This is a genomic window from Cellulophaga baltica (genome assembly GCF_900102165.1).
In the GTDB taxonomy this organism is placed as follows: Bacteria; Bacteroidota; Bacteroidia; order Flavobacteriales; family Flavobacteriaceae; genus Cellulophaga; species Cellulophaga baltica.
In genome coordinates this window covers 401,697-459,367 of the sequence record NZ_FNBD01000001.1, presented here as the reverse complement: position 1 = coordinate 459,367, position 57,671 = coordinate 401,697, and the positions used below count along the sequence as shown (strand labels likewise).

Below are 57,671 nucleotides of genomic sequence, written 5' to 3'. Positions count from 1 at the left end.
TGTCTAAGAAATAATTAATAAGGGCGCGTTGCAAACGTGCGCCTTTACCTTTGTAAACAGGAAAACCTGCTCCGGCAATTTTAACGCCTAATTCAAAATCAATAATATCATATTTCTTGGCTAACTCCCAATGTGGTAAAGCACCACCTGCCAAAACAGGAATATCACCTTCTTTAAATATTTCTTCATTGTCTTCTTCAGACTTGCCTGTAGGAACAGAGTCGTGAGGAACGTTAGGAATTAGGTATAATGCCTGCTGAAGTTCAGTGGCAATAGTATTTAATTCTTCTGTTAAATCTTTTGAGCTTTCTTTTAAATTGGCAGTCTCTTCTTTTAGCGCGTTTGCTTCTTGAGCTTTACCACTTTTATATAGAATCCCAATTTCTTTAGAAAGCTTGTTAGAATCTGCTAAAGTTTTGTCTAATTGAGTTTGTGTAGCTCTTCTTTTTTCATCAAGAACTAGTACAGAATCAATAAGGGAAGCGGCATCAGAATTTCGCTTTTTTAAAGCTTCGATAATGGCATCCTTATTTTCTCTAATAACATTTAGCTGTAACATGATTTCTATTTTAAGAGCACAAATTTAATGGTTTTTTTCAGTATAGATAAGATGTAGAGGCTATTTATTGTGAAGCTTTTGGTTATGCCTGCAATTTCTATTTTTTGGGATATTTTAAAAGAAGAAACGCTTATTTAGAAAGAAGGGATAAAGAGGTTTTTTTATCTTTATCTAATTGCTTCTTTAATTCTTCTACAGAACTAAATTTATGTTCATCCCGAAGGCGTTCTAGAATATCAACTTGAATTTTCTTGCCGTATAAGTCTTGGTCAAAATCAAAGAAATGAACCTCGATGCTTTTTTCTTTGCCAGAGACAGTTGGGTTAAAACCAATGTTCATCATTCCATAAACCGTACGATTGTTAATTTCACTTTTAACAACATACACTCCGTTTAACGGAATTAATTTATAGGATTCTTCAATAAGAATGTTTGCGGTAGGGAAACTTAATTGCTTGCCTAAACCTTTTCCGTGAATTACAGTACCGGTTAACATGTAATTATACCCTAGATATGCATTAGCGGTGGCAATATCACCCTCCTCTAGTGCTTTTCTAATTTTGGTAGAGCTTACCGAAACTTCATCTATTTCTTGAGCAGGTATTTCTTCTACTTCAAAATTGTAGGTTTTGCCAAACGATATTAAATCTTTAATATCTGCATTTCTATTTCTGCCAAATCGGTGATCGTAACCAATAATAATCTTTTTACTGTTTAAGCCTTTTACTAAAATTGATTCTACGAAATCTGTAGCGGATAGTCTAGAAAATTCTTTTGAGAACGGATAGATCATTAAATAGTCTAGTCCAATATGCTCTAAAATTTTTATTTTCTCGTCAATAGTATTTAAAAGCTTAATATTGGCATCTTGCTGTAAGACCATCCTAGGATGGGGGAAAAAGGTAAGTACAGTGGCTTTTAAATTTAAAAGTTTGGCATCATTTATGAGTCTATCTAATAGTTTTCTGTGACCTATATGCACACCATCAAATGTGCCAATAGTAACCGCTGTAGGTTGTTGGTCATCGAATTTACTTATGTTTTGAATCGTTATCACAAAAATTAAATAATAAAAAGCCTTACTTTTATAATCTGTTAATTCGTTTTAATGAAAGCAAACTTACGTCTACTTTTTGCAATTCCCATATTTTTTCTCTCGTTTTCTGGGTTTGGTCAAGATGTTTTTTGGCAACAAACAACTTCTACTACCTCAAAGGTTTCAGGTAAATTACAGAAACTATCTGTGCTCGATGCTAAAACTTACACCTTAAACGATAAAGATTTTTTAGCGCGGTTAGAAAATAAATCGAGTTCAAAACAATCTCAAGTGCTCTATTTTCCTGATGAAGATGGGAGTTTAATGCCTTTTAATGTTCAGGAGTCTTCTGTAATGGCACCAGAATTAGCTAAGAGATATCCAAATATAAAATCATATAAAGGTGTAGGGGCTGCTGATCGTTCTAAAAGTATTCGGTTTAGTGTGTCTTCTAAAGGTGTACAAAGTATGATGGTAGATGCCAAATCTTCTGAAGCTACATTCATGCAGAAATCAGACGGAGAGGAGTATATCTTGTATACTAGAAAAACTACAGATGTTGTTGATGCTGATTTTATTTGCGACACCAAAGAACTGAGTTTAAGTAGTAAAAATGCGTCTACAGCTCGTTTGGTAGATGATCAGGTATTGCGAAAATATAGGGTGGCTATTTCTGCGACCGGAGAATACACGGCATACCATGGAGGAACAAAAGCAGATGCTTTAGCGGCTATTAATGCAACGTTGACTAGGATTAATATGGTTTTTGAAACAGATTTAGGAGTCACTCTTGAACTAGTAGCAAATACAGATGCTGTGATTTATACTTCGGCAACCACTGATCCTTATACAGGAAACTTAAACACACAAGTGCAAAGTACTCTAACGAGTGTTATTGGAGCTGCTAATTATGATATTGGACATTTGCTAAATGAAGATACAAATGGCGGAGATGCTGGCTTTATAGGGTCTGTTTGTAAAGATGCTCAAAAAGGAAGTGCTTATTCCTCGGGAACAACTCCCGAAGGAGATTTGTTCGATTTAGATTTTGTAGCCCATGAAATGGGGCACCAACTAGGGGCAAATCATACCTGGTCTTTTGAATCTGAAGGAACACAGGTGCAAGCAGAACCAGGAAGTGGAACTACCATTATGGGGTATGCAGGTATTTCTGGAGTGAATAATGTAGCATCTAACGGGCAAGATTATTTTCACTATTATAGTATCAAACAAATTTCTGAATATTTGGCTACGACCAGTTGTGCTACAGAAATTCCAATTGTAAATACACCGCCTTCCATAATAGGGCTTCCGGATTATACCATTCCTATGGGAACACCATTTGTTCTTGAAGGGAATGCTTCGGATACGGATGTCTCCGATATTTTAACTTATGCCTGGGAGCAAGTAGATGATGGTGTAGTAACGAATACAACTTTTGGGCCTACAAATCCATCTGGAGCTACATTTAGATCGCAAAAACCTAGTGTGTCGCCCAGTCGTTATTTTCCTAAGTTATCAAGTGTAATTAGTGGAAACCTAACGCAGTCTAATCCTGTTGTAAATTCTGCTTGGGAAACCTTGTCTACCGTAGAAAGAGATTTGAACTTTGCGCTTACCGTTCGTGATAACGGTGTTGGCGGAGGGCAAGTTGTTTCAGACCTTATGAAAATTAGTGTCGTAGAGACGGCAGGACCTTTTCTGGTGCTTTCTCAAAATACCACAGCAAGTTTTGAGGCGGGAAGCTCTCAAGAAATTTTATGGGATGTAGCTAATACTACAAACTCTACCATTAACGCTCAGTTAGTAGATATTTTATTATCTACAGATGGTGGACTTACTTTTACGACTACTCTAGCGCAAGATGTAGCTAATGATGGTGCTCATACTGTACTGTTACCTAATGTGGTTACTACTCAGGCTAGAATTATGGTTAAAGCTAGTTCTAATATATTCTTTGCGGTAAATGAGGCTAATTTTTCGATTACAAGTAGTGCTATCGTTTTAAACTTTTCAGAATTAGAATATTTTATTTGTCAGCCTTCAGACCTAATTATTCCATTTACTTATGAAACTAATGGAGGTTTTTCCGAGGAAGCAACTTTTAGTGTCTCTGGATTGCCAACAGGGTTAACAGCAAGTTTTTCTCCTGCTACGGCAACAGCAAATGGCACGCTAGTAGCCCTTACTTTTAGTAATAGTGGAGCGGCAGCAGTTGGAGTGTATCAGTTAGTTGTTGTGGCGACTAGTGCTAGTATTACAAAGCAAGTTAGTTTAACGGTCTCTGTTGAAAATACAAGTTTTACTCCTGTGTTATTAATTGCACCAACCGATGCAGCAGTAGACGCTGGTATTAATCAAGTATTTGAATGGCAAGAAGAACCTTCGAGTACCACTTATGATATTGAAATTGCTACAGATGCAGCATTTACCAATGTGGTAGAATCTGCGAATGTATTAGTAACAACATATACTTCCTTAGGGTTCATACCTAATACTACATATTATTGGCGTGTAAAGCCCAAGAATAATTGTGGTGAAGGAGTTTTTGGAAACGCATTTAGTTTTACGACTACTAATATTGATTGTAAAATAGTTTCGGCAAAAAGTTTACCGATTACGATATCGTCATCGGGTTCTCCTACCATTTCCTCAACGATTTCTTTTATTGAAGATTTACCACTTTCAGATGTGAATGTAACGCTAGATCTTACGCACTCCTATTTGGCAGATCTTACGGTTACATTGACTTCTCCAGAAGGGACGACTGTAGTTTTAATGGCGAATTCTTGCGGGGAAAATAGGAATGTTAATGCCACCTTTGATCAAAGTGCTAGCAGTTTTGTTTGTGGAACAAACCCTGCGATAAGCGGACTAGTAAAGCCCTTAGGTTCTTTAAATGCCTTTAATGGAGAATCTTCTAAAGGAGATTGGGTTTTGACAATAAGTGACGGTGCGGGAGGCGATGGTGGCTCTTTAAATGGTTTCTCTTTAGAATTATGTGTAGAGGGTTTATTTAGGCCAGATGCAGATAATGATGGTGTTTTTGATGATGGAGATGATATGTGCTTAGGAACACCAGAGGGCTTAGAGGTAGATACGCAAGGATGTCCGCTTTACTACTTTGAACCTTCTAATTTTGAAGTTGCTTTAAATAGTGAGTCTTGTAGAACTAATAACGATGGTGCCATTGCGATCACGGCAAATACATCATTAGCCTATACAATTGCGGTTACGGGAAATGGAGTTGATGAAACAAGTAATTTTACCACAACCTATACTCTTGGAGATTTGGCTTCTGGTGCTTACGAAGTTTGCATTACAGGAACAGACGGTGTAGTTACGTACGAGGAATATTGTTTTGATGCTGTGGTAACGCAACCAGATAACTTGGAAGTTTTTGCTGTGCTTTCTGATGATGGAAAAAATGTTGATTTAAACTTACTAGGAGCAGAGGAGTATATAGTTCGTCTTAATGGCGTAGCGCAGACGGTTACAAGCTCTTCTTATAAAGTGGCATTGGCCAATGGTGTTAATACCTTAAAGGTAGAGACCAATCTTCCGTGTCAAGGCTCTTTTGAAATGGAATATATTGTTCTTGATAAACCATTTGTCTATCCAAACCCGGCAAGTGATGAGGTGCAAATATTTACGGGAATCGTCACTACAAATAATGTGGTAAATATCTTTGCTCTAAATGGTAGGTTAGTAAAAACTAGTACCATTCCCGAGGGAACTACGGAATTGACTATTTCGGTGAACGATTTACCGTCGGGAGTCTATCTTTTAAAGTTACAAAGCGATCATTTAACAGAGACTTTTAAATTAATTAAGCAATGAGAAAAATAATTGCATTTGGTTTTTTCCTATTAGTGTTTGGTTGTTCAAAAGACGAAGTAAAATCGCCTTCAAGTGCTTTGCTTGTTTTTCCACTTCAAGATTCTGAGTGTATTACAGGAGCAGATATTAATGAGACCACAAGATTAATTACTTTTCAATGGGAGGCTTCAGATAATACCCAGAGTTACAAGTTAACCGTAGAGAATTTATTGACGAGTACCCCGCAAATTGTAAGTACAAACCAGACATCTGCGCAAGTGCAAGTGGCAAAGGGTACACCTTACTCTTGGAGTGTTGTTTCTGAAAATGCTAAATCTAGTGCTACAGCTAAGAGTGAGACATGGAATTTTTATAATGCAGGAACCGTACGTTCCTATATTCCTTTTCCAGCAACAATTACGTCGCCTATTTCCGGAGAAACGGTAATAAGAGACACAAATAATGAGGTGAAACTAACATGGTCTGGAGCTGATTTAGATTCAGACATAGTGAGTTATGAAGTGTATTTTTCATTGAATAGTACACCAACGCTTATGGCTACGCTACCTGAAAATACAACCGAGTTAAACGTTTCTGTAGTCGAGAATACCGTGTATTACTGGCGTATCAAGACAATAGATGCTGCCGGGAACTCTTCTAGCTCAGGCGTGTATAGTTTTAAAGTTTTAGAGTAATTTAGGTGTTGTTGTATTGATTCATGGTGATGGTAATACCCGCGAGTACAAAAGACTTTATAACTTCTGCTGAGCGCTCTAAACGCTCTGGCATTGCGGCTCTTTCATCGTCATTCCATTTTCCAAGAACATAATCTACCTGCCTACCTTTTCCGAAATCAGCACCAACTCCAAATCTAAACCGGTTGTAATTGGAGGAATTTAAGGTGTTTTGAATGTCTTTTAAGCCATTATGTCCGCCATTACTTCCTTTAGTTTTTACTCTGATTACGCCAAAGTCTAAATTGATATCATCGGTTATAACAAGTACATTTTCTAAAGGTATATTTTCTTTTTCCATCCAATAGTGTAATGCCTTACCGCTCAAATTCATATAGGTAGATGGTTTTAAGAGTAAAACACTTCTTCCTTTTATTTTGAAGGTAGTAACATCTCCTAGTTTGGCGGTTTCAAAACTTAAGTCTTCTTGTTGGGCAAATTTGTCTAGGACTTTAAAGCCGATATTGTGTCTTGTTTGGGCATATTCTGGACCTATGTTTCCTAAGCCAATGATTAAATATTTTTTCATAGTATTCTGCTCTTCTAGATAGTTTTTAGGTTTTTTAAAAAAGAACTTTTTTAACTTAAACATCTAAAGTGGTTTTAGCTTATTAATGGCTAAAAATACAAAAGCATCTCAACAAATATGCTGAGATGCTTCTTAAGATTCTTTGTTGAAAGTTTATTCAGCAGCAGCTTCTGTTGCTCCTTCAGCACCTTCAGCACCTTCTTCTTCTTCTTCTTCGTCAAGAACAACTGCATTACGTGCAGATTTAACTTGAACAACAACCGTGTTTTCCGGGTGTAAGATTGAAAATTCGTCATTTAATAAAGTCGCAACAGCAATGTTTGCTCCAATTTTTAACTTAGAAATATCAATATCAAAGAAATCTGGTAATTTAGCAGGTAAAGCTTTGATTGTTAATTTACGTTTTCTAAATAATAAACGACCACCATTTCTTACCCCTGGAGAGTTACCTACCAAACGTACAGGAATATCCATAGTAACTTCTTTATCAGCAAATAACTGGTAGAAATCTATGTGTAAGATAGCATCTGTAACTGGGTGAAATTGAATATCTTGTAAAACAGCGTCAAATTTATTTCCACCTTCAATTTCAATCACTGCTGTGTGAGCGTTTGGGGTGTACACTAAGTTTTTGAATGCTGGTTCATCCGCTGAAAAGTGTAATGGTGTTTCCCCTCCGTACAGTACGCAAGGAACCTTTCCAGCATTACGTAAGGCTTTTGTTGCTTTCTTGCCTACGCTTTCTCTTTTAGATCCTGAGATTGTAATTGACTTCATTATATATATTTAACTATTAATTATTCTATGTTATTTTAACTGCCATTAAAATAAAGGGCACTTAATTGGTAGTTTTACCTACATTAAAAACTTTGAACTAATTGAGGTGTTGCTATGTACTCTTTCCATAACATCAGCAAATAAATCTGCACAACTCAACACGCGTACTTTATTACTATCCTTTCTTGAAGGAATAGAATCTGTTATAATTAGTTCTGATAATTGAGATTTTTCTATTTTCTCATACGCATCTCCAGATAAAAGACCATGAGTAGTAATAGCCCGAACACTAAGTGCACCACGTTCTATCATCAAATCTGCAGCTTTCGTTAATGTACCCGCAGTATCGACCATATCATCTACCAAGACAACATTCTTACCTTTTACATCACCAATTAGCTCCATGTGCGAAATTATGTTCGCTTTTTCACGTTGCTTGTAGCAAATTACTACATCACATTCTAGTGCTTTAGAATAGGCATAAGCTCTTTTAGAACCTCCCATATCTGGTGACGCAATGGTTAGATTGTCTAATTTTAAATTTTTTAAGTAAGGTAGAAACAACGTAGAGGCAAAAAGATGATCTACTGGTTTTTCAAAGAAACCTTGTATTTGATCTGCATGTAAATCCATGGTGATAATACGTGTTGCTCCAGCAGCTTCAAGCATTTTTGCTACTAACTTTGCAGCAATTGGAACTCTAGGTTTGTCTTTTCTATCTTGTCTTGCCCAACCAAAATAAGGCATAACTGCGGTAATGTGTCTAGCAGATGCGCGCTTTGCAGCATCAAGCATTAATAACATTTCCATCAAATTTTCCGAACTAGGATTCGTAGATCCGATAATAAAAACTCGTGTCCCTCTAACAGATTCCTCAAAAGAAGGTTGAAATTCTCCGTCACTATATCTAGAGAAAATAACTTTACCTAGCTCCGTACCGTAAGACTTTGCAATTCGTTCTGCTAAAGCTGTACTTTGAGTGCAGCCAAAAATTTTAGGTTCTGGAACTTGATAAGACATTGTTAATCTCTTGTTTTTAAGTTTATTGGACTTCAATTTCTTTAAGGAGTGCAAATTTAGATATTTATTTGGCGTGATAAAGGATTATTCTCAAATTTTTTGTCAAAAACAGAAATATATTTTATAGTTTTGCACTCCTTAACAGCTCGAGTGGCGGAATTGGTAGACGCGCTGGATTCAAAATCCAGTTCCTCTGGAGTGTGGGTTCGATTCCCACCTCGAGTACGAAAGTGAAAAACCCCTGTATTTACAGGGGTTTTTTGTGTTTATATAGTTTATTGAATTACTTAATTATTGAGATTTTAAATCTTCAATTTGAAATCTCTTAGGTGGCTTTTCCTTATATCTTATGGGTAGTTCTCTTCGTGAACGGCTATAATTGCTTGTGAATTTTTTTCTTTTTCATCTTGATAATCTGTATTATTCTACCTATTATCGGTAGTGTAAAGGTAATATCAGAACTTAAAAAGCATATCATCTTGATAAATATGCCTTCTATTGACCTTTTTTACCCTATCGAACAAAGAACTGAACCACCTTAAAAATTTTTTGAAAAATAGACTCCAACATTTCCTTCAGAATATCTTGGAATTAGAGACATGTCTTTTGAGTGGATGAATGGATTCCATTTAAATAAGTAGTCAAAATGATAGACTAATTTGGTGACAAGAATACCCAAGCCGGCACCAGCCAAGACATCAGAAACCCAATGTTTATTATTTGCCAATCGTAAACCACCAGTAAGGGTGGCAAAACCGTATCCAGAATATGCCAAGAGTGGACTAGCTTCTTTAAATTCTTCATAAACGACTGCACCAGAGGCAAAGGTGATGGAGGTATGTCCAGAGGGGAAAGCATTCTCATTAGAGCCATCAGGTCTAAGTTTGTAAATATTTTTTTTCAAGGCTCTTGTAAATACATCTGTAAGAATCATGGAAATAGCAAGATGTTTTGTTTGATCAAACCAATGGTTTTTTGCCTGAACTCCTGCAACATCTGCAACATCTGCAATAAATAGCGTGGCTACAGGTGCATATCTCGTATAGTCATCTAAGTTTGTTTCAAAATCATTTCCTATCCAATTTCTAGAGTTTGTGTTAAATGATTTCTCAAAGCCGCTATCAGATAATAAGATCCCTGCACCGATAAGCGATAGGGGTACCGTACTTTTTTTAAATAGATTCGTCTTCGGTTTCACGGTTGTGCTGTCTACTTGTGCAGCCACTTTTCCTAATATAAAAATAACAAGAATGGTAAGTATTTTTCTTTTCATAAAAAGCAGGTTACTTTATTTAATCGCCAATGCAGGTCTTGTACTTTTAATTACGGTCTTTATAGTACCAACTACGGAATTCAGAATAGTTAAGACTGTTTTTAGTAGTCCTGCTTAGTCTTTCTAGCTTCCAAAACAAAAAGAAAATACCAGTTAAAGGAATTTCATACGAACTATTGTGCTATAAATAAAGAGCTAGGGCAGTATTAAGCTATCGTAATTCAGTGTTTTTAATAGATTGATTTTCAAAGGTAGCATGTAATTCTAAAGAGAATTTAAAGGTATTGTAACTTTTGAAAAAGGCTATAATTTTTTACCTAGTAGTCTAAAAAAAGACTGATGCTAGAGCAAAAAAAAGAGCCCAGAGTCAATCAAGACCGAGCTCTTTTACGAGAACACTATATGAAAATGAAAATTTACTATTTAACTAACTAACTCATGTCAAATATAGTATGATTACTCACTTTTGTAAAACTATTGATGTGTAAGTAGCAAAACATGTGGTTTATCTATTACATTTTGTTGTTAAGGCTTATTTATTGCTGTTCTTTATATTATTTATGTATTATGAAGCTTCTGGTAGCACAATAGTAAATGTACTACCGTTCCCAATTTCGCTTTCAATTTTTAAACGCCCATTGTTTTTTTCCAAGTAGTAAAAACAGGTGCGTAAACCAAAACCAGAACCATTCTCTTGGGAAGTTCCTTTAGTGGTGTACCAATTACTTCCATTTAAAATTTTATCAATTTCTTTTTCCGTGATGCCAACACCATTGTCTTTTATAGTAATATGTATTTCTCCATTGTGTGCTTTTGTTTCTACGTGAATTTCACCTTCTTTATCGGTAAACTTTATAGCATTGTGTAGAATGTTTCTAAAAATGAATGAGAAACTTTCTTTATCAGCATAGAGAAAGGTTTTAGTACTTTTTACGGTTGTGACAATGTCTTTCTTTTCAATGGCATGTTTTAGCAGGTTAATAGTTGGGTTTATTACCTCAAAAGGATCAAAGTTGGTAAAGTCTAAAGGTTTGTTTTGTGTTTGCTTTTGTGACCATTCAAAGAGTCCGTTTAAAAAATCATTGAGATGATCTAATTTGGTAGAAAGTTGATTAAGGTATTTTTTGCTTTCTTCTGCATCTAATTCATTGTTAGCAATCATATCTATCAACCCTTTTAAACTTGCCAAAGGAGATCGTACATCATGAGATATTAATAAAAATAGTTTTTTATTAATCGTATCTAGATGTTCTAATTCAATATTTTGCACTGTAATTTTCTTGAAGTAGTGATCAAGGACTAAGGCTATAGGCGTAGATATGAATATGGGTAGAAAAATACTTAAGTAAAGTCCTTTCCAAAATTTTTCCCATGCCACAATATAGTCGGTTATCAGAAATGCGGAAACAGATAAAATAACGCACAACAATACTACTATGAAAGGATGATGTAATTTATTTTTTAATAAGTACATAATTTGGGTTTTAAGAAAAGTATAGCCATCTTAAATAAAACGCTAGCCCTTTATAAGTACAAAAATAGAATCAAACTAAAAGAAAAAACTTACAAGTTAGTTAGCTTGTAGTTTTGGGTCGGTGAATGTCACGATAGTGTAGTTTAAATATAAGCAATTTTGCTGTTACTTCAATGAGAGTAAAGACTTCAATTAAATTTGATACCATAAAAAAGAGCCCAAATCAATTAAGATTGGGCTCTTTTACGAGAACACTATATGAAAATGAAAAATTTTATTATTACTCAATAAGTAACTAACACATTTTAAATGTATAACCGTTATATTCTTTTTTAAAACAATTGATGTGTAACTAGCAAAACTTGTGGTGAAACCTAAATATGTTCTAAAAAACTCATTTTTCAGCGGGTAGTACAATAGTTATTTTTGTTCCAGTATCTATTTCGCTATCAATTAATAATACGCCGTTGTTTTGCTTTAAATAATAAAGACAGGTTCTTAAGCCAAAGCCAGATCCATTTTCATTTGAGGTACCTTTGGTGGTGTGCCAGTTTTCGCCATCTAGTATTTTTTTGATTTCATTTTTTGTGATGCCAATTCCAGAATCTTGTATAGTGGTATAGATCTGTTTATTTTTCACGAAAGTTTCAATGGTAATTTCTCCGTCGATAGGGGTGAATTTAATGGCGTTGTGTAAAATATTTCTTAATACAAAAGAATAGCTCTCTTTATCAGCATATATTTTATGATGGCCAAGTTTGGTTGTGATTCTAATTTTTTTTAGCTTGGCAGCAGGCTCCAATAAATCATGAGTAAGCTTTATGATATCACTACTATCATATAATGAAAATTCTAAAGGTTTGTTTTGCGTTTGTCTCCTTGCCCAATTAAGCAAACCGTCTAAAAAGGAATTTACATTTTTAATTTTACGGGAGAGTTCAGAAAAATAGAGTTTAGCCTCTTGCGGATCTAAATCATTGTCGGTTACTAAATCAATAGTACCAATTAAACTTGCCAGCGGAGATCGTACATCATGTGAAATTAATAGGAATAGCTTTTTATTGATTGTATCTAAATGCTCTAATTCTTTTTTTTGAGACTGAAATTTTTTGAAATAGCGGTCCATGATTAAAGCGAGAGGTAAAGATATAATGATAGGCAGGAGCACAGCTAAGTACATGCCGAGCCAGAATTTTTGCCAGTGCGCAAAGAAATCACTGATTACATATCCAGACACCGATAAAAAAAGCGACAATGGGACCACAAATATGGGATGGTGTATTCTATTCTTTAGCGGGAGCATGATATGTTTGTAATTGCGATTAACATTAATTAAATCGATAATTGTTTACATCAGTAAAATAAAATAATAACGGTAAAAATAACGGTATTATTGGGTGTACGAAAGACAACTGTAGTTTATTTTTTATAAGTTAAAGGGTTAGTGATAAATAGTCTAGATGACGCTAAATAGAAAAGAGCCCAAATCTATAAAGATTGGGCTCTTTTACGAGAACACTATATGAAAATGAAAAATTATTATTAAATAATTAACTAACTAACTCGTGTCAAAGGTATGACGGTTAGTTGCTTTTTTAAAAGAATTGATGCGTAAGCAGTAAAACTTGTGGTGAACTGCTTATAATTTGTTTTTATCTTTTTTGTATTGATTTTTTAAGGCTAAATAAACACCATTACTCCAGCCAAATCCATCTTGAACAGGGTATTCTCCGCCACCAGCATCTAGCGTCATGTCTTCTACATTGTATTTCTCTACAAACTTCCCCGTGTTTTCATAGACTTTTTCATTTAAGGCAATCCACCGTGTAGCAATAGTTTTTGCTAACTCATGATGTCCGTAGTTTTCGAGACCTACAATAGTCATCCATTGTAAGGGTGCCCAGCCATTTGGCGCATCCCATTGTTGCCCTGTATGGTTAGTGGACGTAACAACGCCTCCTGGTTTCAAGAAGTTTTGAGTGATATAAGTGGCTACTCCATCTGCTTGTTCTTGCGTAGTCATTTTAAAAAATAAAGGATAAACGGTGGCTAAAGAAATTACGCCAGTAGGCTCACTAGCAACCCAATTATAATCTTCAAAGACCCCCAAAGTTTCATTATAGCTATATCTATTTAAAAATTCCTTCCGGTTTTCCATGCTCTTTTTTAATGTTGTGGTAAATTCAGAATTGTCCTGAAAAGCGGTAATAAGCACTTCTTCTAAACCGTACATAAGTGCATTTAAATCTACAGGGAGTATATCTGTAGTTTCTATGGTCTCCATTGTTTTTCCATCAGCAAACCACCTGGAAGAATAATCCCAGCCCGATTCTGCTCCAGAGCGTAAATCACGATACATTTTTGTTCCTCCAGAAGTTTTTTCAACTTGGGTATAATCTTCTCTATATGATTCTTGCCGCGGAGTGTCTCCTTGGTCATAATACCTATTTAAAACTCCAACAGGGGTTAGTACCGCATGATTGATAGCATAGGAAGTAGATTCCGCACCATCCATCCAGAATTCATATTCTTTTTTAAGAGGTTCTTTATATTTTTGATAAACACGCTCTCCTTTATGCGCCGCTAATAATTTCACCATCTGAGAAAAGAATGGAGGTTGAGACCTAGTGATGTAATATGTTCTATTTCCATTTGGGATATGACCAACGGTATCAATAAGGTGTGCAAAATTATCTAACATATTTTCAATAAGCTCAAACTCGCCGCTTTCTACTAAACCTAGCATGGTAAAATAGCTGTCCCAATAGTATACTTCTCTAAAGCGCCCACCAGGAACAATGTAAGATTTTGGTAAGGGAATTAAAGAGCTCAGTTCATTTTCTTGATCAGATGCTCTTGTTAATACAGGCCATAATGCAGTTACATGTTCTACGGCAGTTTTTGTAGTGTCGGATTTAAAATCAGAAGATATAGCTGTAGGAACTTCAAAATTAGCATGAACAAACGCTGTTAAATTAAAAGTGGAATCATTTTTTTGTAGTTCGTAGTTGCGTTTAATTTCATCGTAAGGAAATTTTGCGGTACAATCCACAAATGTTTTTCCATCTTCAAAAACCTGATTTAATTGAATTTCAGCAAATAAATCTCCTAATAACTCATCAGGAGTTGTAATTATTTTGAGTTCCCTAGCCGGAGTTTCTGTAATAGGTTTTTCGGGAACTTTCTTGACCTCGTTTTTGCAACCTAGAAGAAGCAGCGCAATCAGCAATCCATAATATTTCATAAGCGTACCATTAAATCAGTAGGGTTAAAATTACTATAATTTTTAAAGGAGTCAATTTTTTGAACGGCATATCCTATTCATATAGTGGATAAAGCCTTAAATTTAACTACTTGTTTAGAAGTAAAGATTTTCTAGATAAACTAATTGGTCAAAAAAGGGAAACATGGGTGAGGTTAAGGCGCAAAGAAAAGTATCGCTAACAGGAAGTTTAGCATTTAATGATATTAAAGTAGAAGCTCCGGTTACTGTTGCAGCAGGAGCATTGGGTGTAAAAGAAGCATTGCGCCATGGTTTCAAAGAAATGGGGGTAATTCGTGCCATGGGTACCTTACTTAAGATGAATCAGGTAGACGGATTTGAATGTCCTAGTTGTGCTTGGCCGGACCCAGAAAAATCCTCGAAATTTGCTGAATATTGTGAGAATGGCGCAAAAGCATTAGCAGATGAAGCGACAACTAGTAAGATAGACGCTTCCTTTTTTGCGAAAAACTCTATAGAAGATTTATCACAACTTACGGACTACGAATTAAATAAATTTGGGCGACTTACAGAGCCTTTACTATTGGAGCCTGAAAGTTTACATTATCAACCCATTTCTTGGGAGAAAGCATATCAGTTGGTAGCAGAAGAGCTTGCAGCTATGGAAGATCCTAATGAAGCTATTTTTTATACCTCAGGTCGTTCCAGTAATGAAGCGGCTTTTTTATACGGTATGTTCGCTAGGGCTTTAGGAACTAATAATATGCCAGACTGTTCTAATATGTGTCATGAGTCTAGTGGTGTCGCTTTAGGAGAAACCTTAGGCATTGGTAAGGGGTCTATTAAATTAGAGGATTTATATGAAGCAGAGGTGGTAATTGTTGCAGGACAAAACCCAGGAACAAACCATCCTAGAATGCTTTCTGCTTTAGAAAAATGTAAAGCAAATGGCGGAAAGATTATCAGTATAAACCCCTTAGAAGAATCAGGTCTTGTTAATTTTAAAAATCCACAACATGTAGAGGGGTGGATTGGTAAGCCTATAGATATTGCAGATTTACATTTGCCAGTGCGCATCAATCAAGATATACCTTTAATGAAAGCGATAATTAAAAAATTAGCCGCTTTAGATCAGCTTGATACTACGGTCTTTGATCATGATTTTATCAACCAGTATACAGATGGGTATGAGACGTTACTTGCAGATATTGAAAATTTTGATCTTGAAGATTTAATACAGCAAACTGGAGTTAATGAAAAGCTTATAGATGTAGCAGTATCGTTTCTTGCTAAGAAATCTAAAATTGTAGTTTGTTGGGCAATGGGACTTACCCAACATAAAAATGGGGTAGAAACCATAAGAGAATTTATAAACTTATTATTATTGAAAGGGGCAATTGGGAAGCCAAATGCCGGTACTTGTCCGGTTCGTGGGCACTCTAACGTGCAAGGCGATAGGAGTGTAGGGATTATGCATTTTGTAGATGAAGGACTTAATCAGCGTATTCAAGAACACTTAGGTTTTACGGCTCCTGATCAACCAGGTTATGATGTGGTTAAAGCGATGAAAGCCATGCATGATGGTAAGGCCAAAGTATTCATGTGTCTAGGAGGTAATTTTTTAATGGCCGCTTCAGATACGGTCTATACAGCAAAAGCTATTGAGGCTTGTAGTCTAACAGTACAGGTGAGTACTAAGTTGAATAGAAGTCATTTAGTGACAGGTAAAACGGCTTTAATTTTACCAACATACGGGCGTTCAGAAAAGGATGTGAAAGACGGGAAAGAACGTTTTATTACGGTTGAAAATAGTATGGGGCGTGTGCGCCAATCTAAAGGTGTGCTAAAACCAACTTCAGGGAATTTACAAAGTGAGCCAGATATAATAGCGGGTATTGCAGATGCCTATTTTAAAGGCAATCACGCTGTTGATTGGTTAGCCTTAGGGACCGATTATGATTTGATGCGTGAAACTATAGATAAAGTAGTGAAAGGTTTTAAAAACACTAATGAGCAATCTAAGGGTGTGGGGTACTATTTACCTAATAATGTGCGCAATTTAGACTTTAGTATGCTTCCTAACGGGAAAGCACAGATTACCCTAAATAAATTACCAGAACATCATTTAAACTCAGATGAATTTATGTTGATGACCATGCGTTCTCATGATCAATTTAATACAACAATTTATGGATTAGATGATCGCTACAGGGGAGTATATAATGAACGCCGAGTGGTCTTTATGAATGCAGAAGACATGAAAGAAAAAGGCTTAACAAAACTTGATGTGGTGAACCTACGGAGTAATTACGATCATACACCAAGGGTAGCTTTTAATTTTAAAGTTTTGCCGTATGCTATTCCTAAAGGAGATATTGCGGCTTATTATCCAGAAACAAATGTATTGGTACCTTACAATCATTTTGCAGATAGGAGTTATACCCCTATTAGTAAATCTGTAGTGGTTACGGTAGAAAAAGTTAAGTAAATAAAAGGGAGCCATTTGGCTCCCTTTTTTTATCTTTTATTTTTTTAAATACTTATTCAAAAGAAGTGAATTTAAATTTTTGTCCGCCTACAGAAGCATCGGCCATTAGTCCTGCTTTTGGTAATGCAAAAACAGCCACACCGTCTTTGTACTTTGCGTTAAATGCAATTCCTGATCGTACTGCTACAGCAGAAGCTTCTGCCGCAAAAGAGAATTTCCCTTCTTTAAAGTCGTTCATAGCTGCGGTATTTTCAAAAAAGATAACTTCTATAATTGCTTGCCCACCTGCTTGAAAACCGATATTTAATTTTTTAAGATCTGCCATTCCTATTAAGTTACCACTTTCATAAACGGCACCATTTCCAGAGGCAGCTCCAATAATAAATCCGCCTTTTCCAACATTAGGGAAAATAACGTATCCGGCAGATTCTTTAAAGAATGAATCTAAGCCATCATCGGCTTTTATTAAAAGTTCTTTTGCTTCTTGAGCGTCATCAATAATTCTCTGATCTTTAACGGTTTGTGCTTGTCCTGCAAAAACAAAAAGAAGAGAAAAAAGTATACTATATTTTAGTGTTTTCATTTTCTGTATATTTAGTTCATCTATATACGTACAAAGTTAGCGCACTTGTTTTTTCAAGTGTACTAAGTTTATGTTAAAGCTATCGCACGTTTATTGAAAAGCGGGAAACCCAGTGATATCTGCACCTGTGATTAATAAGTGAATATCATGCGTGCCTTCATAGGTAATTACACTTTCTAAATTCATCATATGGCGCATAATGCTGTATTCCCCTGTAATACCCATGCCTCCTAAAACTTGTCTGGCTTCTCTAGCAATGTTTATAGCCATTTCTACATTGTTGCGTTTGGCCATAGAAATCTGAGCGGTAGTTGCTTTGCCTTCATTTTTAAGTTGCCCTAAACGGAGTGCCATTAATTGTGCTTTCGTGATTTCGGTAATCATTTCTACCAGTTTCTTTTGTTGTAGTTGTGTTGCCGCAATAGGCTTCCCAAACTGAATGCGCTCTTTGGCATAACGCAAGGCAGTATCATAACAATCCATGGCAGCACCAATAGCACCCCAAGCTATTCCGTATCGAGCAGAATCTAAGCATCCAAGCGGAGCGCCTAATCCTGTTTTGCCTAACAGGATGTTCTCTTTGGGTACTTTTACATTATCAAAAATAAGCTCCCCAGTAGCACTTGCACGTAAAGACCATTTGTTGTGTGTTGTTGGGGTGGTAAAACCTTCCATACCACGTTCTACAATAAGTCCATGAATGCGGCCTTCTTCATTTTTTGCCCATACGACAGCAATATCTGCAAATGGCGAATTTGAAATCCAAAGTTTAGCACCATTCAATAGATAATGGTCACCCATATCTTTGTATTTGGTTTCCATGCCGCTTGGATTAGAACCATGATTGGGTTCTGTTAGCCCAAAGCAACCCATAAATTCTCCAGAAGCTAATTTTGGTAAATATTTTTTACGCTGCGCTTCATTCCCATAGGTGAATATGGGATACATGACTAAAGAAGATTGTACGGAAGCTGTAGAGCGCACGCCACTATCGCCACGTTCTATCTCTTGCATAATAAGGCCGTAACTAATTTGGTCTAAACCAGCGCCACCATATTCTTGCGGAATATAAGGACCAAAAGCACCAATTTCTGCTAGGCCACCAATAATCTCTTTAGGGAACTCTGCTTTCTGAGCATACTCTTCTATAATAGGAGAAACAGAGCGTTTTACCCATTGTCTGGCAGCATCGCGAACCAACTTGTGTTCTTCTGATAAAAGATCATCAATGTTATAGTAATCAGGAGCTTCAAATAAATCTGGTCGCATAGCTATGGGTTTTTACCAAAGATAAATAAAGATTTATAACAGGACAATGCTCAAAAGTTACATTTTTAAATAAAAGTCTTTGGTAAGTTCTATGTATTCTTGAGTGTATACATTTCGTTCTAATTCTATAATAAGCTCCTTAGGTGTGTACTCACTTTCTGTAGATGAAAACTCAAGTAGACTTCTCTTAATTTCGGTATTCTCTGTTCCTCTAACCTGTGTAATTCTGTTAGGGAATAAATTGTTTTCTAAGGCTAAAGCGATAAAATTTTCTTCTTCTTTATACGGTATGATAGTAGCAAATACACCTGTAGGAGAAAGTAGTTTGGAAACTCCAGCAACTAATTCGTCAAAAGGGAGTGATGAGTTTTGACGGGCTTGATCGCGAGCATCATTACCACTAGAAACTTCTTCACTGTAGAAAGGCGGATTAGAAACAATCAAATCATACAGCTCAGCTTCCTCAGGTTCCTCTTCGGTATATTCATCAACAAACTCATCAAAACCAGCATGAAAGCAAAATAGACGATCCCCCCAATCTGAAGCTTCAAAATTATCGGTACATTGTTCAAAAGCATCTCCGTCAAGTTCTATAGCTTCAATAGTATCTGCAATAGAACGTTGTGCTAGCATTAAGGCAATAACGCCTGTTCCTGTTCCAATATCTAAGATAGTATGCATAGAGTTGTTAACGCTTGCCCAAGCACCTAAAAGCACTCCGTCTGTGCCTATTTTCATAGCGCATTTATCTTGGTTAACGGTAAACTGTTTGAAGCGAAAAGGTTTCATAAAAGAAATTTAATTTCAAAATTAAGGCTTATTTGTTGGGCATAAAAAAATCCCTTAACAATTACGTTAAGGGATCTAAAATTTAATTACATTAATTTTATGGCATCTTGACTACTATTGAAGTAGGCTATAAATAAATTCTGGATTACCTCTTTCGCCTGCTTCATTGGTTAGGGCTAAAAATTTTATTTTATAGTAATTGTCATCCGTATCTCTAAGAACATAAAATACATCTTCTTTTAAAGAAGGTAATGTGCTTGGTCCGCCACCATTTCTCCAGGTGCTACCTATACCACGTTGGTCATTTAAAAAATTAGCGGGGTTTATGTCGGTCAGCGCAAAATTGTCATAGGTAAAAGTAGCTTCTGCCGTATCTACCATATATACACTAACAGCTGCTTTTGTATTGTTCACCACATAATCTGCATAACCATACGAGCCAAAACCTTCTATAATGTCTGTAAATACAGTAAAGTTTAAATCCCACTTTGTCGCTTCTGGTTCAACGGATACTATTGTTTCTGTGGTAAAGCTAAAGTAAGAGAAATTATAAGCAGAATTTTTGGTAATGGTCACTTCTTGGTGTGTGGTATCCTCTAAGTTGGCATATTGTAAAATATAATCAGGGCCTTCTTTTAAGATCCGTATTTTTTTCCAACCCCTATCGTCTCCAGATACATTTGCACTACCCGTAGTGGCAGGCGTAGTGCCTATCTCTTTACCTAAGTTAAGTAGATATACTGGGTTATTTTCATCTGTGTCTTCTATTGTGGCTATTGCGGTACCTGTAATTGCTCCATTTGGATTGTCTATATAGGCCGCATTTGTTGCTTGAAAAGTGCCAATGGCAACTTGTGGCTGTAAATTTATCACCTCTTCGGTAGTGCTATTTACGGCATCAATATCCGTAGTAGTTAGAGCAGCGACGGCCATGTATATAGCGCCGTTAATCGTAACTTGAAATTCTGAACCGCTATAAAAACCTAAATCCCAAGAGTCTCTTTTTACAACGGTACTAGTTTCGGTACTTAAGTCTATATAGACTTGGTTAGGTTCGTTAGACCCTCCAACTTCGGGAGAAATAGCGGCTCCTTCAATGACTATTTGAATAGGAGCTGCGGGAGTATCGTCATCAGAACAACTAGAAAATAATAGGACGGCTAGTGCGGCAAAAAAAGTAAATGCATTGTGTTTCATACGTGTAATTTTTAAAAGTTTAGATTGTATAATAGTTTGAGATAAAAAGACCTACCGTAACCAAGTAAAAGTCCGTTGTTAGTCGTAGAATGTACGCCTCCAGAAATGGTATTACTGATGGCTACACTGGTTACATCTAGTATATTTCTAGCGCCTATAGTTGCTTGGATTTTTTTGTCCAAAAAAGATTTTCTAATGGAAGCATCCATCCAGCTATAGGCATTGGTTTTAGATTTTGAGAAAACAGAATTGCCTTCTTCATCTACATCAGAAGCGGTGTAGTCATATTGTGCACCATTATGTTTAAATAAGAGACTAAATGCAGTGTCCCATTTTTTGGAGCTATAGGTGCCACTTGTATTTATTTGAAAGGAGTATAAGAAATCTTTAGAAGCATTTGCTTCGTTTTCAGCTATTCTAGAGATGCCTTGTATGGTGGCTCCAAAATTAAAATTCCATTGTTCTTTTTTAATACGGTTTTCGTTGGTTACCCCCCAAAGTTTATAAGCATTAATATTGATGTACTCATACTGCAAAGGGGTGCTGTTAATAACGGCAAGATCTATTTTGTAATTAATATCTATATAGCTTGTTTTTAGCGTGTTTGTCACTACCCCATTAGGGATTGCAGTTGTTTTTTTTAGGTTGATAAATGCGGTATATCCTTTTTCAGGATTTAAATTTTCATTCCCCCGTACATCATGGTTAGAATCTACAAAATAATAATAGAGTTCTTGAAAATTTGGTGTGCGGTATGAAGTGCCTATATTTCCTCGTAACTCAAGCCTATTTTTTAATTGCTGCCTAAGACTTAGAGATGCCAAAAGTTGGCTGTTAAACTTTGAATTGTACTCGTACCTAAATCCAGGTCTAGCAGATAAATCATTTGTTATTTTCCATTCAGAAGAAGTAAACAACGCTACGTTGCTTTGCGTGTATTCTTTGTCTTCTTGGGTGACTGCGCCAGACGCTTGTGTGTCAAATCCTTTATTATATCTTGCTTCATACCCTAATTGAAAATTGTAATGATCATTCTTAACCAGATTATTTATAGTTCCTTTTGAGAACAATACTTTGCTAGATTGATAGGTTTCATCGGTTTCATCGGTTTTTTGTTGTGTGACGATGTAATAGTTAAACTGATTTAGGTCTCTTTTCTGCTCTTGATAGGAAAGAGAAGCGTCATACCTTGCTCCAGAATTAAAAGTACCATTGACACTTAAATTATTTACGTACCTATTGGTTTTAAAGATTTTATCTGTTGAAGAAGGGTTGCTTGTTTGGTTTTCTACATCAATATTGGACCGTACTGTTTCATCGTAATAGCTTAAAGTTTCATTGAAGTATTCGAACTTATAAAATAGCGTGAAATTATCCCGTTTGTAAGTAAGAAACGCATTGGTGTTGTATTGTATTTTAGGCAGCCATTCATAACCTCTTAAACCATCATTTTGATAATAACTTTGCCCTTGTTTATTATCAAAGAAACCAGCAAAGTCATTTCTGTTAAAGCCAATGCGCGCATATAGCTTATCACTTAAGTTATGAGATATATTCAGGCCCTGAATGTGTCTTCCTTTATCAAACCAAGCATATTCATTGCTCACCGTTTCTTCTTGTGTTAGAAATTGAATCTTCCAAGGTTCCTCAGAATATTTTTTGGTGATAATATTGATAACTCCAGAAACAGCATTGGCTCCATATTCTACGCCCATGGCACCTTCTACAATTTCTATTCGTTCAATATCATCAAGGTTTATCTGGGTTAGATCTATGTTATTCCCCATTCCACTATCACTTACTAATGGAATGTTATCAATTAGAATATTAAAGTATTGGCCATCTAGGCCGAAGAAAGAAATGGTAGATTTTCCGGTCTGCGAACTTGGTAAAATTGTAAGGTTCAAATTAAAATTTAGAACGTCTGCAAGGTTATTTGCTGCTTGATTTTCTATTTGTGTTTTAGTAATAACGATTACATTATTTATAGATTTATTTATCGTCGTGGGATTATATTGCCCCGTAATAACAACCTCTTTTAAGGTTTGTATTTGTGCAGTATCATTCACTATAGTTTGAGAAAATAGAAATCCGGTCAATACTAGGGTAAAAAAAAGGCAACAATAATTTTTATTTAGACTCATTCTTGATTAGATTTGTGGCAAATATAGAATCTTATTTTAATTGAGTCTAAATAAGATTAATGTTTTTTAAAAGAAATCAATTTAAATTTTAATGAAATGAAAAAATCTATCTCTCTTGTCCTATTAAGCTTTGTCTTTGTTGGGGTGCTACAGGCTCAACAAAAAAAGAAGCAAGACCAGAAGGCTATCAAAAGCATGTGTGGATGTTTTGAAGTGGCGTTTAATTTTGCAGAAACTTTTGAATATTCAAATGATTCTACTTATTTGCCTTCCAAAACAAAACATGATAAAGGTTTAGAATGGGTTCAGTTAGTAACGGATACGGATGATAAGATTATGTTACAACATTTGCTTATTGTTGGTCCGTCAGAACAACCTTATATCGTAAAACACTGGAGACAAGATTGGGAGTATCAGAATACTAATTTGTACGAGTTTGACCATGATAATAAATGGAAATTTGTTAGTTTGCCTAAAAAAGAAGTAGAAGGGCAATGGTCACAGAAAGTATTTCAGGTGGATGATAGTCCACGATACGAGGGCACAGCTACTTGGGTACATGTAGATGGTAAAAGTTATTGGGAGAACACAACAGATGCGCCATTACCAAGAAGAGAATATACAACGCGTAGTGACTATAATGTAACGACTAGAACAAACAGACAGGAAATTGTTGCTAATGGTTGGATTCATGACCAGGACAATAACAAAGTAATTCGCGAAAATGGTAAGGAAGATGTTTTACTTGCGCAAGAAAAAGGACACAATACGTATGTAAAGGTGGCAGATAGCAAATGTAAAGCGGCACAGGAGTACTGGGCGAGTCATGAAGCTAAATGGCAAATTGTACGTCTAAAATGGGATGAGGTTTTTGCCAGGAATAAAGATTTGTTATTAGAAGAAAAAGTGGATAATAAAGTGTTATTTAAATATTTGTTTGATGACGAAAACTACAATACGGCAGAACAAATAAATCCAGTTATAGAATCATTTGTAAAATAAAATAAAGATGAAAAAACAATTACTACTAGGGCTAGTGCTTTTATTTGGACTTCAATTAAGTGCGCAAGAAAATATTTTTTTGGAGCGGGATTATTGGAATAGTAAACCTACTATCGAAAGTATCGAAGTAAAGATTAAAGAAGGGAATGATATTACCGCAAAAACATCAAACAACTTTGATGCTGTTGTGTATGCTATTTTGCAAGAAAATGATAATGCTGTTATCAAATACGTGCAATCAAAGGAAGGCAATGATGTAAATAAATTAACGCATGATGGTAGAACTTATATGTTCTGGGCTGCTTATATAGGGAATACAGAAATTATGGACTATCTAATCTCGAAAGGGGCAGAAACAACCATTACCGATGATAAAGGGAGTACCATATTAAATTTTGCGGCTTCTTCAGGACAACAGAATACTAAAGTGTATGATATTTGCTTAGCTAATGGAGCCGATTTGGCCAAAGACCTAACGCCTAATGGGGCAAATGCGTTGTTGTTATCATCCCAAAACGATCCAGAATTTAAACTACTAGATTATTTTTCTTCAAAAGGCTTAGCAATCACTAGTGTTGACTATGATGGGAATGATGCTTTTAATTATGTAGCTAAAAGAGGTAATATAGAACATTTAAAAAAATTACATCAGAAAGGTATCAAAGGAACAGATAATGCTTTTATTTTTGCTACCCAAGCGGGGCGCAGAGCAAAAGCGAAACCATTGAGCTTTTACAAATTTTTAGAATCGTTAGATTTAAACCCTAATGTTATATACTCGGAAGGGAAAACGCCTTTACATAATCTTGCATCTTACGAACAGAACAAAGAGGTGCTAGATTATTTTATGGCTAAAGGTGTGGCTGTTAACTTAGAGGATGTTAATGGAAATACCGCCTTTTTAAATGCTGCAGGTAGAAATAAATTGGAGATTATTTCTTATTTGTTGCCTATGGTTAATGATGTCAATCACGCGAATAAAAAAGGAGAGTCTGCATTGGCATTGGCAGTTGCGTACAATTCACCAGAGGTTGTGTCTTACTTGCTTAAAAATAAAGCAGCTATATCTAGTGCTGATAATGACGGAAATACCTTAGCCTATTACCTTTTAAAAGCGTATAAGAAGCCAGATTTTGAAGAAAAATTAAACGTGTTAAAAGCGGCAGGTTTTAATCTTGCTAAAACACAAAAAAACGGAAATACCTTATTTCATATAGCATTGGAATATAATGATGTTGCTTTGCTAAAACGCGTAAATGAGTACGGTGTTGATGTTAATGCCAAAAATAAAGAAGGTATAGCTCCTTTGCATTTAGCTGCTATGAAAGCTAAAGATGATCAAATTTTAAAATACTTATTGAGTATAGGAGCAAAGAAAGCTGCAGTAACAGATTTTGAGGAATCTGTTTATGATTTAGCAGCTGAGAACGAGTTGTTACAAGAAAATAATATATCAATTGAATTTTTAAAATAGTATGAAAAACGTATTTAAAATAGCGGGAATAGCATTGGTTGGATTTGTTATCTTATCCGTATATTCTTTTAGTGCTGCAGCCTCTGCAACAAAGTATAAATGTATGATGCAGATGGTAAATTACACAGGTGAAGGTGCCTATGTGGTAGTGTCGTTAATCAACCCGAAAGGAGATTATGAAAAGACGCTTTACGTGCAAGGAGATGATAGTGAATGGTATCATGATCTAACAGAATGGTGGAAGTTTTATGGGAAAAAGCGCTCTGGAATTGATGCCATAACTGGAGCAACTATTGCTGGGGGAGAACGTATTGTGAGTGTTATTGAAATTGATGATTCAAAAATAAATAGCGGTTACAGTATTCGTTTTGAAACGGCCGTAGAAGATCAAGAGTATTACACAAAAGATGTGCAATTTGAGCTTACAACGGCATCTGTAAAGAGTAAAGTAGAAGGCACGGGTTTTTTACGTTATGTACGTTTATTGCCTAATTAAATAAAGTATATGACAATTTCTATCTGGAGATATAGCCACCTTACCCTGGCTATATCTTCTTTTGTTTTTATCTTATTGGCATCGGTTACCGGAATTATATTGGCTTTTGAGCCTATTTTGGAACAATCTCAACCGTATAAAATGGCAGACCTTGAAGAAGTTTCTCTCGGGGAAACCGTTACGGTATTTAAGGATGCATACCCTGAAGTTATAGAATTAGAAGTAGATGCGAATGAGTTTGTATTAGCTAGCGTTATTACAGAGGAAGGCGAATCTTTGTCGGGTTATTTTAACCCAAAAACAGCGGTTTTCCTTGGGGAAAAACCCGAGCCTTCAAAGTTTTTTCAGTTTGTGACCAATTTGCATCGTTCCCTTTTTTTAAAAAGTACAGGGCGTTTTTTGGTGGGTTTTTGTTCTTTTATTTTATTTTTAATTTCTATTTCAGGAGCTGTTTTGGTGTTGCAAAGGCAACGTGGATTTAAAAAATTCTTTGCTAAAATTGTAAATGAAAACTTTTCTCAATATTGGCATGTAGTGCTGGGGAGATGGTCTTTAATTCCAATTATCATTATTACAGTTACGGGAGTGTATTTGTCCTTAGAAAAATTTAATGTTTTTCCAGAAGATAAAACGTCGCATAATGTAGACTATGAGTCTATCGCCGCTATGCCAATCTTAGCAGAAAATGATTTCCCTGCATTCCAAGGTGTTAAGCTTTCTGAGCTTAGTTCCGTAGAATTTCCTTTTTCAGACGTTGTAGAAGATTATTATACGGTGAAATTAGAAGACAGAGCGTTCTTAGTGAATCAGTTTACTGGAGAAATTTTAAGCGAGGTTCAGAGTCCATTTACCGCTATATTGTCCAATCTAAGTATTCAACTACATACCGGTAAAGGCAGTATTGTTTGGTCTTTAATTTTAGCGGTGGCAACGATTAATATTTTGTTTTTTATCTATTCAGGGTTTGTCATGACGTTTAAAAGAAGACAAGCACGCATTAAAAATAAATTTACAAGAAATTCTAGCACCTATGTAATCTTAGTAGGTTCAGAAAATGGAAGTACCTTGGTTTTTGCCAATGCGTTAAAAGAACAACTGATTGCCTCTGGACATAGCGTGTTTTTATCAGAACTGAATAAGTATGCTACCTATAAAAATGTGGAGCACGTCATAGTTATGACCTCTACGTATGGAGAAGGAGAAGCACCAGTAAATGCTAATAATTTTTTGAAACTATTAAGTACAACATCACAACAAAAGAATTACAGTTTTTCTGTAGTTGGTTTTGGGTCTTTAGCATATCCTGAGTTCTGCAAATTTGCATTTGATGTGGATGCGAGCTTACAGCAGCAGGGCAATCATCAGTTGTTACCCGTGTTTACTATTAATGACAAATCTTTCAGCAGTTTTGAGCAGTGGGTAAGTCTGTGGTCTAACGCTGCGGGAGTAACTATTGCGGTGCCTTCCAGTAGTCTAGACGTAAAACCTAAACAATTAAAAGAATTTAAGGTAGTTTCTATTACGGCTGCAAAGGATAATCCTGATGATACTTTTAAACTTGCTTTAAAGCCACATAAGAGGCTCCAGTACACATCGGGTGACTTATTAGCTATTTATCCTAAAGGTGATTATCAAGAGCGTTTGTATTCTATTGGAAAGCTTCAGGATACGATTCATCTAAGCGTAAAGCTTCATGAGCATGGTTTAGGTTCTGGCTTTTTAAATGCTTTGAGGAAAGATGATAGTTTATATGCTCGAATTATAGAAAACAAAAATTTTCATTTTCCTAAGAAATCTGATCGTGTTGTGATGATTAGTAATGGTACGGGTATATTGCCATTTTTAGGGATGTTAGATCAGAATACAAAAAATATTCCAACGTATTTGTATTGTGGCTTGCGCAACCAGCAATCTTTTGCTTTGTATGAGAACGAATTGAATGCTAGTTTGTCTAATGGGCATTTAACGAAACTTCACTTGGCGCTCTCTCAAGAGCAAGGAAAGGTATATGTTCAAGATCTTTTAATGCGTGATGCTGATTTCATATTTGAAACCTTATCCCTGGGGGGAATCTTTATGGCGTGTGGTTCATTAAAGATGTATCAAGGGGTTTTGGAGGGGCTTAAGACGATTTGCAAAATGAATAAGGTTGATTTTGAGTCCTTTAAACATTTAGTGCGATCAGATTGTTACTAATTTATTTTTAAAATTAATTGCCCATTCATTTTTTATTTAGAATGATTCTATATAAATTAGTTATTTAGAATGTTTATAAATAAAATGATGCCCCATGAACGATATTAACACTATTTATTATAATGATTTTGGAATAGCATTCCAATGGAAAAGAAATCTTGGTAAAGATTTTAAAAAAGTGCAGTTAGTTTTTAAGGATACGGGAATGTATCTAACTTCTGGTGAGCTGATGCATTTTTCATCTAAAGTAGATGATACCTTAGATAATTTATGTTTATGCTATGATTGTCAAAATAAGGAAACTTGCAAGGCTTATTTGCTGCAAACTCCATTAGGGCAATTAAGCTTTGCGCTGACCTATGCTGAACTTGAAAAAATTAAAGATTTAATAACGGGAACAATTTTTCAATTGCGTTTAGATACCATGCTCAAAAACCAGTCTATAGATTTCGACTAATTCTGTTTATGCTATGTATAATTGCTAAGCCATTCTTTGATGTAAGAATGGTTTTTTTTGATATGGAGACTATTCTAAATACAAATCTACCAGCCCCAATGGTGTGGTAACATGAATAGTTTTATTTTCCCGATCTACTTTAGTGATAATTTCGTCATTGATAGGAATCAATAGTTGTTTACCATCTTTTAAAGCTTCAAACAATGCTTGAGAAGTACTGTCATTCACACTTTCAATAACACCTATATCTCCATGAACACTATCTAGTAATGTAAAACCAATAACCTCGTGGAAATAGAACTTATCTCCTGTTAGTTTTGGTAATAACGTTAATGGAAGGTAGATTTCAGAGCCCATGATACGGTCTGCATCAGACTCATCGGCTATTTCTTCAAAACGAACACGTAGAAGTGTCGATTTGTGGAGCCTAGATTTTTTAATAAAAAAAGGAATCAGGTTATTTCCTAAAGAAATAAACACTGATTCCAAATTTTCGTATTCTTCGGGTTCGTCGGTATCTAATTTAATTAGAACCTCACCCTTAAAGCTATATTTAGAAACGATTTTACCTAAGTAGAAGCAATCTGACTTTAGCATACCGTTCCTAATTTATTACTCTTTTGTTTCTGTATCAGCAGCAGGAGCTTCTTCAGCAACTGGAGCAGCTTCTTCTGTTGCAGCTTCAGCATCAGCAACTACCTCTTCTGGTAATGCAGCAGCAGCAGCTTCAGCAGCACGCTTTTCATTCACTAATTTTTCAGCTTCTAAAGCTTTTGCTCTTGCTTCTGCCTTAGCTTTGTCTAAACCATCTTGCTTAGATCCTACTATTTTACCTTTTTCTTCTAACCAAGCGTTGAATTTTTCTTCAGCTTGCTCTTCAGTTAAAGCACCTTTACGAACACCACCTAATAAATGGTGCTTCATTAAAATACCTTTGTAAGATAATAAACGTTTTGCAGTTTCAGTAGGTTGTGCACCATTCTGTAACCAAGTTACTGCGTTATCAACGTTGATATCAATTGTTGCAGGGTTTGTGTTAGGATTGTAGATTCCTAATTTTTCTAAGAATTTACCATCTCTTTTAGCTCTAGCATCTGCTGCAACTACCCAATAGAATGGTTTTCCTTTTTTACCGTGTCTTTGTAATCTAATTTTTACTGGCATATCACATTAATTTGTAGGGTGCCCGACCCTTGATTATTAATTCAAAATTTTGTTTTCATTTCCATAATGATGAAAATCCAAAACATGCTTATCGCTAAGCGGGTGCAAATATACCTTTTTTTGGTAAATTAACAACACTTTTTTTTGATTGCAGTATCTGTTATCATACGTTAATAACTCTTTGGAACTATCTTTCAAGGAAACACCTCTTTTTTGTATTTTTACAGACTGCTTTTTTAGAAAGAAAAACTCCTATTTATGTACCTGATTTTTGATACAGAAACTACAGGACTTCCTAAACGTTGGGATGCTCCTTTTACAGATACCGATAACTGGCCTAGATGTATCCAGATTGCATGGCAATTGCATGACGATATGGGTAATCTTATTGAGCATCAAGATTACTTGGTACAACCAGAGGGGTTTAACATTCCTTACGATGCAGAGCAAATTCATGGTATTTCTACTGCTTTGGCAGAACAGAAAGGGATCCCCTTAGCGGAAGTTTTGGAGAAATTCAATGAGGCCATGGCAAAGACAAAATTTATTGTTGGCCAGAATGTGGGGTTTGATTTGAATATTATGGGAGCGGAGTTTCATAGAATGGGGGTAGAAAACCCGTTACAAGAACTTCCGGTGTTAGATACATGTACAGAACATACCGCAACACTTTGTCAGATTCCTGGTGGGCGTGGAGGTAAGTTTAAACTTCCTACCTTAACTGAGTTGCATCAATTCTTATTTGGTGCGCCGTTTGGAGAAGCGCACAATGCTACCGCCGATGTGGAGGCAACTACACGATGTTTTTTAGAGCTTGTACGCAAGCAACAATATACGATTGAACAGTTAGATGTTCAGCCAGATTATTTTAAGAATTTCTCTGAGGCAAATCCGCAAGAAATTCAATTAATTGGTTTAAAACATATCAATCTAAAAAAGGCCTCTAAAAAAATAGCAGATGCCCTTTGGGATAAAGATACAGGTGGAGTTTCTCAAGAAGAGATTGAAGAAAATTTAGCCACCTTAGAGAATGCTAGTTTTGCGCACCTGCATAATCACACCCAGTTTTCTATATTACAGTCTACCATCAGTATCCCTGCCTTAATTTCTGCTGCAGCTAAAGCAAAAATGCCGGCAGTGGCCATGACAGATCACGCCAATATGATGGGAGCATTTCATTTTGTGAGTGGTGTTCTAAATCATAATAAGGGAGTTGTTTCTCGCAATGAAGAAAACTTAAAGCGTTTTGAAGCAACAAAAAACGGAACCTTAGCAGAAGGAGAAGAGCCTTTGGAAGAATTGCCAGAACCGGAAGTAGAAATTACCCCCATTATTGGTTGTGAATTTCAGGTTTGTGAGGATCATACCAATAAGGCTCAGAAAGATAATGGCTATCAAATTGTAATGCTGGCCAAAACAAAAAAAGGATATTTAAACTTGGCAAAAATGTCCTCTATCGCCTTTGTAAGCGGTAAATACTATGTGCCGAGAATTGATAGAAAAGTTGTTGAACAATACAAGGAAGATATTATTGTTTTAACGGGAAATTTATATGGGGAAGTGCCTAGTAAGGTACTAAATGTTGGAGAGAATCAAGCAGAGGAGGCTTTGCTTTGGTGGAAAGAAACCTTTGGAGATGATTTGTATATTGAAATCATGCGTCACGGTCAAGAAGATGAAGATCGTGTAAATCAAGTGCTGATTCAATTTGCGAAAAAGCATGATGTAAAATTGGTTGCCACCAATAATACGTATTATGTAGAGAAAGAAAATGCACATGCCCATGATATTCTCTTGTGTGTTAAAGACGGGGAGAAGCAAGCTACGCCCATAGGTCGTGGTCGTGGCTATCGCTATGGTTTGCCTAATCAAGAATATTACTTTAAGTCTTCTGATGATATGAAGGAGCTTTTTAAGGATATTCCTGAAGCTATTATTAATATTCAAGAAGTGGTAGATAAGGTAGAGACATTTACCTTAGCTAGAGATGTACTGTTGCCGGCGTTTGATATTCCTGAAGAATTTCAATTTCCAGAAGATAAATTGGATGGTGGTAAACGTGGTGAAAATAAATTTTTACGCCATATCACCTATGAAGGTGCAAAGAAAAGATACGGTGAAATTACTCCTGAGATTGATGAGCGACTAGATTTTGAACTTCAAGTAATTGAGAAAACAGGATATCCTGGGTATTTCTTAATTGTAGAAGATTTTATTCGCGCTGCTAGGGCTATGGATGTATCTGTAGGGCCGGGTCGTGGATCTGCAGCAGGTTCTGCAGTGGCGTATTGTTTGTGGATTACGAATTTGGATCCTATTAAGTACGATTTGCTTTTTGAGCGTTTCCTGAATCCGGATCGTGTAAGTATGCCCGATATTGATATTGACTTTGATGATGAGGGTCGTGGCCGTGTTATGGATTATGTGATTGATAAATATGGGGCAAACCAAGTGGCTCAGATTATTACGTATGGTACCATGGCGGCAAAATCATCTATTCGAGATACGGCCCGTGCCTTAGACTTGCCTTTGGGCGACGCGGATCGTATGGCGAAGTTGATTCCTAACATGTCTAAGCTAAAAAAGATTATAGGGATCGATGAAAAAGTACTAAAAGCTAAATTCAACAGCGAAGAGCTTATTAAGGTAAATGAGCTATTGGCAATTTCACAAGGAGGCGGTCTTGAGGCAGAAACCTTGAACCAAGCCTATGTTTTAGAAGGCTCTGTCCGAAACACGGGAATACATGCCTGTGGCGTAATTATTACGCCAGATGATATTACCAAGTTCGTTCCGGTAGCATTGGCGAAAGATTCTGAGATGTATTGTACCCAGTTTGATAACTCGGTGGTAGAAGATGCGGGCTTACTAAAAATGGATTTCTTGGGGTTAAAGACATTAACCCTGATTAAAGATACTGTAAAAATTGTAAAAGCAAAACACGGCGTAGAATTAGATCCAGAGAATTTTCCTCTAGATGATCTTAAAACATATGAACTTTTCCAGCGTGGAGAGACCGTAGGGGTGTTTCAATATGAATCTCCCGGAATGCAGAAACATATGAGGGCCTTGAAGCCTACAGTTTTTGCGGATTTAATTGCCATGAATGCCTTGTATCGTCCGGGGCCAATGGAATATATTCCAAGCTTTATTGCGCGGAAACACGGAACGGAAGAAATTATTTATGACCTTGATGCTAATGAAGAATATTTAGCAGAAACCTACGGAATTACCGTATACCAAGAGCAAGTGATGTTGCTATCGCAGAAACTGGCAGACTTTACCAAAGGTGAGGCCGATGTTTTGCGTAAGGCTATGGGTAAAAAGCAGAAGCATGTACTCGATAAAATGAAGCCTAAGTTTATTGAGCAGGCTTCAGCAAAAGGGCATGCGGTAGATAAATTAGAGAAGATTTGGAAAGATTGGGAGGCCTTCGCAGCTTATGCTTTTAACAAGTCTCACTCTACTTGTTACGCTTGGATTGCATACCAAACAGCCTATTGTAAAGCGCATTATCCTGCGGAATATATGGCTGCAGTACTTTCCAATAACATGAATGATATAAAGCAGGTTACCTTCTTTATGGAGGAATGTAAGCGTATGGGCTTAGATGTATTAGGGCCAGATGTAAATGAATCGTACTACAAATTTGCGGTAAATGACGCGGGTGCAGTTCGTTTTGGAATGGGAGCTGTCAAAGGTGTAGGTCGTGGTGCTGTAGAAACCATTGTAGAAAATAGGAAAGAGAAAGGTCCTTTTAAATCTGTCTTCGATTTATCAAAACGCATTGATTTAAGAGCGGCAAATAAAAAAGCATTTGAAAATTTAGCCGTTGCTGGTGGTTTTGATTCTTTTGGTGACACCCATAGAGCACAATACTTTGCAGATGAAGGAGACGGAATTACCTTTTTAGAAAAAGCAGTAAAATACGGTTCTAAATTTCAAGAAAATGAGAATTCTAGCCAAGTAAGTTTGTTTGGTGATGCCAGCGAAGTACAGATTGAAGAACCTACGGTTCCACCTTGTGAAGAGTGGGGAACCATGGAGAAATTACGTCGTGAGAAAGAAGTGGTGGGGATTTATATATCTGGACACCCGTTAGATGATTTTAAGGCTGAAGTCAAATCGTTCTGCAATGCAAGTCTTTCTAATTTAAATGATCTAGAAAGTATTGTAAATAGAGAAGTTTCTTTTGCGGGGGTTATAGCAGATGTTCAGCATAGGGTTTCTAAGAATGGAAAAGGTTGGGCCATGTTTACTATGGAAGATTATACGGATACCTTTGAGTTTAGAATTTTTGGAGAAGAGTATCTAAAGTTTCGTCACTTCCTGATGATCAACTCTTTTGCGTATGTTAAATTATTTGTGCGTGAAGGTTGGGTAAACAGAGATACGGGTAAAAAAGGAGATCCGCGAATGCAATTCAATAGTTTTATGTTACTGCAAGAAGTAATGGAGACCTATGCGAAAAAACTTACCATCAATTTAAAGATTGATGAATTAAAAGAAGAGAAAATCTACGAGCTCAAAGAAACTATTGATGCACACCGAGGAGAGCATTCTTTAAACTTTGTAATTTACGAGATGGAAGAAGAGATTAAGGTAGATTTGGTGAGCAGGAAGCAAAAAGTACAGATTTCTAGTGAATTGTTGCATCTTTTAGAAAAACAAGATATCTTGTTTAAATTAAATTGATAAAGTTTCTCGATAGGGCAATAGCTAAAACGAATGTAACGTTAGTAAGGAAAAAGAATAATATTTGACTAAATTTGTATAACAATAAATACGAAAAAAATGGCATTAGAGATAACAGACGCAACTTTTGACGAAGTAGTCTTAAAAAGTGATAAACCAGTAGTAGTTGATTTTTGGGCAGCATGGTGTGGACCATGTAGAATGGTAGGTCCAATTATTGATGAAGTAAGTACTGAATATGATGGTAAAGCTGTTGTAGGTAAGGTAGATGTTGATGCAAATCAAGAATTTGCTGCTAAATACGGAGTACGTAACATTCCTACAGTATTAGTTTTTAAAGGTGGTGAAATTGTAAGTAGACAAGTAGGAGTTTCTCCTAAGAAAGTATACACAGATGCAATTGATGCTGCATTATAGTAAATAACATAGGGTCCTAATGGATCTAGATGATAAAAAAAATCCTGCAATTTGCAGGATTTTTTTATGCCTATATAGTAGTAAATTTTAATTTGATACGCTGTTTTAAGTATCTTTAGTGGTATGAATGTACAATCGGAATTGCATAAATCTTCATTATTTCAAAACCTTGGGCTTTTGGCTAATCAAGTAGTGGAGGGATTTATTAGTGGAATTCATAAGAGTCCGTTTCATGGTTTCTCTGCAGAATTTGCAGAACATAAAATTTATAATAATGGCGAAAGCACAAAGCATATAGATTGGAAGCTATTTGCTAAGACCGATAAATTGTACACCAAGCGCTATGAAGAAGAAACCAATCTTCGATGCCATATGATTTTAGATAATTCTGCTTCTATGTTTTATCCAGAGGTGAAAAATCTAGGAATTGACCATTTAAATAAAATAGGTTTTGGGGTGTTAGCTATAGCGGCTCTAATGGCTATTTTAAAGAAACAACGAGATGCTGTGGGTCTAAGTGTGTATTCTGATCATTATGAATACTACGCCTCAGAAAAAGGTAGTGAGCGCCATCATCAGATGTTGTTAGCTAAACTCAATGAGATTAGCGCATCTTCTAGGCCGGAAAATAGAACTGAAACATATACCTATTTGCATTTAATTGCAGAGAAAATGAAACGGCGGAGTTTAATTTTTTTATTTACAGATATGTTTCAAACCGAAACAAAAGATGATAAATTATTTGATGCGCTACGCCATTTAAAATATAACAAACACGAAGTGGTGCTTTTTCATGTATTAGATGCGGAGCATGAAGTGAATTTCGATTTTGATAACACACCTAAACGCTTTGTAGATGTAGAAACTGGAGAAAAAATAGATCTCTATGCTGATACTGTTAAAGAAGGGTATCAAAAAAGTGTGCAGAATTACCAAGAAGGCTTAAAGTTGAAATGTGCACAATACAAAATCAAGTATGTTTCAGTAGATGTGGGCAGCGATTTTTCTAAAATTCTAAATACCTACATGACGGAAAGGCAAAAATTCCTATAACCCACGACCATGACGAATCTCACTTTAGCAGATACGGGAGCATTGCCTCAGGTTTTTGCCTTACAACAAAAAATAGAACATCTTTCAGAAAGAGGATATGCTTTTGGGCACCAAGATACAACGTCTTACGGAGTAGGGTGGCGCCATAACCGCGATTCGTATACAAGTGATGTGTATAAAGTGGCAGGAGACTTTCCTTTGGTTTATGGTTTTGATATTGGCCAGATAGAGCACGGAAGAGAAAAGAACTTAGATGATGTGCCTTTTAATACGATGTGTGCACTCATACAGAAAGCGCATAAAGACGGTGGGATTATCACCATTAGTTGGCATGCCGATAATCCCGTTTCTAAGGGAGATAGTTGGGAAACTACGATTGCTGTAAAACACATTTTGGAAGGGGGTAGCCATTTTGAAGTGTATAGAGAGTGGCTTAAAAAAGTGGCCGATTTTGTATTGAAATTAAAAGATGAAAACGGAATGCTGATTCCGATTGCTTTTCGTCCGTTTCATGAAATGAATGGTGCTTGGTTTTGGTGGGGCAATCCAAATTGCAGTCCTGACGATTATAAAGACTTGTGGTTGCAAACCTTGCAATTGCTATCCGTAGAATTTGAAGTTCATAATTTATTGTATGTATATGCTCCTAATTTGGTAGGTACCACAGGAGAATATCTTTTAAATTATCCAGGAGATCATGTGGTAGATATGTTAGGTTTAGATCTGTATCAACATGGAACAGCAAAAGCATTTCAAAAAACATTAAAAATAAATGTTGAGGTGTTGAGAATAGTGGCAGAAACGGTAAAAAAACCTTACGCATTAACGGAAATAGGATTAGATAGGGTGTTAGAGCCATTGTGGTGGAGTACAATTCTTGATCCTACCATCGCAAATATGGGTATCGCTTGGGTCCTTTTATGGCGAAATGATTCTAAAAAGCATTTTTTTGTGCCTTATCCAGATCAATTAAGTGCGAGTGATTTTAAAATATTTAGTAAAAAGAGACACGTTTTGTTTTTAGGTGATGAAAAAGTTTGATTTTTTTTATTTTGTAAGTATCTGATAATTAAGTTGAATCATTTATTTTCAAAATTATTTTAAAATAAACTGAATTTTTTAGTCAAAAAAGTTTGCGTAATTAAATATGCGGCGTATATTTGCAACCGCTTAAAGCAACGGTTCGGTAGTTCAGTTGGTTAGAATACCTGCCTGTCACGCAGGGGGTCGCGGGTTCGAGTCCCGTCCGGACCGCTAAAATTTTACCAAATTTTAGCAAAAGCCCACAAACACTATGTTTGTGGGCTTTTTTAATTTCAAATAACACCATTTAATACCAAATAAAATGACCATCGCGGTGAGTAATGCGGTGAGTAAATTTTTTTAAAAAAGTTACTCACCAGATCGACTTAAATGCCTGTTATTGATGGTGTTGCAATTTTTTTTCCTGCATAATTTGTATACCTTTAAGAAGATTTAAAGGTGAGTAATTATGCTAAATCCATTTTCAGTACTATTTTATCCGAAAAGAAACGATATTGACAAACAAGAGAAAATACCCCTATATGTTCGAATTTCTGTTGCAGGAAAAAGAAGTGAAAGTTATATACAAAGACGTATTGAACCCTCCAATTGGAATTCCAAAGCTGGAAAGGCATTTGGAGCTACTCCAAACATGCGGGAACTAAATAGGTATATGGATGGTATTCGGAGTAACCTTTATAAAATACACAGTAGATTTATTGAAAAGGATGTTTTCTTTACAGCTAAAGATATCCGAGATGTTTATACAGGGAGAGATGAAAAGGTAAAAATGCTAGTTGAGCTATTCCAAGAACACAATGATGAACTTTCTCGATTGGTAGGGACGGAATATTCAGCAGGGACATTACAACGATACAAAACGTGTAAAGCGCATATTGAAAATTATCTTTCGAAAGAATATAAGCGAATGGACATTCCTGTCAAGGATGTTGATCATAAATTTATTTCAGGATTTGAATATTATTTGAAAACCCAAAAAAAATGTAGTCATAATACAGCTACGAAGTACATCATTAATTTCAAGAAAATTATTAGGATTGCGTATGCCAATGATTGGATCTCAAAAGATCCTTTTGTGCATTGGAAAGCGAATTGGAAACGTCTAGAGCGAGAATTTTTAACACAAAGGGAATTGATTACCTTAGAGAAAAAGACTTTTACCATTGATCGTTTAGAACAAGTGAAAGATATATTTCTCTTTTGCTGTTATACAGGATTGGCCTATGCCGATGTGGAGAAGCTGAAAGCGGATGATATTTTACTTGGTATGGATGGACGTAGATGGATTAAAACAAGAAGAAAGAAAACAAACACACGAAGTAGTATTCCCTTATTGCCAGCTGCCGAATCTATTCTAGAAAAGTATGAAGCCCATCCCTTAATAAAAGACACTTCCATTATGTTGCCCGTGGTAAGCAATCAAAAATCCAATGCGTATTTAAAGGAGATAGCTACGTTGTGTGGAATTACTAAAAACCTCACCACACATTTAGCACGACATACATTTGCGACTACGGTTACCCTTTCCAATGGGGTACCTATAGAATCGGTGAGCAAAATGTTGGGACACACCTCCATCAAAACAACACAGCACTATGCTAAGGTTTTGGATAAAAAAATTGGTGAGGATATGGAAGTGCTTATGGAACGATACACGAATTTATAATGGGTTTAAGATTGTTTCTTTTGGGGTTATTTTTATATACATCTTTGTTCTGGTTAGTTTTAGCTAGTTTCCTCTAAAGGCATCTATCCCATTTAGGTCTATATTAATATCTTGGATGTTTAGCTCTCTGAGCAGATCATCGCGTACAGGATCTATCCAGCCAGGATTCCATGGATTATCGGGGTCTGTTATATCGGGAGGCGTAATTGGACTAATTCTGGGCCTATACCTTTCCAAACGAAGAGAGCCTCTTATCCTTACCATTAGTGGATCTTCTTTTTTACCTAATATGATCTGTAGTTTATCGTACAGACTATTCATCACATGGAACTTTTCCCGATGATAAATCATGCCTTCTTTTATATCACGCTGGTTTTGCTGATATGCTGTGGCTACAGGAGCGTATTTTTCTCTTGTTTTTACAAACCTTTCGTGAGCAGCTTCAGAAACTATTGATAGGGAATCATTTATTTCTGCTAAATATAGTATACTGTCGGACAGGACATTTTTTCTTTCACTGATATTAGTGAATTTTTCAAATTTTATTTTAACCTGAGCATTGACCATTTTAAGACTATCTGGAAATTGTACGCAATTTTCACTGGCATCATTGTCATTGCAGCCTGCTAGAAGTCTATCTGTGATTTTTCTTAAACTATCTAAATCACTCATCAACAAAAACGAACTGTCCGTCAGCTGGGTCATCTGATTCTGAAAGCTCCCTAAAACTTGATCATTATTCCTCATCTGTTGCTGAAGGCCATAGTATTGTCGTGAATGAACGGTAATCATACTGTCGTAATAATTGACGGAATCTCTCAAGGATGCGGAAATAGCATTGGTGTTTAGGATCCATTGTGAAGCCTCTTTCTTTTCATCTTCTAGATATTTTTCAAGAAGACTTCCGGAAGTTTGATACACCACCTCATTTCGATTTACGATGCTTGGTAACTTATCAGTGTAATTCTGCATCTTATTTTGATAGCTAACTAAGAGACTTATCAGACTAGTGATGTCTGCTTTTATAATTTCACGGCTAAAAAGTAATTTATCTCTTACATAGTCAAGACCGGTCACTAGTGCGTAATCTTTCTTAAATTTTTCTTCATAGATTTTCCTATCTGTAAATGATACTTCTGTTTCAAAATTGGAAGTTGGATCTTCTACTTTATAGGTATGACCAACTAGAAAAAGAAAGCTGTTGTACCAAGAAAAGTAATTGCAACAAGCAGGCATTATATCTGTAATAATTGATGGTGGATTTTTCGCTTCTGGAAGGGTGGGCCAAGTTGCATATCGGTCAAGGTGTGTAACAATCTGGCTACTTTTAGTATTTAGCGTCATTATTGCGTCCAGTACATCTTTACCATTTTCTACGTAAGACTTGGCTATATATAAGTCAGAACGCATGGTCTTCACATTTTCTAAGTAGGTATTCAGAAGCTGTGTTATTCCCGAAGGGTTCTGATCATAATCAGGAATTGCGGTGATGTGCCAAGCAGTTGTAAAATCTACAATTTCTTGTCTGCTAGCTGAGATAAAGAATAGCGATTTTTCCAGATTTCTACCATTAACAATTGTGGAAGGGTACATAGGAGACCTCACAAATTTTGGGGAGTAATTTTCTAAACCATTGCTCAACTGCCTATTTAGCTCAGGGGAAATTTCTATTTCTATCTGTGCGTTAACTGCAGATGAGAGGGACAACAGTACTATAAGTGCGAATAGCTTTTTCATAAGTTGTTGATGAGGTTTATGTTTCGATTGTTTGTAAACATGAGTTCAAAAGCGTAATATATATCTAGACGAGCCATGAATTCAGCTCTTTTATCCTGTTTATCTTTAAGCTCTTGCTGCAACCTTGGAAGCTCTTCCAGTTGCTCAACTATTTGTTGTCTTTTTACATTGAGAGTAGACAGTGTATTACGATTGGTGTTGATCCTAGCATTGTTATTTGATATTCTACTTTCATAAGAACTTATCTGCTTTTCTACTTTCCGCCTGTCTGAAGATCTTTTGTTTCTAAATTTTATACCTTGAGAAGGATGAGCACAATTACTTGATGTGTTACTACCACAGCAATTTTCATATGAATGATTGTTTGGGCACTTTCCGTAGGAGCATACCCCATTATTACATCTTCCGTAGTTTAACTCATATCTTTTGCTTTGTATGTAATCTTTTTTATCCCTAAGGCTGTTAAGGCTTCTTCTATAACTATTATTGGTACTTTCTAGTCCTTTTATTTGTTGCTGGTAATAATTAATATCTGATTCAACCGTGCGTAAGAGATCTTTCAAAAGATCTAATTTTCGTATTTGATCTTCAAGCTCTGCTATTTTTTCATCATAAGCTTTGGACTGTTTTTCTGCTTCATCAAATGTTTCCTGTATTGACCTTTTTTCCAATTGGAGTCCTAAAAGCGTATTGCTTTTAAATCGTTGATATTCTGCTTCTCTCTGTTTCAGGGTGGATTCCCAGCGTTTCTTTCTGAGATTTAGTTCACTAATAGCTTCACCAATGCGTTTGCTGAAGATAATATTGAAATTATACCAGTCATTAAACAAAGCTTGCCGAACTATTGCTAAACCTCCGCTTCTGATAACTTCTTCTAGGATTTTGGCTGCACGGGTATTTTCTCTTTTCAACTCTCTGAGCTTCATCAGCAGGATAATGACCTCCTGTTGCTTGCTTTCATATTCTTTTAGCTTGGTTTTGTAAAATACGGAGGCCTCTGTAAGTGATGTCAACAACTGACTTGCCGCTTGCTTGCTTCCATCAACTGGTGCACTTACTGTAGGAATACTTTCAAATTCTGGTAGATCATAGCTGTCTGCATAAGCAACAATTTGATTAATAAGCATTTCTGCTTGTGTAGAAATTTGAGTGCCAGATAGTGTATTGATTGGTTGCTTATTTTTTGCTTTATAAGCAGCATCTCTGAAAAATGAAGTTTTACTTTTTACATCTTCCACCTTCCCATAAATACCATTTAGCTTTTCCCCAGTTTCTATCAGTTTTATATAAAAAAGTGTCTCCTGTGCTAAGTTTACCTGTGCATTAACGCTGTATAAAGGTATTAATACCTGTGCAAGAAGACATAGAAATATGAGAAAAGGCTTTATTCTAAAATGTTTGTTTTCAGTATTTTTCACTTCTTTCTCTTAAAGTTGTGTTTTTAACGTACCCAAATATTTACCAACGGTCTGTTTATAGTGCGCATCCCGAAGGGCATGCATTATATACCACTTGTTGGGAATCGTTTTAATTTTCTACTTGGCGATTCTCAATATTAGCCTTCTGACAAGGTTAATTATTCTCAAATTTAATTTTTTCTATTAAATCATTGAAATATTCAGGACTCCAAATATTTAAAGCTTCATCATTTTTAATAAACCTAACAACATCTTCTTTTATACTGCTAAAAGAGACTGATTTGATTTTTGTATCCAATAGTTCGATAATCTGTTCCTTTGAAATGCTATCCTCTTGCCAGTCATTTGTATCTTTTGCCCTAGCTAAGAAATGGTTTACATCCAAGGGAATTCCTTTTTTTATATACCATTCTATGTCATACCAATCCCTTCCTTTGACTCTATTTTTCCACTTTCTAAATAGTAGGGCGTGCATTTTACCTGCAAACAAACTTGGTTTAGTAAAACACTTAACATAAAAAGAAAATGGACGGAGCAATAACTTTTCTTCGGTTTGGAAGTTTAATGGAGGCTGTCGATCAACTTCTATCTTAATTTTTAAGGTCTTATTAGAACGCACTCCAGTTTCTTTGATGATGTCTTCGAGTACAATTTCTTGCCATATTGTTTCAGTTTTCAGAAAAGCGGAATCAATAGCTGTTTGTTTTGTTTTGTTTTTTTCTTTTATACTAACAGTCAGTCCCAATGATTTGAACTCATCTAAGATGGCTTTGAAATATGGCTCAATTGAAAAATTAGAATCTGGTTTAAGTAAAGAAAAATCCAAATCTTCCGAATATCTGTCCAAACCATAAAAAATTCGAAGAGCGGTTCCTCCATAAAATGCCGATTTCTCAAAAAAATCAGTTCTTGATAAAGCAGCCAAAGTAATTTCTTGCATTATTTCTCGTAATGCCGATAATATCTCTTCTTCATTTTGAGGATCATATTCCTCTATCCACTCTTTTATCATAAGGTTAATAGTGTTTTAATAAGCATTTTTAGACTACTTTTTTTAGGAGAATTTTTAATCCAAAATTCCATAACTTTCGTATCTAATGTGCTTAACATTTCACTATCCATACGAAGGTCCTCCATTAAAAATTCTTGTGTTTGTTTGATGCTTCTAAGATTAATTTGGGGTGTTATCACTATTTTATCACATAAAGCTTTTTCACGGGAGGCAATTAATATTGTTTGCTTGGGTGAATATTCTATGTGTTTTATTCCATAGGAATAATAAGGTGCCTTTAATTGTTGGTAACTAAATCGTCCAATTGGGGTTTTGTATAATTTGGAAGTTTTTATGGTTACTGAACTTATTTCATAAGCTCTCTCTGGAATCATATTCCAATAAGACATTGCGGACTCTAATGATACATAACTTGGGCCTCTAAGGTGATTCGCTATTAGAAATGGTTCAGGTGACGGTAAGCCTATTTTAGGTCCAATTATATACAGCCCTCTTCTAATGGAAATAAGCTCGTTGCTTTTAAGTAGCTCACTAATTTTATCATTTGGACTCTGATAATCGCTTAGTAATTCTAAAATTAAATGTCTAGATATAGGAACTTCAGTATATTCCTTTATCATCGTTCTAAAATCCATATTGTCATTATTGTGTAGGATAATCGGATGTTTTCCGATTAACTAATTCAAATTTAATAAAATTATGTAAAAAAACAAACACATAATCGGAATAAATCCGATTATGTGTTTGTTTTTTTACAATTGCATTGAGATATAGAGAGTTTGCAGGAATCGCATAATTTTGCGACCACGGTTACACTTTCTAATGGGGTACCTATAGAATCGGTGAGCAAAATGTTAGGACACACCTCCATCAAAACAACACAGCACTATGCTAAGGTTTTGGATAAGAAAATTGGTGAGGATATGGAAGTGCTTATAGAGCGATACACGAATTTATAATGGGTTTTTGAGCTGCTAATTTTTTTAAGTATGCTTATTTCGTTGCTATTTTCTACAAGAAATCGAGTGTTAATGAAGTATTTACGATTGTACTTACTACGTCACTCCTGGATGGTGGAGGGGTTGACTCCATATGGTTTTTCAAGTTGTGTTTTGGGATGATTTTGGATCAAGTCCAAATGTGGTGTTTATGCAAAAATTATAGTCAATCTGTAAAGGAAGAAGAATTCTACATTTCTAACGCCTCTGGATTGCCCTCTAAAAGCTTTTATTTTGACATTGAAGGATTATACGATTTTGCTTTATAAAATAGTTCGGTATTTTCTTAAGCACTGATCTGATACAGGTTCACCGAATGAAGTGGAATATGTTAAGTAATAGAAAAGATTTGTGATGGGTTTCATTTTTTTATGCTGGTTAAGATATATAGTACGTCAGTTTTTATGATTGATATATCTATTTCATAAATTTCAACGTTAAGCATTATTGTAACTAAGATTTATGATGAGTAGTAATAATGAAAATGAGCGATTAGAGACTGTACAGCGTTTTTTGCAGCTCGATTATAATAAGTCAACCGAATTTCAAGATATTGTGGATCTTGCATCACAGTTGTGTGAAATGTCGGTTGCCCTTATCACCCTTTTGGATAAAAATGTTAACTGGCTTAAAGTTAGATCAGGGGTTGATTTGGAAGTAATGCCTAGGGAAACTTCTTTTTGCCAATATGGTATTCAACAGGATAATATTCTCATTATTCCGGATGCAACCAAGGATTCGAGATTTAATAATAATCCTTTGGTTCAATCTGATCCAAATCTGAGATTTTATGCCGGGGCTCCTTTAATTCTAAAAAATGGATTAAAACTAGGTACTCTTTGCTTATTTGATTTAAAACCTAATAATTTGACAGTGTTACAGCAGAAAACACTTAGTGTTCTTTCACGTCAAGTCACATTTCTTATGGAGCTAGAACTAAGCCATAAATTGTTACAACAACAGATTAAGGAAACGGAGTCAAAAAATGAATCGCTAAGAAAAATTGCCCAATTCCAATCGCACCAGATAAGGCAACCATTAACAGCAATAATGGGATTGATTGAGCTAGTGAACGATGGCGCTCAACCTGTAGATGAAGGTTGGTTAAAAATGTTTTCCAAAGCTATTAATAATTTTGACACAACAATACATGATATCGTATCTGAATCCATTGGTAGTGAAGATTTATAGCGAATTTCTTTTAATATTGGATAATTAATGATGCTGATTTATTTGTTATATGTCACTTTTTGTCCAAAAGCACTAATGCTAAAAAAAAGAAGAATTATGTTTGTTTTTTATCTCAGTTCTTTGGTGTATATCCATACTATGTGTTAAAGTTAAAATTAATAAAGTAAGAAATAGTCTTCATCAACTCTTTTTAGCCATTATAAATATTTTTTCTCCAAATCGAGCCTCGGGTATTGTTCATAACTGGTTGAAATCTGTATAGGAGCCTAATAGGAATTCATCATTTGATGGTAAATAGCAACATTCAAAATTGCGATACATTTAAATTGATACATTTTGATGTAGATTGATGTAAGAATCTGTTAATCAAGTATTTGTGAATAACTTACGATGTTATTTTCTTCTTATACTCCAAGCTTTTACTACTTTTATCCCAACACTCCCATATGGGAAAGCAAAAGCGCTTTTGTTCATTTTATAACCTTAAAATACAATTAAGATGGACACAATTTTAATACTAGATCGCTTAGATCGTTTAGAAAAATTATTAGTAGGTCAAAAAGAAGTTTTGACCTTTGATGAAGCTTGTGACTATACAGGAATTTCAAGAAGTTTCTTGTATAAATTAACCGCAAAAGGTGAGATTCCTCATTCCAAACCCAACGGTAAACTGCTGTTTTTTGAGAAAACGAAACTTGTGAATTGGTTACTTCAAAACAAAGTATCGCCTGCTACACTTTAATGCTTAGAATTCATTTTCTGTAAGACCTATTTAAGTTCTTTAAGCAGTTACCAATTAACAACACCTTAGTCAAGGTGAAAAAATCCATTGTTATGAATAAACAGACGCCCTATATCCGTGTAGGTACTTCGTATTATAAACATGTCAAGGCTCCAACAATAGCCGGGCACTTTAATGAAGTCCTGGTGCATTGGAATATTGAAACGATACGGCAAGATTGTGGAAAAGACTATATCAGTCAAATTCCTAAATATGATGGGTTTACCTGTATGCCCAATCATATTGCTTATAAGCGAGAGCATGAAAAATTCTACAATACGTATTCCCCATTAAGCAAAGTACCTACACAAGGAACTATTGAGAGCTCAAGAAAATTTATCCAACACATTTTTGGGAAGCATGAGGAGTTGGGTCTGGATTACTTGCAATTATTGTTTGTCCGACCCATCCAGATATTACCCATACTTTGTTTGGTATCCAAACAGCGCTCCACAGGGAAAAGCACTTTTTTGAAATGGCTAAAAACCATCTTTGAGAACAACCTTACCTATCTTACCAATGATAGTTTCAGCAGCCAATTCAATGCGGATTGGGCAAATAAATTATTGATATGTATTGACGAAGTGCTTTTTAATAAGGAAGAACTAACCGAACGGATCAAATACTTGAGCACTACCAATATTAATACGCTCGAAGCAAAAGGGAAGGATAAAAGGGAAGTAGAGTTTTTTGGAAAGTTTATCCTCTGTAGTAATAATGAGGATAACTTTATTAAGATCGATGGCAATGAAACTCGGTTTTGGGTATTGAAGGTGCCAACGCTTGTTGATGAGGATACGGGGTTTCTGGAAGCACTTATAGCAGAAGTTCCGGCATTCCTATTTTTTCTGCAACATCGGAAACTCACGACCCAAAATAAGACCCGAATGTGGTTCACTCCCCAACAGCTAAGAACCGGGGCCTTAAAAAAGTTGGTGCAGAACAATCGCAACCGAGTAGAAAAAGAATTAGCTAGCTTGCTACTGAGTGCCATGGAACATTTTGACCTCGAAGAAATACATCTCTGTCCCTTAGATGCACTTCATATTTTAAATAAGACCCGTATCAGAACGGATTTGACCCAGCTTAGACGATTACTAAAAAGGGAATGGAGACTGGAGAACAAGGACAACTCGCTAAGCTATCAGAAGATTACGATTTGGCAGGATGGTTCTATGCAATTAACGGATGTAAAAGGAAGGTATTTTACGGTGGAAAAATCGTTTCTATTAGAAAATTTTGATGAACCGATGACAGGCTAGGTTAAAACCAATGCCTGTCGCTATTGCGGCCGTCATCAGTATATCATCTTTTGTTCATCAAAATAATAAATGATGCGGAATAAACCATCAAAAAAATCAAGAATGATGAACTGATGAAGAAATTGATGACATGGGAAGTACAGTATGTAAAGGGATTCGAAGCAAATTACATCAAAACATCAAAAATTTACTAAAAACTAGTTGGCTGATGAAAAAAGAAAGAACACCTAAATTATCGTGTGAAAGAGCCCGAGCTTTTTCCATCGAAAAGGCGCTGGCAAAACTCGGGCACTTTCCGACCCAATCAACGGAGAAAGAAGCTTGGTTTCTGAGTCCTTTCAGGTCAGAATCCCAAGCCTCTTTCAAGGTATCTAAGGAACTTAATCGTTGGTACGACCATGGCGCAGGAAAGGGTGGTAATGTCATCGATTTGGTGTGCCTGATCAAAAAGACCTCGGTCAAAGAAACCCTTAACTGGTTGGAAAAGGATCAAATCTCTTTTTCTTTTCAGCAGCAGTGTGTTTTAGAAAAGCCAAAAAGGGATGGGCTGCAAGTGTTATACGTACAACCGATTCAGCATTATGGGCTCATCAGGTATTTGTTGGAACGAAAAATTGCTATGGCTACAGCAGCTATGCTTTGTAAGGAGGTTCATTATCTACATCAGGGGAGACGGTACTTCGCTGTAGGATTGAAAAATGTTTCAGGTGGTTGGGAACTGCGTAATCGATATTTTAAAAACTCCAGTTCCCCAAAAGATGTGACCCATATCAAAAATGGAAGGGAGAAACTAATCGTAACGGAAGGGATGTTCGATATGCTCTCTATACTAGAAACCTCTAAATGTCTTAAAGAACACTATGATTTTTTGGTATTGAACTCCACAACCTTTCTAGAAAAAGCCATGTCCTATTTAGATGATTATGACCAAATAGAACTCTATTTAGACACTGATGAAAATGGCAAACGGACGACTGAAAACTTATTAGGATACACTAGTAAGTGCAGAGATAAATCTGGACTTTATAGCAGCTATAAAGATGTTAACGAATGGCACATGGAAAACGCAAAAAATAGACATGGGACGTAAGCGCAAGATGTGTCATTGTCATGACAATCTTGCTTTTACTCCCGATGGTTGCAAAAGAAAATGAAAAAAACGAAGAAGACCGTTATTCAGTTTAGATGTGGCATCTATGAAAAAAAGCTACTTAAAAAACGCGCCCAAAAAGCAGGTTTATCGTTAAGCGAATTTTGTTTACGAGCCGCTTTAGATATCAAGGTTATTGAGATATTAAACCAAGAGCAAGTCGAGTGTTATAAAACTTTAATGAAGTATAGTAACAATTTTACCGCGATTGGAAACATGTATCGCAAACATAATCCTCAATTAACTGAAGAGGTGTATGCGCTTGCTAAAGAAATAAAAGAACACTTAAATAATTTCAAGCAATGATCGGAAAAGGGAAATCGATAGCACATACTGCGGCTTCTATGAAATATGGATGGAATCAAGAAAAGGATGCAACCGTAGTTTTAAAACAACATTTGGTGGGGGATAATCCAAAGGAAATCTCTAACGAATTTAAAATTATACAACAAATGAATACCAAGTGCGAGAAGAACACCATCAGCTTTGTTTTAAGTCCCACTATAGAAGATGGTAAAAAACTGACAGATAAACGGCTTGGAGAAATAGCCAAAGAATTCATTAAAGAAATGAAGCTTACAGACCATCAGGCCATCGCTTTTGTTCACAAAGACAAAGAACACATCCATATTCATTTATACGTCAACAGAATTGATTTTAAAGGGAAAGCTTATGCGGATAATTTTATAGGGAAACGAGCAAGTTTTCATGCTGAAAAAATAGCCAGAGCTATGGGCTTGAAAACAGTTAAAGAGGTTCAGAACGAAAAATTACATAGACTAAAACATATTCGAGCTGAAATGAAGCAGCTACATGATACCGTACTCCGTTTAGAAAAGCCTCGTTCTTTTGAACAATACATCACTAAAATGAAAGTCAAAGATGTGAAGGTGATTCCAAGCATCAATAAAGCCAATAAGCTACAAGGGTTTAGATTTGAATATAAGGGTGTCAATTTAAAAGGTAGTGAAGTCCATAGATCGATGTCTGGTGGAAAAATTGGCGCTGAATTGGCGAATAATACACCCCAATATATGAGCAAGGCTAGTGTGAACACGGTCAATATTCTAGGGAAAGGACTTGAGATGAGTGTAAGTTTAGTGGCAAGTATCGCTAAATCGGCGGTTAAGAAAGTAATATCAAAAGGAATTGACATAGGACTATAGTCATGGCGAAAATCGATGAATTATCAGAATTATTAATTGAAGAATTGAGTGACTTCAAACTACAAATAAATAAACTAGAAGCGGTATCAAACGAAATACAGTCTATGGTAATTAAGCCCGATATCAGTGAATTAAAATCGTATATGGATGCAGCATTACAGCTTCAAAACGAAATTGTAAAAGATCAAAACCTAAGACTAGGCGCTATTTCGAATAAGCTAACCGATTCCAATAGGTATCCGAAATGGTTGGTAGGGCTACTGAGTTTATCACTAATGGCAATTTTACTTGTAACGGGTTACAGCATCTATCAACTCCAACGCATTCCAGAAATGAAACAACTCGAATATGAAAAGGGGCGAAAAGAAATGGTGGATCATTTTTATGAATTCCTGGAAAGTGATGCTCCCTCCAAAAAAGCCTATTTGAAGTGGAAATCAGAAGAAAATGTTCCTTAAAAATAAGTAGTATGCGCCCTATCCGATTTTTTATTAAGTAAAGGAGTCGTAAAACAAATAGTCAGATTATATAAGATTTTGTACGTAAGATGCACTATAGAGGGATTATTTAACCACCTATTTTTTTAAAAAAATCAGATAAGGTAATACCCCTAGCTTCACAAATTCTCTTTAAAGTTTCCACAGGTATTCGATATTCCCTAATGTTTTTTATTTTCCTTACAGTACTCTCGTCGATATTATGCAACATAGCAAAGGCATTTTGGGATTTACCTTCCTTTAACCAGGGATGTAGCCACTCCTTAGTTATATAAGTACATATTTCAACATTTATATTAATCATATAAACAAAGGAAATGGATGACTTATAAAAAACTTCGGTCGTTCGACCGTAATTTAAAGATATTTATTATATTAGCCATTGAATTATTAAATTAGCGAAACTTCTTCTAGTAAAAAATTAGAAGCATTCGCTTTGAATCTCGCATCAGAAACTGGTAATTTTTAACGACGAGAGAATAAGTGTAAACGCTCACGACCCGGGGCGTGGGCTTGCTTATTGTCGTGCGGTATACCAGTACCTTGATGCGGTAAGTTGAGACTCCACGCCCTTTTTGTTTGTAGAGAAAGGTCTCGCTTCTCAACCTTTTCAAAGCTATCTGCTCTTCCTAACTACTAAGAACTCGCTGACGTTAGTATAGCTAAATTCAATTTAAATGAGATCTTATGTCGTTCGATACTTTTGAATTATTAAAGAAAGGTTGTCCTGCTGCCTTTGCGGATATTCATGCCAAATACAGCAGGAGTATCTTCTGGTTGGGCATGGGCTACATCCGAGATCAATTTGTCATAGAATCCTTGGTTCAGGATACTTTTTTAAAATTATGGGTGCATCGAGATCGCATAGAAACCTCTAAGCATATTTTCCTTTTCTTACGCTTTGTGATGAAAAGGGAATGTATTACCTATTATACACGCCCTAAAAATAAGTTTTTAAGAGCAGTCCACTCCTTAGATAAATTTGAAAACTATCAGGACTATATGGTAGGGTACGACCCCATCCGTGACCGTGAACACTTAAAAACCCAAGCGAAGGAAGAACAAGCCTTCCAGAGGGTTCAAAGCTTGTTACCCCTATTGGACGCTGAAGGTAGCCATTTGATTGAGCTATGTTTAACCTATGGCTTTCAATATAAAGCTATTGCTGAGGCTATGGGCATCACTATTACAGAAACTAGCAATAGGATTAAAAAGGCGATTAATGATCTCAAGACCATTATCGACCAAGGAGAAATCCTTGAATCCAAACAAGGAGGTACTCAAATAAAGCATCAAGGGGTTATGACCGATAAGCAAGCTGAAGTATTGAAACTCCGCTGTGAAGCGAAGTATTCCTTTGCGGCAATAGCCAAAGCACTCAACCTATCCCAAAAGGAAGTACACCGTATGTTTATGGAGGCCTATCGGCTTATACAAGACAAAAACGAACAGCAACTACAATCGGCTTGATATGGAAAAGACGACACTCAAACTGTCCCGAAAGATTCAGCTCTTGGTTGACCTGCCCACCAAGGAAGAACGAAAGGAGGCGCTAGATAAACTGTACCAATGGCAGAACAGGTGTTTTAGGGCAGCCAATCTTATTGTTACCCATTTGTATGTACAGGAAATGATTAAGGAATTCTTTTACCTATCGGAAGGGATAAAATACAAACTAGCCGATGAAAAAAAAGATGAATTAGGAATCTTACAACGTTCTCGTATCAATACCACCTATCGTATGGTATCCAATCGCTTTAAGGGAGAAATCCCTACCAACATCTTATCCAACCTCAATAATGTGTTGCTCTCTTCCTTTAATCAAAACAGACCACAATACTGGAGAGGGGAACGTTCCTTAAAAAACTTCCGTAGGGATATGGCTTTTCCCTTTAGCTTGGAGGGTATAAGAGGACTAGCCTATGATGAAGAGAAAAAGGCATTTACCTTTCGCTTATTTCAGATTCCTTTTAAGACGTATTTAGGGAATGACCATACGGACAAACGAGTGTTGTTGGAGCGGGTCATACAAGGAAAAACCAAGCTTTGTATGTCAAACATGAAACTAAAGGAGGGTAAAATCTTTTGGTTACCGATTTTTGAAATTGAAAAAGAAGAACACTGCCTAAGACCAGAACTCATAGCAGAGGCTTCTTTGTCGCTAGAATATCCCATTGTGGTGAAAACCAATACCGCAAAGCTTACCATAGGTACTAGAGAAGAGTTCCTGTACAGAAGGCTAGCCATACAGGCATCGAGGAAAAGAGCACAGGGTGGGGCAAGCTATTCTAGATCAGGCAAAGGAACCACAAGAAAAGTAAAGGCAGTGGATAAGTTTCATGATATGGAAAACAAGTATGTACGCCATCGGATCCATGTGTATAGTAGGAGACTTATCGACTTCTGTGTGAAGCATCAGGTGGGAACGCTTCTATTGGTCAATCAAGAAACGAAGATAGGAATAGCCAAAGAGGAGGAGTTTGTCTTACGAAATTGGAGCTATTATGATTTAATGACGAAGATAAAGTACAAGGCTGAGAAGGCAGGTATTGAACTTATTGTAGACTGAGTATGAACATATCGAGGGTGCTTGTACACCCTCAAGGTGAGGTCTAGGACACTCACTAAATGCGAACAGCATATACAACGCGTGGGCTCACTTTTTTTTGTTAAGCCTAGATTAAAGATAGCATGAAGGAATAGGGGCTGTTATGAACAGGGCTAGCTAAGACCGGGTTTTGGGGTATAACCATAAGTTAGGACTAGCGAATTATTGGCAATGGCACTATGCTATAAATACCTAAAGGGATTACAGCGTTAGTACTAGGAATTCTTTTCTTTTTCAGCGGCACAAAATCCTCACTAAGTCATTGTAATCCTTATGTCAAATCTTTGATTGCTTCATTGCGTAACGTTTTCCTCACACTTTATAGTATTAGTTTTGGTAAGGATTTGGGTTTTGATGCGAACCCAAATGAGTATAACAATATTGAAGGTGTAATCAGGTAGTAATTTTAAAAATGTTATTAAATGGATGATGAATAAAAGTTCAAGTAGTTTTCACCCTAATAAATTTGATTTCGTTTCAAATGACTCAGAAAATCTTTCTAGTATTCCAAGAAATTACCTGTTCGTTATGCAAATTAGAAATGTAAATTTTCAATGGATGTATTATTATATCCAAATCTCTTCCAATCTTTTTGTTGGCAATTGTATTTCATGAGCCAATTAAATGCATTATTTGGCTCAATCTCCTAAATAATATCCTATTTTCAAATTTCATTAAAAAGTATGGGTTAAAGTTTTGTGAAATTCCTAGTCATTTATCCTTTACGAATTTACGTAATGGACGATAGTTGGTTTTTCTCTATTTTAGATTTAAATTATGATAAAATGTTAAAAAAAATACTTCTTATACTTTTAGTTTTTCTTGCCTTTAATGGATATGCTCAGAACGACAATATCAGTTTAGTATCATGGAATATTAGAGATTTTGGACAAACAAAAAGCAGTGAAGAATTAGATGAAATTACTGAAATTGTTAGAGATGTAGATATTATTGCCATACAAGAAGTAGTTGCAGGTTATGGTGGGGCACAGGCGGTTGCAAAATTAACAGATATACTAAACAGAAAGGGTAGTAAGTGGGATTATGTGATTAGTAACCCTACTCATAGTTCAAAGTATGTGACGGAGCGATATGCTTTTATTTGGAAAACCAAGCATATAAAAATAAAAAACAGAGGCAGATTAGTAAAGGAGTTAGATTCTCTAATAGATAGAGAACCTTTTTTGTTAGATTTCTATTTGAGTGAAAAGAAGTTTACCATACTTAATTTTCATTCAAGGCCTTTTGATAAAGACCCAGAAAGCGAAATAAAAGCACTAACCAATTATATTACAAACTCTTCAAATTCAGCTTTACTAATCGCTGGAGATTTTAATGTTGATGAAAAGAAAGAGGTTTTTGATACGTTGAAAAGTAATGGTTTTAATGCCTCAATTTCGAATCAGAAAACAACTTTGAAAAAGGCATGTACTCAAAATGAGTATTTAAACCACCCTATCGATAATATATTTTACTCTCGGGGAATAAATAAATTAAAAAGTAAGGTTATCGATTTTGTTAATGTTTGCGATAATCTTGATAAAGCTAGAAAGCTGTCTGACCATTTACCTGTTTATTTGAAGTTTTCGATTGAATGATTGGCAAAAAAAAGTCCCACCGAAGCAGGACTAAAGGTTTTCACCTACGGCATATAGCCTTATTGTGATAAGATTAAAGATTAGAAGTTTTAATCTATTAACGAAGATAGTTAAATACTTTTAAAATATATTACGCTTTTGTGTAAAGGACTACAACAATTTATTTATAAGTTTATATTTCATAATGTGTAGGGTAAAATGGCAAAAATTTTAGGATTAGATTTAGGAACAAATAGTATTGGTTGGGCCCTAATAGACGATGTTCAAAATAAAATTTTAGGTATTGGAAGTAGAATATTTCCAATGGGTGTTGAAAATTTGGGTGATGGAGACAATGAGATGTCCAAAAATGCAAGCAGAACAGGTGCACGTGGTATTAGGAGACAATTTTTCAGAAAAAGACTTAGAAAAAAAATATTACTAAAAGCACTTTCGGAGAATAATATGTGTCCATTGGTTGAAATGGATTTTATAGATTGGAAAAAAACTAAAAACTTTCCTTCAGAAAAATTATCATCTTGGTTTGCATTAAATCCTTATGAATTAAGGCAAAAGGCTTTGTTGGAGAAACTCACTTTGGAAGAAATTGGTAGAATTTTTTATCATATAATTCAAAGACGTGGGTTTCTAAGTAATAGTCGCAAAGGAGGGAGTGAAGAAGGTGCAATATTTAAGGGAAATGCGAAAGACGGTAAAATAGGGATAACAGAAACCCAAGAAAAAATAGGAGGCACAACATTAGGGTCATACTTATTTGATCTTTATCCTAAAAAAAATGAACCTTTTCAAAACGGTTTGGATCGAATTAGAAATAGATATACAACTCGTAGGATGTATGTTGATGAATTTGAAGTGATTTGGGAAAGTCAAAAACAGTATCATTCTAGTTTAAATCAAAATTTAAAGACCCTGTTTGGTGGTAGAAAAATAGATGGATATAAAGAAGATGGTATTATTTTTCATCAACGCCCTTTGCGTTCTCAAAAGAATTTAGTTGGCAATTGTTCGTTTGAACCCTCAAAAAATAAATGCCCAATTAGCGCTATTGCTTTTGAACAATTTCGTGTTTGGCAATGGGTAAATACGGTAGAGTATAATGGAAATAAAATATCCCAAGAACAAAAAGAAATAATTGTAGATTTTTTATATGCTCATGAAAAGCCAGATTTTAAAAAGATTAGAAAAGTACTAGGAAAAGAAAGTGCAGAATTCAAATTCAACTATAAGGATGATGATAAAATTGTTGGTACACATACCATCTCAAATTTATCAAATAAAAAATTCTTTGGAAAGGAATGGTTTGAATTTTCAGAAAAAGAGCAGGAGGATATTTGGCATGTTTTGTATTTTTTTGATAGTAAATCAAACTTAAAGGAATATGCTGTTCGTAAATGGAATTTTAATGAAGAACAAGCCCAAGCCATTTCAAAATTTAACTTAAAAGATGGTTATGCAAGTTTAAGTCGAAAAGCTATTTTAAATATCTTACCATTTCTACAAATGGGTTTCACTTATGATGTTGCAGTTGTTATCGGTGGAATAAAAAATGCTTTTGGGTTAGTTTGGGAAAAACTATCAGAGGAGAAAAGAAACTTTTTAATTGATAATGTTGAGGGTATTGTGCGTTCTAGAACTAAAGGTGGTTTTATAAATATCATCAAAGATATTCTCCGTAATGATTTTAATATTTCAGATAATCAAATGAAGAAGTTGTATCATCATTCAGCAAAAATCGATGCATCAGAACTTCTTGAGAAACTTCCAATTAACAAAGATGCAGATAAAGAAATACAAGCTATACGAAATCCTATTGTTATCACTGCATTATTTGAATTACGAAAATTAGTGAATGAATTGATTGACGACCATGGGAAAATTGATGAAATAAAAGTAGAAATGGCTCGTGATTTAAAAATTTCTAAAGCACAGCGTAATAAAATTCGTAGGGATCAAAAACGACTAGAAAAAGAAAATGATAGGGTAAAAGTTGAGGTTTTAAAATACACGAACATATCTCATGATAATATTTTAAAATTTAAACTTTGGGAAGAATCAAAAAAAACATGCCCTTATACAGGCAAAGCCATTTCAATTGAGCAACTTTTTTCAGGAGAAATACAAATAGAGCATATACATCCTTGGAGTCGTTCATTAAATGATAGTTTTTCTAATAAAACATTATGTTATGCGGATGAAAATAGAAAAAAGGGAAACAAAACACCTTTTGAATTTTATAGTTCTGATGAAAACAATTGGTCAGCAATAAAAGAGCGCGCTTTAAAATTATTTTCAGATACTAAAGAATATCCAACAGCATACCACAAGTTTAAAAAATTTGTACAGCAAAAATTTGATGATGATTTTACTTCTCGACAACTAAATGACACACGTTATATAAGTAAAGAAGCAAAAAACTATTTGGCAAAAGTTTGTAAAAATATAATTGTTTCTCCCGGTCAAGCAACTTCAAACCTTCGTCGTAAATGGGGGTTGAATACTATTTTGAATGATGAAAATATAAAATCGAGAGAAGACCATAGACACCATGCTATTGATGCTTTAGTAATGGCTTGCACTAAAACAGTTTATGTTCAAGAATTATCAAAGTGGAATAGGTATAATAAAGACTCAGTATTAAGAGAATTTCCAATGCCTTGGGAAACCTTTAGATATGACGCAGAAAAAGCACTTGAGAATATTTTGGTTTCCCATAAAAGAGTATCAAATGATATTACGGTAAGGACTCATATTTCAGAGAAAAACGGTAATAAATATAAAAATGTGGGTGTTGCAGCCAGAGGTCAATTGCATAAAGAAACTGTTTTTGGAAAAAGAGATTTTAATGGTGAAGAAGCATTTCATGTAAGAAAATCAATTGATAGTTTAGAAACCCCAAAACAAATTGATAAAGTAGTAGATAAAACCACACGTTTTTTAATATTAAAACGAGTTCAAGAATTAGGAGGTTTTGTAAAAGGTAAAGTTCCTTTAAATACATTTTTTGTAGTTGACGAAAATGGGATAAAACAGCCACAAATATTTTTGCCAAATAAAAATGGAAATCCAGTTCCAATTTTGAAAGTAAGAATGAAAGAAAATATTGGCGGGGCAGAAAAATTAAAAGAAAATATAAATCAATGGGTAAATCCTAGAAATAATCATCATGTATTAATTTACAAAGATGAAAGAGAAAATTTAAAAGAAGAAGTTGTTACATTTTGGACGGTTGTTGAACGCAAAAGAACTGGTGAATCAGCATACAAGTTACCAACAGACGGTAAAGAAATTGTTACTACGCTCCATATTAATGATATGTTTCTACTAGGTTTAAATGATAATGATATTAATTGGGAAGATCTTGATTATGAAATTTTGAAAGAGCATCTATATAGAGTACAAAAGCTTACATCTGGGGATTATTTTTTCAGGAAGCACGTTTCTTCTACTGTTACAGATGCAAACTTTATTCAAATTAGAGGATTTGGGGAAGGTAAAACAGGTTGGGTTAGATTTAATCCAATTAAAATTAAATTAACAGTTTCAGGCAAGGTGTCAAAGCAAATTTAATTCTACTTACACCTTTTAGATAAGAATTCAAAAGTTCATTGACATAAATAAATTTAATATTTATATTAAAATCAAGAGTTCAATATTCAATTCAAAATAGTTTAGCTT

At 35.5% G+C, this 57,671-nt stretch carries 45 protein-coding genes, 2 tRNA genes and 1 pseudogene (1 of these 48 only partly in view); 27 read left to right on the top strand and 21 right to left on the bottom strand.

The window, feature by feature from the left end:
* Positions 1-559 carry the 5' end (the start) of a serine--tRNA ligase gene (gene serS, locus BLQ19_RS02010; RefSeq protein WP_074537240.1) on the bottom strand. The gene continues 713 nt to the left of window position 1, outside the view, so the window shows 559 of its 1,272 coding nt (coding positions 1-559); its start codon is at positions 557-559; its stop codon lies off the left edge, out of view.
* Positions 560-689: 130 nt separating this feature from the next.
* A complete protein-coding gene (locus BLQ19_RS02005; RefSeq protein ID WP_029447242.1) occupies positions 690-1,616 on the bottom strand; it encodes a bifunctional riboflavin kinase/FAD synthetase in 927 nt (308 codons plus the stop codon).
* Positions 1,617-1,667: 51 nt separating this feature from the next.
* On the opposite strand from BLQ19_RS02005, the gene BLQ19_RS02000 reads away from it, so the two are divergent.
* A complete protein-coding gene (locus BLQ19_RS02000) occupies positions 1,668-5,435 on the top strand; it encodes a zinc-dependent metalloprotease (RefSeq protein ID WP_074537239.1) in 3,768 nt (1,255 codons plus the stop codon).
* Positions 5,432-6,109: a fibronectin type III domain-containing protein gene (locus BLQ19_RS01995; protein ID WP_074537238.1), complete on the top strand. Its 678-nt coding sequence runs from the start codon at positions 5,432-5,434 to the stop codon at positions 6,107-6,109. Before BLQ19_RS02000 ends, BLQ19_RS01995 begins: the two co-directional genes overlap by 4 nt.
* Before the next feature lies 1 nt (position 6,110).
* On the opposite strand, the gene pth is transcribed toward BLQ19_RS01995, so the two are convergent.
* The 3 genes from pth to BLQ19_RS01980 form a co-directional block, all read right to left on the bottom strand.
* Positions 6,111-6,740: an aminoacyl-tRNA hydrolase gene (gene pth, locus BLQ19_RS01990; RefSeq protein WP_074537237.1), complete on the bottom strand. Its 630-nt coding sequence runs from the start codon at positions 6,738-6,740 to the stop codon at positions 6,111-6,113.
* 90 nt (positions 6,741-6,830) lie between these two features.
* A complete protein-coding gene (locus tag BLQ19_RS01985) occupies positions 6,831-7,454 on the bottom strand; it encodes a 50S ribosomal protein L25/general stress protein Ctc (RefSeq protein ID WP_025616037.1) in 624 nt (207 codons plus the stop codon).
* A 78-nt stretch (positions 7,455-7,532) separates the two neighbouring features.
* Positions 7,533-8,474, bottom strand: coding sequence for a ribose-phosphate pyrophosphokinase (locus BLQ19_RS01980; protein ID WP_024482002.1), 942 nt, complete (start codon positions 8,472-8,474; stop codon positions 7,533-7,535).
* Between the two features lie 144 nt (positions 8,475-8,618).
* Between BLQ19_RS01980 and BLQ19_RS01975 the strand changes: the two genes are divergently transcribed.
* Positions 8,619-8,699 (top strand) — tRNA-Leu (locus tag BLQ19_RS01975).
* Between the two features lie 313 nt (positions 8,700-9,012).
* Here the strand turns inward: BLQ19_RS01975 and BLQ19_RS01970 are convergent.
* The 4 genes from BLQ19_RS01970 to treF form a co-directional block, all read right to left on the bottom strand.
* Positions 9,013-9,747 (bottom strand): phosphatase PAP2 family protein, encoded by a 735-nt coding sequence (locus BLQ19_RS01970; protein ID WP_074537236.1) that lies wholly within the window; start codon positions 9,745-9,747, stop codon positions 9,013-9,015.
* Between the two features lie 565 nt (positions 9,748-10,312).
* Positions 10,313-11,221 carry a sensor histidine kinase gene (locus BLQ19_RS01965; RefSeq protein ID WP_074537235.1) on the bottom strand — a complete coding sequence of 303 codons (909 nt, stop codon included), beginning with the start codon at positions 11,219-11,221 and terminating at the stop codon, positions 10,313-10,315.
* 394 nt (positions 11,222-11,615) lie between these two features.
* Positions 11,616-12,524 carry a sensor histidine kinase gene (locus BLQ19_RS01960; protein WP_074537234.1) on the bottom strand — a complete coding sequence of 303 codons (909 nt, stop codon included), beginning with the start codon at positions 12,522-12,524 and terminating at the stop codon, positions 11,616-11,618.
* Positions 12,525-12,860: 336 nt separating this feature from the next.
* On the bottom strand, positions 12,861-14,465 hold the full coding sequence (gene treF / locus BLQ19_RS01955) for an alpha,alpha-trehalase TreF (RefSeq protein WP_074537233.1): 1,605 nt from the start codon (positions 14,463-14,465) through the stop codon (positions 12,861-12,863).
* 163 nt (positions 14,466-14,628) lie between these two features.
* Here treF and BLQ19_RS01950 point away from each other — a divergent pair, with 163 nt between their 5' ends.
* Positions 14,629-16,932 carry an FdhF/YdeP family oxidoreductase gene (locus tag BLQ19_RS01950; RefSeq protein WP_074537232.1) on the top strand — a complete coding sequence of 768 codons (2,304 nt, stop codon included), beginning with the start codon at positions 14,629-14,631 and terminating at the stop codon, positions 16,930-16,932.
* Between the two features lie 52 nt (positions 16,933-16,984).
* Here the strand turns inward: BLQ19_RS01950 and BLQ19_RS01945 are convergent, their stop codons facing one another.
* From BLQ19_RS01945 to BLQ19_RS01925, 5 genes are all read right to left on the bottom strand, one after another.
* Positions 16,985-17,515 carry a lipid-binding SYLF domain-containing protein gene (locus tag BLQ19_RS01945; RefSeq protein WP_024481995.1) on the bottom strand — a complete coding sequence of 177 codons (531 nt, stop codon included), beginning with the start codon at positions 17,513-17,515 and terminating at the stop codon, positions 16,985-16,987.
* A 90-nt stretch (positions 17,516-17,605) separates the two neighbouring features.
* The gene (locus tag BLQ19_RS01940) at positions 17,606-18,784 is read right to left on the bottom strand and encodes an acyl-CoA dehydrogenase family protein (RefSeq protein ID WP_074537231.1); all 1,179 of its coding nucleotides are present in this window, start codon (positions 18,782-18,784) and stop codon (positions 17,606-17,608) included.
* A 57-nt stretch (positions 18,785-18,841) separates the two neighbouring features.
* Positions 18,842-19,573, bottom strand: a complete 732-nt coding sequence (locus tag BLQ19_RS01935; protein ID WP_074537230.1) for a tRNA1(Val) (adenine(37)-N6)-methyltransferase — start codon at positions 19,571-19,573, stop codon at positions 18,842-18,844.
* 114 nt (positions 19,574-19,687) lie between these two features.
* Entirely contained in the window at positions 19,688-20,770 is a 1,083-nt protein-coding gene (locus BLQ19_RS01930; protein WP_074537229.1) for an HmuY family protein, read from the bottom strand.
* Positions 20,771-20,781: 11 nt separating this feature from the next.
* The gene (locus tag BLQ19_RS01925) at positions 20,782-22,914 is read right to left on the bottom strand and encodes a TonB-dependent receptor plug domain-containing protein (RefSeq protein ID WP_074537228.1); all 2,133 of its coding nucleotides are present in this window, start codon (positions 22,912-22,914) and stop codon (positions 20,782-20,784) included.
* Positions 22,915-23,010: 96 nt separating this feature from the next.
* On the opposite strand from BLQ19_RS01925, the gene BLQ19_RS01920 reads away from it, so the two are divergent.
* From BLQ19_RS01920 to BLQ19_RS01900, 5 genes are all read left to right on the top strand, one after another.
* On the top strand, positions 23,011-23,916 hold the full coding sequence (locus BLQ19_RS01920) for a DUF6607 family protein (RefSeq protein ID WP_024481990.1): 906 nt from the start codon (positions 23,011-23,013) through the stop codon (positions 23,914-23,916).
* Between the two features lie 7 nt (positions 23,917-23,923).
* A complete protein-coding gene (locus tag BLQ19_RS01915; protein ID WP_074537227.1) occupies positions 23,924-25,390 on the top strand; it encodes an ankyrin repeat domain-containing protein in 1,467 nt (488 codons plus the stop codon).
* 1 nt (position 25,391) lies between these two features.
* Positions 25,392-25,886, top strand: coding sequence for a DUF2271 domain-containing protein (locus tag BLQ19_RS01910; protein ID WP_029450150.1), 495 nt, complete (start codon positions 25,392-25,394; stop codon positions 25,884-25,886).
* Positions 25,887-25,895: 9 nt separating this feature from the next.
* A complete protein-coding gene (locus BLQ19_RS01905; protein ID WP_074537226.1) occupies positions 25,896-28,082 on the top strand; it encodes a PepSY domain-containing protein in 2,187 nt (728 codons plus the stop codon).
* A 94-nt stretch (positions 28,083-28,176) separates the two neighbouring features.
* Positions 28,177-28,539: a hypothetical protein gene (locus tag BLQ19_RS01900; protein ID WP_074537225.1), complete on the top strand. Its 363-nt coding sequence runs from the start codon at positions 28,177-28,179 to the stop codon at positions 28,537-28,539.
* 69 nt (positions 28,540-28,608) lie between these two features.
* On the opposite strand, the gene rimM is transcribed toward BLQ19_RS01900, so the two are convergent.
* Entirely contained in the window at positions 28,609-29,136 is a 528-nt protein-coding gene (gene rimM, locus BLQ19_RS01895) for a ribosome maturation factor RimM (RefSeq protein WP_024481985.1), read from the bottom strand.
* 15 nt (positions 29,137-29,151) lie between these two features.
* Positions 29,152-29,703: a 30S ribosomal protein S16 gene (locus BLQ19_RS01890; protein ID WP_024481984.1), complete on the bottom strand. Its 552-nt coding sequence runs from the start codon at positions 29,701-29,703 to the stop codon at positions 29,152-29,154.
* Between the two features lie 258 nt (positions 29,704-29,961).
* Between BLQ19_RS01890 and dnaE the strand changes: the two genes are divergently transcribed.
* The 6 genes from dnaE to BLQ19_RS01860 all read left to right on the top strand — a co-directional run bounded on the left by dnaE (position 29,962) and on the right by BLQ19_RS01860 (position 38,578).
* The gene (gene dnaE, locus BLQ19_RS01885) at positions 29,962-34,398 is read left to right on the top strand and encodes a DNA polymerase III subunit alpha (protein ID WP_074537224.1); all 4,437 of its coding nucleotides are present in this window, start codon (positions 29,962-29,964) and stop codon (positions 34,396-34,398) included.
* Between the two features lie 99 nt (positions 34,399-34,497).
* Positions 34,498-34,815 carry a thioredoxin gene (gene trxA, locus BLQ19_RS01880; RefSeq protein ID WP_024481982.1) on the top strand — a complete coding sequence of 106 codons (318 nt, stop codon included), beginning with the start codon at positions 34,498-34,500 and terminating at the stop codon, positions 34,813-34,815.
* A gap of 123 nt (positions 34,816-34,938) precedes the next feature.
* Entirely contained in the window at positions 34,939-35,868 is a 930-nt protein-coding gene (locus BLQ19_RS01875) for a DUF58 domain-containing protein (RefSeq protein WP_024481981.1), read from the top strand.
* Positions 35,869-35,877: 9 nt separating this feature from the next.
* The gene (locus tag BLQ19_RS01870) at positions 35,878-36,909 is read left to right on the top strand and encodes a glycoside hydrolase family 26 protein (RefSeq protein WP_074537223.1); all 1,032 of its coding nucleotides are present in this window, start codon (positions 35,878-35,880) and stop codon (positions 36,907-36,909) included.
* Positions 36,910-37,048: 139 nt separating this feature from the next.
* Positions 37,049-37,122: transfer RNA gene (locus BLQ19_RS01865), tRNA-Asp, on the top strand.
* A gap of 238 nt (positions 37,123-37,360) precedes the next feature.
* Positions 37,361-38,578, top strand: coding sequence for a site-specific integrase (locus BLQ19_RS01860; protein ID WP_074537222.1), 1,218 nt, complete (start codon positions 37,361-37,363; stop codon positions 38,576-38,578).
* 63 nt (positions 38,579-38,641) lie between these two features.
* On the opposite strand, the gene BLQ19_RS01855 is transcribed toward BLQ19_RS01860, so the two are convergent.
* From BLQ19_RS01855 to BLQ19_RS01840, 4 genes are all read right to left on the bottom strand, one after another.
* Positions 38,642-40,315, bottom strand: a complete 1,674-nt coding sequence (locus BLQ19_RS01855) for a hypothetical protein (RefSeq protein WP_074537221.1) — start codon at positions 40,313-40,315, stop codon at positions 38,642-38,644.
* Positions 40,312-41,733, bottom strand: a complete 1,422-nt coding sequence (locus BLQ19_RS01850) for a coiled-coil domain-containing protein (protein ID WP_074537220.1) — start codon at positions 41,731-41,733, stop codon at positions 40,312-40,314. The genes BLQ19_RS01855 and BLQ19_RS01850 overlap by 4 nt, the downstream gene beginning before the upstream one ends.
* 154 nt (positions 41,734-41,887) lie before the next feature.
* Positions 41,888-42,745: a nucleotidyl transferase AbiEii/AbiGii toxin family protein gene (locus tag BLQ19_RS01845; protein ID WP_074537219.1), complete on the bottom strand. Its 858-nt coding sequence runs from the start codon at positions 42,743-42,745 to the stop codon at positions 41,888-41,890.
* Complete coding sequence (locus tag BLQ19_RS01840; protein ID WP_074537218.1) at positions 42,742-43,380, bottom strand: type IV toxin-antitoxin system AbiEi family antitoxin domain-containing protein; 639 nt, start codon at positions 43,378-43,380, stop codon at positions 42,742-42,744. Before BLQ19_RS01840 ends, BLQ19_RS01845 begins: the two co-directional genes overlap by 4 nt.
* 156 nt (positions 43,381-43,536) lie before the next feature.
* Between BLQ19_RS01840 and BLQ19_RS01835 the strand changes: the two are divergent.
* The 8 genes and pseudogenes from BLQ19_RS01835 to BLQ19_RS01795 all read left to right on the top strand — a co-directional run.
* Positions 43,537-43,704 (top strand): annotated as a pseudogene (locus tag BLQ19_RS01835) (tyrosine-type recombinase/integrase); the annotation flags it as partial.
* Between the two features lie 501 nt (positions 43,705-44,205).
* The gene (locus BLQ19_RS01825) at positions 44,206-44,934 is read left to right on the top strand and encodes a GAF domain-containing protein (protein ID WP_074537217.1); all 729 of its coding nucleotides are present in this window, start codon (positions 44,206-44,208) and stop codon (positions 44,932-44,934) included.
* 499 nt (positions 44,935-45,433) lie between these two features.
* The gene (locus BLQ19_RS01820) at positions 45,434-45,676 is read left to right on the top strand and encodes a helix-turn-helix domain-containing protein (RefSeq protein ID WP_074537216.1); all 243 of its coding nucleotides are present in this window, start codon (positions 45,434-45,436) and stop codon (positions 45,674-45,676) included.
* A 92-nt stretch (positions 45,677-45,768) separates the two neighbouring features.
* Positions 45,769-46,977 (top strand): primase-helicase family protein, encoded by a 1,209-nt coding sequence (locus BLQ19_RS01815; RefSeq protein ID WP_074537215.1) that lies wholly within the window; start codon positions 45,769-45,771, stop codon positions 46,975-46,977.
* 130 nt (positions 46,978-47,107) lie between these two features.
* Positions 47,108-48,067: a DUF8464 domain-containing protein gene (locus BLQ19_RS01810; RefSeq protein WP_254788174.1), complete on the top strand. Its 960-nt coding sequence runs from the start codon at positions 47,108-47,110 to the stop codon at positions 48,065-48,067.
* Between the two features lie 60 nt (positions 48,068-48,127).
* Entirely contained in the window at positions 48,128-48,433 is a 306-nt protein-coding gene (gene mbpA, locus BLQ19_RS01805) for a mobilization protein MbpA (RefSeq protein WP_074537214.1), read from the top strand.
* Positions 48,430-49,293, top strand: a complete 864-nt coding sequence (locus tag BLQ19_RS01800; RefSeq protein ID WP_074537213.1) for a relaxase/mobilization nuclease domain-containing protein — start codon at positions 48,430-48,432, stop codon at positions 49,291-49,293. Before mbpA ends, BLQ19_RS01800 begins: the two co-directional genes overlap by 4 nt.
* A 2-nt stretch (positions 49,294-49,295) precedes the next feature.
* Positions 49,296-49,751 (top strand): DUF6730 family protein, encoded by a 456-nt coding sequence (locus BLQ19_RS01795; RefSeq protein WP_074537212.1) that lies wholly within the window; start codon positions 49,296-49,298, stop codon positions 49,749-49,751.
* 109 nt (positions 49,752-49,860) lie between these two features.
* On the opposite strand, the gene BLQ19_RS21750 is transcribed toward BLQ19_RS01795, so the two are convergent.
* Positions 49,861-50,094 (bottom strand): helix-turn-helix domain-containing protein, encoded by a 234-nt coding sequence (locus BLQ19_RS21750; protein WP_074537211.1) that lies wholly within the window; start codon positions 50,092-50,094, stop codon positions 49,861-49,863.
* A 383-nt stretch (positions 50,095-50,477) separates the two neighbouring features.
* Here BLQ19_RS21750 and BLQ19_RS01785 point away from each other — a divergent pair, with 383 nt between their 5' ends.
* From BLQ19_RS01785 to cas9, 4 genes are all read left to right on the top strand, one after another.
* The gene (locus BLQ19_RS01785; protein WP_074537210.1) at positions 50,478-51,260 is read left to right on the top strand and encodes an RNA polymerase sigma factor; all 783 of its coding nucleotides are present in this window, start codon (positions 50,478-50,480) and stop codon (positions 51,258-51,260) included.
* A gap of 1 nt (position 51,261) precedes the next feature.
* A complete protein-coding gene (locus tag BLQ19_RS01780; protein ID WP_074537209.1) occupies positions 51,262-52,359 on the top strand; it encodes a hypothetical protein in 1,098 nt (365 codons plus the stop codon).
* An 824-nt stretch (positions 52,360-53,183) separates the two neighbouring features.
* On the top strand, positions 53,184-53,996 hold the full coding sequence (locus BLQ19_RS01775) for an endonuclease/exonuclease/phosphatase family protein (protein WP_074537365.1): 813 nt from the start codon (positions 53,184-53,186) through the stop codon (positions 53,994-53,996).
* A gap of 198 nt (positions 53,997-54,194) precedes the next feature.
* Complete coding sequence (cas9, locus tag BLQ19_RS01770; protein ID WP_074537208.1) at positions 54,195-57,563, top strand: type II CRISPR RNA-guided endonuclease Cas9; 3,369 nt, start codon at positions 54,195-54,197, stop codon at positions 57,561-57,563.
* Positions 57,564-57,671: the final 108 nt, after the last annotated feature.

Excerpts from the sequence above, each read along its gene's own strand:
- treF (WP_074537233.1), bottom strand. The coding sequence starts at position 14,465 with ATGAAATATTATGGATTGCTGATTGCGCTGCTTCTTCTAGGTTGCAAA.
- BLQ19_RS01855 (WP_074537221.1), bottom strand. The coding sequence starts at position 40,315 with ATGAAAAAGCTATTCGCACTTATAGTACTGTTGTCCCTCTCATCTGCA.
- BLQ19_RS01945 (WP_024481995.1), bottom strand. The coding sequence starts at position 17,515 with ATGAAAACACTAAAATATAGTATACTTTTTTCTCTTCTTTTTGTTTTT.
- BLQ19_RS01810 (WP_254788174.1), top strand. The coding sequence starts at position 47,108 with ATGGGAAGTACAGTATGTAAAGGGATTCGAAGCAAATTACATCAAAAC.
- mbpA (WP_074537214.1), top strand. The coding sequence starts at position 48,128 with ATGAAAAAAACGAAGAAGACCGTTATTCAGTTTAGATGTGGCATCTAT.
- pth (WP_074537237.1), bottom strand. The coding sequence starts at position 6,740 with ATGTTTAAGTTAAAAAAGTTCTTTTTTAAAAAACCTAAAAACTATCTA.
- BLQ19_RS01775 (WP_074537365.1), top strand. The coding sequence starts at position 53,184 with ATGTTAAAAAAAATACTTCTTATACTTTTAGTTTTTCTTGCCTTTAAT.
- BLQ19_RS01980 (WP_024482002.1), bottom strand. The coding sequence starts at position 8,474 with ATGTCTTATCAAGTTCCAGAACCTAAAATTTTTGGCTGCACTCAAAGT.
- BLQ19_RS01995 (WP_074537238.1), top strand. The coding sequence starts at position 5,432 with ATGAGAAAAATAATTGCATTTGGTTTTTTCCTATTAGTGTTTGGTTGT.
- cas9 (WP_074537208.1), top strand. The coding sequence starts at position 54,195 with ATGGCAAAAATTTTAGGATTAGATTTAGGAACAAATAGTATTGGTTGG.
- BLQ19_RS01960 (WP_074537234.1), bottom strand. The coding sequence starts at position 12,524 with ATGCTCCCGCTAAAGAATAGAATACACCATCCCATATTTGTGGTCCCA.
- BLQ19_RS01905 (WP_074537226.1), top strand. The coding sequence starts at position 25,896 with ATGACAATTTCTATCTGGAGATATAGCCACCTTACCCTGGCTATATCT.
- BLQ19_RS01820 (WP_074537216.1), top strand. The coding sequence starts at position 45,434 with ATGGACACAATTTTAATACTAGATCGCTTAGATCGTTTAGAAAAATTA.
- BLQ19_RS21750 (WP_074537211.1), bottom strand. The coding sequence starts at position 50,094 with ATGATTAATATAAATGTTGAAATATGTACTTATATAACTAAGGAGTGG.
- BLQ19_RS01815 (WP_074537215.1), top strand. The coding sequence starts at position 45,769 with ATGAATAAACAGACGCCCTATATCCGTGTAGGTACTTCGTATTATAAA.
- BLQ19_RS01920 (WP_024481990.1), top strand. The coding sequence starts at position 23,011 with ATGAAAAAATCTATCTCTCTTGTCCTATTAAGCTTTGTCTTTGTTGGG.
- BLQ19_RS01860 (WP_074537222.1), top strand. The coding sequence starts at position 37,361 with ATGCTAAATCCATTTTCAGTACTATTTTATCCGAAAAGAAACGATATT.
- BLQ19_RS01950 (WP_074537232.1), top strand. The coding sequence starts at position 14,629 with ATGGGTGAGGTTAAGGCGCAAAGAAAAGTATCGCTAACAGGAAGTTTA.
- dnaE (WP_074537224.1), top strand. The coding sequence starts at position 29,962 with ATGTACCTGATTTTTGATACAGAAACTACAGGACTTCCTAAACGTTGG.
- BLQ19_RS01935 (WP_074537230.1), bottom strand. The coding sequence starts at position 19,573 with ATGAAACCTTTTCGCTTCAAACAGTTTACCGTTAACCAAGATAAATGC.
- rimM (WP_024481985.1), bottom strand. The coding sequence starts at position 29,136 with ATGCTAAAGTCAGATTGCTTCTACTTAGGTAAAATCGTTTCTAAATAT.
- BLQ19_RS01930 (WP_074537229.1), bottom strand. The coding sequence starts at position 20,770 with ATGAAACACAATGCATTTACTTTTTTTGCCGCACTAGCCGTCCTATTA.
- BLQ19_RS01900 (WP_074537225.1), top strand. The coding sequence starts at position 28,177 with ATGAACGATATTAACACTATTTATTATAATGATTTTGGAATAGCATTC.
- BLQ19_RS01970 (WP_074537236.1), bottom strand. The coding sequence starts at position 9,747 with ATGAAAAGAAAAATACTTACCATTCTTGTTATTTTTATATTAGGAAAA.
- BLQ19_RS01875 (WP_024481981.1), top strand. The coding sequence starts at position 34,939 with ATGAATGTACAATCGGAATTGCATAAATCTTCATTATTTCAAAACCTT.
- BLQ19_RS01780 (WP_074537209.1), top strand. The coding sequence starts at position 51,262 with ATGGAAAAGACGACACTCAAACTGTCCCGAAAGATTCAGCTCTTGGTT.
- BLQ19_RS01890 (WP_024481984.1), bottom strand. The coding sequence starts at position 29,703 with ATGCCAGTAAAAATTAGATTACAAAGACACGGTAAAAAAGGAAAACCA.
- BLQ19_RS01785 (WP_074537210.1), top strand. The coding sequence starts at position 50,478 with ATGTCGTTCGATACTTTTGAATTATTAAAGAAAGGTTGTCCTGCTGCC.
- BLQ19_RS02000 (WP_074537239.1), top strand. The coding sequence starts at position 1,668 with ATGAAAGCAAACTTACGTCTACTTTTTGCAATTCCCATATTTTTTCTC.
- BLQ19_RS01915 (WP_074537227.1), top strand. The coding sequence starts at position 23,924 with ATGAAAAAACAATTACTACTAGGGCTAGTGCTTTTATTTGGACTTCAA.
- BLQ19_RS01870 (WP_074537223.1), top strand. The coding sequence starts at position 35,878 with ATGACGAATCTCACTTTAGCAGATACGGGAGCATTGCCTCAGGTTTTT.
- BLQ19_RS01840 (WP_074537218.1), bottom strand. The coding sequence starts at position 43,380 with ATGGATTTTAGAACGATGATAAAGGAATATACTGAAGTTCCTATATCT.
- BLQ19_RS01795 (WP_074537212.1), top strand. The coding sequence starts at position 49,296 with ATGGCGAAAATCGATGAATTATCAGAATTATTAATTGAAGAATTGAGT.
- trxA (WP_024481982.1), top strand. The coding sequence starts at position 34,498 with ATGGCATTAGAGATAACAGACGCAACTTTTGACGAAGTAGTCTTAAAA.
- BLQ19_RS01800 (WP_074537213.1), top strand. The coding sequence starts at position 48,430 with ATGATCGGAAAAGGGAAATCGATAGCACATACTGCGGCTTCTATGAAA.
- BLQ19_RS01825 (WP_074537217.1), top strand. The coding sequence starts at position 44,206 with ATGATGAGTAGTAATAATGAAAATGAGCGATTAGAGACTGTACAGCGT.
- BLQ19_RS01965 (WP_074537235.1), bottom strand. The coding sequence starts at position 11,221 with ATGTACTTATTAAAAAATAAATTACATCATCCTTTCATAGTAGTATTG.
- BLQ19_RS01925 (WP_074537228.1), bottom strand. The coding sequence starts at position 22,914 with ATGAGTCTAAATAAAAATTATTGTTGCCTTTTTTTTACCCTAGTATTG.
- BLQ19_RS01940 (WP_074537231.1), bottom strand. The coding sequence starts at position 18,784 with ATGCGACCAGATTTATTTGAAGCTCCTGATTACTATAACATTGATGAT.
- BLQ19_RS01985 (WP_025616037.1), bottom strand. The coding sequence starts at position 7,454 with ATGAAGTCAATTACAATCTCAGGATCTAAAAGAGAAAGCGTAGGCAAG.
- BLQ19_RS01910 (WP_029450150.1), top strand. The coding sequence starts at position 25,392 with ATGAAAAACGTATTTAAAATAGCGGGAATAGCATTGGTTGGATTTGTT.
- BLQ19_RS01845 (WP_074537219.1), bottom strand. The coding sequence starts at position 42,745 with ATGATAAAAGAGTGGATAGAGGAATATGATCCTCAAAATGAAGAAGAG.